Here is a 55,846-nt window from a genome sequence, read left to right on the forward strand (position 1 = left end):
AGGTGAGGATGTGCTCGACACCGCCAAGGCGATGCGCGCCTTCGGGGCCGAGGTGACGCGGGACGAGGATGGCACTTGGCATGTCCATGGTGTCGGTGTCGGCGGCTTCGCCGAGCCCGATCAGGTGATCGACTGCGGCAATTCCGGCACCGGGGTGCGGCTGATCATGGGGGCGATGGCGAGCTCGCCGATCACCGCCACCTTCACCGGCGATGCCAGCCTGACCAAACGGCCGATGGCGCGGGTGACCGATCCGCTGGCACTATTCGGGACGCGGGCCTATGGCCGCTCCGGCGGGCGGCTGCCGATGACGATCCAGGGCGCCGCCGATCCGGTGCCGGTCAACTACACGGTGCCGGTGCCCTCGGCCCAGGTGAAATCCGCAGTGCTGCTGGCCGGGCTGAACGCCCCGGGGCAGACGGTGGTGACCGAACGCGAAGCGACCCGCGATCACACCGAACGCATGCTGGCGGGTTTCGGCGCGGAAATCACCACCGAGGAGACCAACGAGGGCCGGGTCATCACGCTGACCGGCCGGCCCGAGCTGACGCCGCAGGTGATCGCGGTGCCGCGCGACCCCTCCAGCGCCGCCTTTCCGGTCTGCGCGGCGCTGATCGTCCCGGGCTCCGATCTGCTGGTGCCGGGCATCGGGCTGAACCCGACGCGCGCCGGGCTCTTCACCACGCTGCGCGAGATGGGCGCCGATCTGACCTATGAGAACGAGCGCGAAGAGGGGGGCGAACCGGTGGCCGACCTGCGGGCGCGCTATTCCCCCGACATGAAGGGGATCACCGTGCCGGCGCATCGGGCCGCCAGCATGATCGACGAATATCCGATCCTATGTGCGGTTGCCGCCAATGCCACCGGCGCCACCATGATGGAAGGCGTCCGCGAGCTGAGGGTGAAGGAATCCGACCGAATCGCCGCCATGGCCGATGGGCTGCGCGCCTGCGGTGTGCCGGTGGAGGATGGCGAGGACTGGATGGAGGTTCAGGGGCTCGGCGCCGGCGGGGTGCCGGGCGGGGCGATCTGCGCCACCCATCTGGATCACCGCATCGCCATGTCCTTCCTGGTGCTGGGGATGGCGGCGCAGCAGCCGGTCTCGGTGGACGACGGCAGCCCGATCGCCACTTCCTTCCCGATTTTCGAGCCGCTGATGGCGGCCCTGGGCGCGACGATCGCGCGGACCGGGGCGTGAACCGGAAGAGCGTCGCATATTGGACGCTCTTCGCGGTGACGCTGGCGGTCTACGGCACGATGGCGGGCTGGACCCTGCCGGCGATTGCCCGCGACGCCGGCGGGCTTGCCGCCCTCGACATGCGCCCCGGCGGCTATTCGCCGGAGGAAGCGCGCGCGTTTCTCGTCGCGCTGGGGGACCGGGGGCGGGCAATCTATCTGGGGCCGCAGCACCGGCTCGACCTGATCTATCCGGCGCTGCTGGCGTTGCTGCTGATCGGGGCAGTGCGGGCGCTGATCGCCCCGCTCTGGCTGCAAATCTGCCTGAGCCTGCTGGCGCTTGGCGGAATGGCGGCCGATTATCTGGAAAACGCCCGGGTGGCGGCACTGTTGCGGCGGGCTGATGCGATCCCCGATGCCGCGCTTGTGGCGGCGAGCCGCGCCACCGAGTTCAAGGCCGGGCTGACGGCGCTGGTGATGCTGGCGGTCTGCGCCGGCCTGGTCCGGGCGGCATGGAAGGCATGGAGAAAGACATGAGCGAACCCTTTACCATCGCGATCGACGGGCCGGCGGCCTCCGGCAAGGGCACGATTTCCAGGGCGGTCGCAGCCCGTTTCGGCTGCGCGCATCTCGACACCGGGCTACTTTATCGCGCGGTGGGGGCGAAGATGCTGGAGGGGGTGCCGCCGGTCGAGGCGGCGCGGACCCTGACCGCCGCCGATCTGGAGGCCGGCGATCTGCGTACCGCCGAAATCGCCGATGCCGCCAGCAAGGTCGCGGTGATCGCCGATGTGCGTGCGGCGCTGGTGGATTTCCAGCGCGCCTTTGCCCGCCGGGCCGGCGGCGCGGTGCTGGACGGGCGCGATATCGGCACGGTGATCTGCCCACAGGCCGAGGTGAAGCTCTTTGTCACCGCCAGCCCGGAGGTGCGTGCGCATCGCCGCTATCTGGAACTGATCGCCAAGGGCGCCCGGACCACCGAAGACGAGGTCCTGGCCGATGTGATCGCCCGTGACGAGCGGGATCGCGACCGGGCGACCGCGCCTCTGCGTGCGGCAGAGGATGCCGTCTTCATCGATACCTCTCACCTCGGGATCGAGGATGCGGTCGAGGCCGCTGTCGAGGTGATTGCAGCGAAACGAGCAGAAAGGGCATGACCATGCTGATGCGTAAAATGGGGGCCTCGGGCCCGGAAATCTCGGCTCTGGGCGTCGGGGCGATGTCGTTCTCGAATTTCTACGGGCCGACCAACGAGGCCGAAAGCCATGCGATCCTAGCCGCGGCGCAGGACCTGGGGATCACCCATATCGATACCGCCAACATTTACGGCATGGGCAGGTCGGAAACGGTGATCGGCACCTTCTTCAAGGCCAACCCGGGCGCGCGCGACGGGTTTCATATCGCCACCAAGGCCGGCATCACCAAGGACGAGGACGGCACACGCTGCTTCAAGAACTCGCTTGAGCATCTGGAGGCCGAGCTGGACGCGTCGCTGGCGCGGATGGGGATCGACTGTGTCGATCTGATGTATATCCACCGCCGTCAGGCCGACATGCCGATCGAAGAGGCGGCCGGCAACCTCGCCCGGCTGGTGGAGAAGGGCAAGGCCAAGTCCATCGGGTTTTCGGAAATCGCTCCCTCCAGCCTGCGCCGGGCGGCCAGCGTCCATCCCATCGCGGCGGTGCAGTCCGAATATTCGCTGTCGACCCGGGCGCCGGAACTCGGGCTGGTGCAGGCCTGCGCCGAGCTCGGCACCGCGCTGGTGGCCTTCTCGCCGGTGGGCCGGTCGCTGCTGACCGACACGCCGATCCCGCGCGAGGTGGTGCCGACGCTGGCGTTCGCTGCCAACAACCCGCGGTTCATGGAGCCGAACCTGACCTTCAACCTCGAGATCACCGAAGGGTTCCGCAAGCTGGCGGCCGAGATGGGCACCAGCGCCGCGGCGCTGTCGATCGCCTGGCTGATCCATCAGGGCGATCACGTCATCCCGATCCCCGGCACCCGGTCGGTCGATCACTTCCGCCAGTTGGTGGCAGGCTGCGACCTGACGCTGAGCGCCGCCGATCTGGCCCGCATCGAAGAGGTGCTGCCGCTGGGCTGGTGCCATGGCGACCGCTATAACGAAGTGCAGTGGGTCGGCCCGGAACGGTTCTGCTGAACAGAAAACGCCCGGCCTCGCGGCCGGGCGACTTCTCAGGTGACAGGCGCGAAAGCGCGGGCGCTCAGGTGCCGACTTCCTCGCGCAGCAGGCGGCGGAGGATCTTGCCGGCGGCGGATTTCGGGATTTCCGACACGATCCTCATCCGGCGGATCTGCTTGTAGTGCGACAGCCGCCCTTCCAGATATCCCTGCAGCGTCTCCAGCGTCGGCTCGGCCCCCGGGGCAGGGACGACGAAGGCCATCGGGATTTCGCCTGCGTCTTCATCCGGAACCCCGATGACCGCCACATCGGCGATCTCGTGATGGGTGAGGATTTCCGCCTCCACCTCGGCCGGGGCGACCTGGAAGCCCTTGTACTTGATCAGCTCTTTCAGGCGGTCGGTGATATAGAGATATCCGTCCTCGTCGAAATGGCCGATGTCGCCAGTGCGCAGCCAGCCGTCTTCGACGATGGTCTCCGCGGTGGCCTTGGGATTGTTGAGATAGCCCTTCATCACCTGCGGGCCTTTCACCCACAGCTCTCCATCCTCGCCCAGCGGCAGATCCTGGCCGGTGGCCGGATCGACGATGCGGCATTCGGTGTTCGAGATCGTCACCCCCGAGGCGCCGGGCTTGCCGTGGCCCTGGGGCGAGATATGGCTCACCGGGCTCAGTTCGGTCATGCCGTAGCCCTGGGTGGCGTTGGTGCCGAGCCGCGCGCCCATGGCTTCGGCCACATCGGCCCCGAGCGGGGCGGCGGCGGAGTTCACCTGCTCGACGAAGGAGAGATCGTATTTCTCCACCAGCGGATGCTTGGCCAGCGCCAGCGCCACCGGCGGCACGATCCACAGCCGCGGCGTGCGAAACTTGCAGGTCAGCTCCAGGAACTGTTCCAGATCGAAGCGCGGCATCGTCACCAGACCGCCGCCGGCGGCCAGATAGATGTTCATCAGCACTTCCAGCCCGTAGATGTGGAAGAACGGCAGGAAGGCCACGGTCATTTCGCCCGGGCGGACATCCGCCGGCAACAGCGCCTGATCGATGTTCATCGACAGGTTGCGGTGGGTCAGCATCACCCCTTTGGGCAGGCCAGTGGTCCCCGAGGAATAGGGCAGGGCGACGATATGCTCGTCCAGATCGACCGGCGCCTGGGTCTCCATCGGCGGCCCCATCATCGCGGTCAGCGGTGTTGCGCCCTCGGCCTCGCCGATGACGATGATCTGCTGCACATGCGTCCCCTCGACCGCGGCGCGGGCGGTCTCCATGAAGGGGGCGACGGTGACCAGGACATCGGCACCCGAATCGAGCAGCTGATGCTTGACCTCATGCACGGTATAGGTCGGGTTGACGGTGGTGATGGTGTTGCCGGCCCAGGCGGCGCCATGGAAGACGACGCAATATTCGGGAATGTTCGGCGCCATCAGCGCGATCACCTTGCCGGGCGCCAGACCTTTCTGGGTCAACCCCCCGGCGAGCGCCTTGACCGCGCCGACGAACTGCGCACCGGTCAGCTCCCGGCCGCTGGGACCGTCGATCAGCACGGTCCTGTCGGCCACGATTCCTTCGAAAACACGCTCGGTGACGGACTTTTCGCTCAGGGCGATGTCCGGAAAACGACTCTTGATAACTGTCATGTAATCTCCTCCCGCGGGCATCACTACACAGAGCAAGGGGATTTCCAAGCCGTTTTCCCCGCTGTTCCGTAGCGGCAATCGGGCGGGGTTTCGGGCGCCGCGGTTTTGCCGGGCGCTTTGCCGCGTGTCGCGCCAGACGCCGTTCCGGACGTGGCTGTCGCGCTGAGCATCGGGGCCGGCCGGAGGCCGGACCTTTGGCGGGGATGGGTGCAATTTCCTTGCGCTTTAGGCCGAAAACCGCTATGAGGCCCCCGTCGAGAAGGGCGGGAAACGTCCACAGGACGAAGAGATCGAGCAGGGTCGGGATACACCGGCCCTCTTTGTTTTGTGCGATGCGTCTGACCAATGAAACCCCAAGACCGGCGGAGACAACCGCGCGGCCGGAAAACTGAACGTTAGGAAACCAGAGACCACATGGCTCAAAACACATCCATGGAGGAGTTCGAAGCCCTCCTGAACGAAAGCTTCGAAATGGACACGCCCAACGAGGGCAGCGTCGTCAAAGGCAAGGTCATCGCCATCGAGGCGGGTCAGGCCATCATCGATGTCGGCTACAAGATGGAAGGCCGCGTCGATCTGAAAGAATTCGCAAATCCCGGTGAAGCCCCCGATATCGCCGTTGGCGACGAGGTCGAGGTTTATCTGCGTGCCGCAGAGAACGCCCGTGGCGAAGCCGTGATCAGCCGTGAGATGGCCCGCCGCGAAGAGGCCTGGGACCGTCTCGAAAAAGCCTATGCCGACGATCAGCGCGTCGAAGGCGCGATCTTCGGTCGCGTCAAAGGTGGCTTCACCGTCGATCTGGGCGGCGCCGTGGCCTTCCTGCCCGGCAGCCAGGTCGATGTGCGCCCCGTGCGCGATGCCGGCCCGCTGATGGGTCTGAAGCAGCCCTTCCAGATCCTGAAAATGGACCGTCGTCGTGGCAACATCGTCGTGTCGCGTCGTGCCATCCTGGAAGAAAGCCGTGCCGAACAGCGCGCCGAAGTCATCTCGAATCTGACCGAAGGTCAGACCGTCGAGGGCGTGGTCAAGAACATCACCGAATACGGTGCGTTCGTTGATCTGGGCGGTGTCGACGGCCTGCTGCACGTCACCGACATGGCCTGGCGCCGTGTGAACCACCCGTCGGAAATCCTGTCGATCGGCGAGACCGTCAAGGTTCAGGTCATCAAGATCAACAAGGAAACCCACCGTATCTCCCTGGGCATGAAACAGCTGCAGGAAGATCCGTGGGATCTGGTTGGCGCCAAATACCCGCTGGGCTCGGTCCACAAGGGTCGTGTCACCAACATCACCGATTACGGTGCGTTTGTTGAGCTGGAACCCGGCGTCGAAGGTCTGGTGCACGTCTCCGAGATGTCCTGGACCAAGAAGAACGTCCACCCCGGCAAGATCGTTTCCACCTCGCAAGAGGTCGACGTCATGGTTCTGGAAATCGACGCCGCCAAGCGTCGCGTTTCGCTGGGCCTGAAACAGACCATGCGCAACCCGTGGGAAGTCTTCTCCGAGACCCATCCGGAAGGCACCGAGGTCGAGGGCGAGGTCAAGAACATCACCGAATTCGGTCTGTTCATCGGCCTGGACGGCGACATCGACGGCATGGTTCACCTCTCCGACCTGTCGTGGGACGAGCGTGGCGAAGACGCGATCCAGCACTACAAGAAGGGCGACATCGTCAAAGCCGTCGTCTCGGAAGTGGATGTGGACAAAGAGCGTATCTCGCTGTCGATCAAGGCCCTGGGCGGCGACAAGTTCGCCGAAGCCGTGGGCGGCGTGAAGCGTGGCTCCGTCATCACCGTCAACGTCACCGCGATCGAAGATGGCGGCATCGAAGTGGAATACGAAGGCATGAAGTCCTTCATCCGCCGCTCCGATCTGTCGCGTGACCGCTCCGAACAGCGCCCCGAGCGCTTCTCGGTCGGCGATCATGTCGATGTCCGCGTCACCAACGTCGACAGCAAATCGCGTCGTCTGGGTCTGTCGATCAAGGCACGCGAGATCGCTGAAGAGAAAGAGGCCGTCGAACAGTACGGTTCCTCCGACTCCGGCGCATCGCTGGGTGATATCCTGGGCGCGGCGCTGAAAGGCTCCGACGACTGATCATCGCTCTGCCGATGAGGAAATTGCAGCAGGCCCCGGGCGCATCGCCCGGGGCCTGTTTGCGTTCGCCGCTCCGATCTTTGGCCGGAGGGGCGATTCGCGCCCGGTCCGCGCGGGTGGGCAGGGGCCTGTCGGAAGGATGCCGGAGGATGTCGATTTCCGCGCCCTTGCCTGCTCAGCCGGCTCTCCGGGGCGGCTGCGGTGCGGCGGCGACGGGAAATTTGCGTGACAGTTCCTGTACTTCCGGTTCCCGACGGCGCAGATTGTGCCTATAGTCGGGGAAAGAGTCGCGCAAAGAACGTCCCGCAACCATGGGCCTTGGGAGGGCTACACATGATCCGGTCGGAACTGATTCAGAAAATTGCGGATGAAAACCCGCATCTGTACCAGCGTGATGTCGAGCGTATTGTGAACACGGTTTTTGAAGAAGTGACCTGCGCCATGGCGCGCGGCGACCGGGTGGAACTGCGCGGCTTCGGCGCCTTTTCGGTGAAGAAGCGCGATTCGCGGGTTGGCCGTAACCCGCGGACCGGTGAGACCGTCCATGTCGAAGAGAAATACGTTCCCTTTTTCAAGACGGGCAAGCTGCTGCGCGACCGGTTGAACGGGAAAGAAGAAGAGTAGTCTATGCGCTATATTCGTTATGCGATCCTCGCGGTGATCGCGATCGGGCTGATTTCGGTCTCCATGGCCAATCGCGGCAGCGTTGTCCTGCAACTGTTGCCAACCGATATCGCCGATCTTCTGGGCTGGAACTTCTCGCTGACCCTGCCGCTCTTCGTGGTGGTGCTGGGCGGTGTGGCGGTCGGCGTGGTGGTCGGCTTCGTCTGGGAATGGCTGCGCGAACACAAGCATCGCCGCGACGCCAATCGCAGCGGTCGCGAGGTCCGCAAGCTGGAGCGCGAGGTGACCCGGCTGAAGAAGGACAAGACCAAGGGGCAGGACGAGGTTCTGGCGCTTTTGGACGACGCCTGAGGCCGATTGCCATGAGCACTGACATCCGGGTGAAGATCTGCGGGCTGCGCAGCCCTGCCGACGTGCAGGTGGCGGCAGAGGCCGGCGCCGTCTATGGCGGTTTCGTCTTCTTCCCCAAGTCCCCGCGCCATCTGACGGCTGAGGCGGCCACGCCGTTGGCGCTGGAGGCCCCGCCGGGCCTGTGCAAGGTGGCGCTGGTGGTCGATGCCGACAATGATCTGCTCGACCATATCCTCGGCCGGGTGCCGATCGATATGCTCCAGCTTCACGGTCATGAAAGCCCGGCGCGGGTGGCCGATGTGCGGGAGCGCTACGGGCTGCCGGTGATGAAGGCGCTCGGCGTCGCCGGACCCGACGACCTGCCGCAGATCGATCTGTATTCCCAGGTCGCGGACCAGCTTCTGATCGATGCCAAGCCGCCGAAGGATGCGGCGTTGCCGGGTGGCAACGGGCTCAGCTTCGACTGGCAGCTGCTGGCGCGGCGCAAGTACTGGCAGCGGCCGTGGATGCTGGCCGGCGGGCTGACCCCGGAGAATGTGGCCGAGGCTTGCCGGATGACCGGGGCGCGTCAGGTCGATGTCTCCTCCGGCGTCGAAAGTGCGCCGGGAGTGAAGGATGCCGGGAAGATCCGCGCCTTTGTCGCCGCCGCCCGGGGCGTGACCGGGGCCAGGGGCGCGCCGCCGAAACTGGTCTGAGGATCAGGGGAGGGCCCGGCGATCCCGGGCCAAATTCCTTCGAAGAAGCTTGCCGGGACTTTTGGAAAAGTCTTGGGCGATGCGTCAGCCTTGGCGCGGGGGCTGAATCCGCTGGAAATCGCGGCCTGCGCCTTTTATGCAAAGGTCCAGACCAGAGAGGGCAGTTTCATGGCCAACGATCTTATCAACTCCTTCATGTCCGGCCCGGATGAGAACGGCCGCTTCGGCATCTTCGGTGGCCGCTTCGTCTCCGAGACGCTGATGCCGCTGATCCTGGAGCTCGAAGCCCAATACGAACGTGCCAAGACCGATCCCGAGTTCTGGGCCGAGATGGACGACCTGTGGAAATACTATGTCGGCCGGCCCTCTCCGCTCTATTACGCGGAGCGCCTGACCGAGGAACTGGGCGGGGCGAAGATCTACCTGAAGCGGGAAGAGCTGAACCACACCGGTGCCCATAAGATCAACAACGTGCTGGGCCAGATCCTGCTGGCCCGCCGGATGGGCAAGACCCGGATCATTGCCGAAACCGGCGCCGGCCAGCATGGGGTGGCCACCGCCACCGTCTGTGCCAAGTTCGGCCTGAAATGCATCGTCTACATGGGCGCGACGGATGTGGAGCGCCAGGCGCCCAACGTCTTCCGCATGCGGCTGCTGGGGGCGGAGGTGGTTCCGGTCACCTCCGGGCGCGGCACGCTCAAGGACGCGATGAATGACGCCATGCGCGACTGGGTCACCAATGTGCATGATACCTTCTACTGCATCGGCACTGTGGCCGGCCCGCACCCCTATCCGGCGATGGTCCGCGATTTCCAGGCCATCATCGGCAAGGAGACCCGCTGGCAACTGGAGGAGCAGGAAGGCGAGGGGCGTCTGCCCGATACCATCGTCGCTGCCGTTGGCGGCGGGTCGAACGCGATGGGGCTGTTCTATCCCTTCCTCGACGATCCCTCGGTCAACATCATCGGGGTCGAGGCCGGTGGCCATGGCGTCGACGACCGGATGGAGCATTGCGCCAGCCTGACCGGCGGTCGCCCCGGTGTGCTGCATGGCAACCGCACCTATCTGCTGCAGGATGAGGATGGCCAGATTCTAGAGGGGCATTCGATCTCGGCCGGGCTCGATTACCCGGGTATCGGGCCGGAACACTCCTGGCTGCATGATACCGGTCGCGCCAGCTATGTCTCGGTCACCGACAAGGAGGCGCTGGAGGCATTCCAGCTGCTGTGCCGGACCGAGGGGATCATCCCGGCACTGGAATCGAGCCACGCGGTCGCCCATGTGCAGAAGATCGCGGGCGGGCTGCCCAAGGACCATATCATCGTCATCAACCTGTCCGGCCGGGGCGACAAGGACATCTACACGGTGGCCAAATTCCTGGGCTTCGACATGTCGGACACCGAGGGCCGCACCGCCGACTGAGGCACCTGCGCTCTCCGGACGTGAAAAAGGCGCCCTTCGGGGCGCCTTCCTTGTGTCAGGACCGTTGTTCTGGTCGCTTGGCGCGCTCAGGCCTCCAGCAGCACGGTCTCGAAGCCCTCGAACTGGGGATGACCCATGATCGGGCTTTCGCCGTCGCGCTTGCCGGCGTTCTTATGGGCGGCACGGAATTGTTCGGATGTGGTCCAGGCCTCGAAATCCGCCTTGCTCTCCCACAGCGTATGGCTGGAATAGAGCGTGTGGTCCTCGTTCTGCGGACCTTTCAGCAGGCGGAATTCGCGAAACCCCTTCATCTCGTTCAGGCGGCCTTCGCGGTCTCTCCAGATTTGTTCGAAATCGGCTTCGCGTCCGGGGTGGATCTTGAAGCGGTTCATGGCGATGAAGCTCATTGTGCTCTCGTCTGGCTGTTGCTGTTTCCGGGAAAGAGCTGGCGGAACGGGCAGGGCCGAACGGGCTGGCTGATCGGCGCCATAAGAGAGGAAAACCCCGGCAGGGTCAATCGCCGCAGGGATGTGCTCAGGGCGCGGCGTAGGCCTGCAGAACCTCCAGCGGCACCAGCTCCAGCGCCCGTCGATGGGTGGCCTCCAGATGCACCCTTGGGGCGCAGCCTTCGTCATGGGCCTGCAGGAACCGCGCGGCGCAGAGACACCAGCGGTCACCGGCGCTGAGCCCGGCAAAGCCGAATTCGGGCCGGGGCGTCGACAGGTCGTTGCCGACGTATTTCGAATAGGCGAGGAATTCGTCCGTCATCACCGCGCAGACCGTGTGGCTGCCGGTGTCGGCGGCGCAGGTGTTACAATGGGCATCGCGAAAGAACCCGGTCAGCGGGTCGGTGGAACAGGGGGCGAGCGGGCCGCCCAGCACATTGAGGCTCGGATCCGGGATCATGATCGCACTCTACAGGTTTTTCGCAGGTTTGGAGAGGGGCTCCGTGCGCGTCTGCCCGGATGTCGGCGCATCGCTGCCGGAGGGGGCATTCGTCACGGTGGGGGCGGGGATCGGGGCGGAGCGCAGCAGCAGCTGCCGTGACCAGAGATCGCTCAGCTCCTCGCGATGCCAGAGACCGACCACGACGACGGCCAAGATCAGGGCCAGAAGAACGCGGGCGAGCCGCAGGAGCACAGGGCGCATGACAGGCCTTTCGGGTCAGGCAGGGGGCAGAGCGGCGGCGGTCCAGGCGACCCAGCGGCCATGGAAATCGGCCCGCCCCAGTGGCAGCGTCAGATCGCCGGGCCAGAGCCGCAGCGTCACCGCCGCCCCCTTGCCGCCGTCATGTTCCATGCTGAGCCAGGCCAGCGGGCTGGTATCGGTCGCGCGGGCGCCGGCGGCCTCGATCAGGGCGCGGCCACGAGCCTGGACCTCGGCCGGGAAATACTGCCAGGCGATGGTGTGATAGATCAGGTGGAGCCGGCCGGGCGTGGGGCTCTCCAGCCGGGGCGCCAGCCAGTCGATGGCATCGCCGCGATCGACCAGAGCGCCGTCTGCGGGCTGCGCGGCCATGGCGGCGCGGGTCAGCGCCAGCCGGTGCGGCTGATCGGCCCAGAGATAGGCGGACAGCCGCAGCGCATCCTCGGGCCGGCGCGGCGCCAGCGGGTTGAGATCGACGCCGCGTCGTGTCGCCAGGTCGAGCGCGGCGGGCACGGGAAAGGGGCCGTCCCAGTCCGGGGTGAGGGTCAGGGCCGGGGCATCGGGGCCGAGGCGTCCGGCACGGGTCTCCAGTGCGAAACGGTCGAACATCAGGTTCAGCCCGCCGCTGGCGCCCAGCTCCGAGACGGTGAAGGGCAGGGGGTGGCGGGCGGCGATCTGATGCGCAGCGGCGATCAGCACCGCGGCCCGGCGCACCTCGTTGGTCTGGGGCGCGGTCTGCATCCAGTCGGCGAAGAACTCCGCGTGGCGCTCCAGTGCCGCCAGCACGGTGGCGATCAGATCGGCCTCGGTCGGGGTTTGCGGCGGGTAGACGGCGGCCAGTTCGGGGTCAGCGCCCTGCAGGACCAGCGCATGCAGCCCGCCGGCGATCCTGAGCGGCAGGGAGGCGCCGCCGGCGCCCAGATCGACATCTTCCCAGCCCTCGCAGAGCCGCCCCAGCGGCGTCTCGGCCGGCCAGTGATCGGCCAGGGCGGTCAGCAACCGGGCCATGAAGGGGGAGCCGAGCGCGGCGCAGCTCTTGGCCTGTTGGCGCAGAACCGGAGGCAGTCTCATTTGAACTTCTCCGCAAGCCTTTGCAGCGGGCTGCGGGTGTCTTCGGGCTCGGTCTTCGGGGCGGGGGGCGTGGCCTGGGTCGCCGGCGCCGGCCGGCTGGTCGAGGATCGCGGCGGAGCCACCCGCAGCGCCACGGCATTGAGGAATTTCGGGCCGTCGCCGCGGGCCAGGTCGCCGGCCCCGTCCGAGATGCCGCGCATCAGGTTGTCCAGCCACTCCTCTTCCGCCTTGGCGAAATCATGCAGCACATAGCCGGAGACCGCCTCCTTGCGGCCGGGGTGACCGATGCCGAGCCGGACCCGGCGATAGGCTTCGCCGATATGGGCGTGGATCGACCGCAACCCGTTGTGCCCGGCATGGCCGCCGCCCTGCTTCAGCCGGATCTTGCCCGGGGCGAGGTCGAGCTCGTCATGAAAGACGGTGACATCGGCGGGGGTGAGCTTGTAGAAGCGCATCGCTTCGCCCACCGACTGGCCGGAGAGGTTCATGAAGGTCTCCGGTTTCAGCAGCAGCACCTTGTCGCCGCCCAGCCGGCCTTCGGTGATCTGGCCCTGAAATTTCGCCTTCCAGGGCGAGAACCCGTGATCCTCGGCGATGCGGTCGACGGCCATGAAGCCGATGTTGTGGCGGGTGCGGGCGTATTTGGCCCCCGGGTTGCCGAGGCCGACAAAGAGCTGCATGGCGGTGCCTTCGCATGATGGGCGTTGGCGCCTTTCTGCATGGAATCCGGTGCGAAATCCAGTGCGGGGCAAGGGGGCGCAGGGCTAAGGGCACCGCAGCGCCCTTCGCAAGGGTCGGGGCGGGTCAGGCGATCAGCAGATCGTCAAGGATCACCGCGATATCGTCGAGTCCGACGAACACCAGCCGGTTGCCATCGCCGAAATCCAGCGCCGCGTGGCCGCCGATGCCGGTGCCGAAGAGCTCGACCACCTGTGCCGCGCTCAGGTCGTCCGCCAACCCCAGCGCGCCGGTCTTCAGCAGCACGCTGTCTTTATTATCGTCCTTAAAATCGAGGATGCGGTCGACGCCGGATTTGCCGAAGACGAAGGTATCGCCGCCGTTGAAAACCGTTCTCATCAGCGCGAAATTATCGGCATTCGCCTCGGTGGCGGACACGTCGTGGAAATTCCGCGCGGCGAGGTCGGGGCCAGTCACACGGGAGCCGTAGTTCAGGTCGCCTTCGAGAATCTCGGTGATGATGCCGTCATGCGGTGTCAGCAGGGTGACCCCGTTGAAGGTCAGCGGCCGAAATAGAGATCGGGCGCTTCGTCCACGGGGGTGACATCGGGCAGGAAGGGAAAGCCGTAGGTGACCGCGAAGCCTGTCGGCATGGTGCCCTCGACATCGAAGAAGCCATTGAAATGAAGGGAAAGAAAGCCCATCGCACCATGCGCCTGATCCGTGGGTATCGTTCCGGTGAAAATGGCTTTGACCATCTGCAAAATCCCCGAACCGACACAGCTACAAAATGAGAGCAGACGCTCGTAACGGGCAGCAGGCTGTCAACACCCGCCCGCGCCATGGGAGGGAGATTGCCGGTTGCGCGGGACAACGGAGGGGGCGGCCCGCCGGGGGCAGAAACGAAAAACGGGGCCCCGGAGGACCCCGTTTCCAAAACCGTCAGGTGAGGCGGGATTATTCTTCCGCTTCGCCGTCCGCCTCTTCCTCGTTCTCGGCCGAACGCAGGCCGGAGGGGGCGGAGATGGTTGCGATCACGAAGTCGCGGTCGATGGTCGGCTTGACGCCGGCCGGCAGCTCGACGCCCGAGATGGTGATCGAATCGTGGATTTCCTTGCCGGCCAGATCGACGACGATCTTTTCCGGGATGTCGCCGGCGGTGACCATCAGTTCCACGTCGGCGCGGACCACGGTCAGAACGCCGCCCTTCTTGATGCCGGGCGCGGTTTCCTCGTTGATGAACTCAACCGGGATGTGCAGGTTGATTTTCGAGGTGCGGCGCAGGCGCATCAGGTCGAGGTGGGTGGGGAGATCCTTGACCACATCGCGTTGCACGTCGCGGCAGATGACGCGCACGTCTTCGTGGCCTTCGACCTTCAGGTTCCACAGGGTGGACTTGAACCGGCCTGCTTTCAGTTTCTTCAGCAGGACGTTGAAGGGGATTTGGATCGGCAGCGGATCAGCGTCGCCACCAAACACAATGCCCGGAACCATGCCGTCGCGGCGTGCCTGACGAGCGGCGCCCTTGCCCGTCCCCGTCCGTTCCAGAGCTTCGAGATCAGGAATCTCACCAGCCATGATATATTCTCCAATGTAAGGGCGGGGCTCCTCCAAGGCTGTAGCCCCGCGTGAAGCCGCGCCTATAGACGAGATCGGCGCAGAAGGAAAGGGGCTTTGGCCGCTCCGGCGCGCGGTCTCAGTGGATTTCGGTCTGCAGATGGCCGCCCGCCGCCATCAGCCGGTCGTAAAGCGCGAATTCCTCGGCCCGGGCGCGGCGCAACTCTGTCCGGACCTCGGGATCGAGCGGCGCCTCCGCCTTGGGCGAGACATTGCGGCGCTTCAGCTCGATCGTCTTGCCGAAGCGCCCGCCGAGAAAGCCGAGGAGCTGTGGCTGATCCTCATAGGCGAAGAGGTGATGCACCAGCAGATCGCCTTCGGCCGAGGTGAGAAAGCGGAACTGGCTGCCGATCACCGCATGGCGCGGCGGCGTTTCGCGGATCACGTCGCGGACGAAATCGTTGAAGCTGAGCAGGCCGATGGCGGTGTCCTCGCTGCGCAGCTTCTCGCGCCGGCGATACCGATACCAGCTGCGGATCTGCTCCTCCGGTTCCCGCATAACGGCGAGCCGTTCGGGCCGGATGCTCAGGCATTTGTCCAGGAAGGGGGCCACCTGCTTGTGAAACCGCTGAGCAGTGATGTGCTTGCGCTGCTTGGCGAAGATGACATCGGCCCGCGGCTTCAGCGCCAGTTCCAACGCGGTGGTCCCGGTCTTGGGCACCGCGAGGAAGGCCAGGTTTTCCTGGGAAAAGACCAGCATGCGACGGGCTCAGCTCTGCCAGCGGCCGCGGAAATCCTCCGGCACCAGCAGGTTGTGCCGCCCCAGATCGGCCACCGCGCGTTCCCCGCAGAGCGCCATGGTGGTGTCGAGTTCCTTGCGCAGGATCTCCAGCGCCGTGGTCACCCCGACCTGACCCATGGCGCCGAGCCCATAGACGAAGGCACGGCCGATCATGGTGCCATTGGCGCCGAGCGCGACGGCCTTGAGGATGTCCTGACCGGAGCGGATGCCACTGTCGAGGAACACCTCGGTCTGGCCGCCCACCGCATCGAGGATCGCGGGCAGCATGCGAATCGAACTGAGCGCACCGTCCAGCTGGCGGCCGCCGTGGTTCGAGACCACGATGGCATCGGCGCCGATCTTGGCCGCCATCCGGGCGTCCTCAGGGTCGAGAATACCCTTGAGGATCACCTTGCCGCCCCATTGCTCCATCAGTTTTTCGATCTTCGACCAGTCCAGCGTCGGGTCGAACTGCTCGGCGGTCCAGGTGTTCAGGGCCCGGGTATCGGTGACGCCTTTGACGTGGCCGACGATATTGCCGAAGTTGCGCCGCTTGGCGCCCAGCATCTCGATCCCCCAGCGCCATTTGGTCATCAGGTTGGCGATGGTCTTCGGCGTCAGCCGCGGCGGGGCGGAGAGCCCGTTCTTCAGGTCCTTGTGGCGCTGGCCCAGGATCTGCAGATCGAGGGTGATCACCAGGGCGGAGCATTTGGCGTCCTTGGCCCGCTGGATCAGCCGGCGGACGTAATCCTCGTCCTTCATGGTATAGAGCTGGAACCAGAACGGCGCCTGGGTGTATTCGGCGACGTCTTCGATCGAGTTGATCGACATCGTCGAAAGCGTGAAGGGGACGCCGAAATCCAGCGCCGCCTTGGCTGCCTTCATCTCGCCATTGGCCGATTGCATCCCGGTCAGCCCGACCGGGGCCAGCGCCACCGGCATGGTCACGTCCTGGCCGATCATCCGCCCGGCGGTGGTGCGGCCCGACATGTCGACGGCGACCCGCTGGCGCAACCGGATGTCCTGGAAATCGGTGGTGTTGTCGCGAAAGGTCTGTTCGGTCCAGCTGCCGCTTTCGGCGTAATCGTAGAACATCCGCGGGACGCGGCGTTCGTAGATACGTTTGAGATCCTGGATATTAGTGATCACGGCCATGGCGCCCTCCTTTCGCGAAACTTCCCGCCCGGATTGGGTAACAACCAAGGCGGGTTTAGACAATCGTGCAAATCGCGGCTGGCGGGGACAGGCGCGTCCGCAGCGGACCGCACCGGGCGGAGGCCGCGGTCTGGCGCCTGGCAAGGTCCGGGGGGCTCAGGCCCGGTTCCGGCCCTGCTCAGGCGCGGTGGGCGCCGTCCGACAGGGCCTTGACGTAATCGAGCACCTCGGCCACTGGCTTGCCGGCGGCGATCTGGCTGACGATGGCCGATCCCACCACGGCGCCGTCCGCGACGGCGGCGATGGCCTGGGCGGTGTCCGGCGTCTTGATGCCGAAGCCGACGATCACCGGCAGGTCGGTCTGGCCCTTGATGCGGGCGACCTCGGGGGCGACATCGCCGGCCTGCGCCTCGGCGGCGCCAGTGATGCCGGTGATCGAGACGTAGTAGACGAAGCCGGAGGTGTTCTGCAGCACCTTCGGCAGCCGCTTGTCATCGGTTGTGGGGGTGGCGAGACGGATGAAGTTCAGCCCCGCCGCCTGCGCCGGCAGGCAGAGCTCGGCATCTTCCTCGGGCGGCAGGTCGACGACGATCAGACCGTCGATGCCGGCCGCCTTCGCCGCGTCGAGAAAGGCGGGAACGCCCATCGAATAGATCGGGTTGTAGTAGCCCATCAGCACGATCGGGGTGGTGTCGTCTTCCTTGCGGAACTCGGTGGCGATCTGCAGCGTCTTCTTCAGCGTCATGCCGGCGTCCAGCGCCCGCTGGCCGGCGGCCTGGATGGTCGGGCCATCGGCCATCGGATCGGTGAAGGGCAACCCCAGCTCGATCACGTCGACCCCGGCGCCGGGCAGGCCTTTGACCACGGCGAGCGAGCGGTCGTAATCCGGGTCGCCCGCCATCACATAGGCGACGAATGCCTTTTTCCCTGCGGCTTTCAGCTCGGCGAATTTGGCGTCGATACGTGTCATGAGGGGTCCCCCGTGTCTCTTTCGGTTCGGTTTGTCGAATTGGCAGGGGGAAATCAATGGCAAAGGCGCCGCATCCGGCCGCGGTGGGGCGCTCTGCGACGGAGTCCCGTTGCAGACTGCGCCTTCAGCGCATAGAAGGCGCCGAAACCGATGATGCGGAGGGCCGAGATGGGCTTCAAGATGGGGATCGTGGGGCTGCCCAACGTAGGCAAGTCCACGCTGTTCAACGCGCTGACCAAAACCGCCGCGGCGCAGGCGGCGAATTTCCCGTTCTGTACGATCGAGCCCAACGTGGGCGAGGTCGCGGTGCCCGACGCCCGGCTGGACAAACTGGCCGAGATCGCCGGCTCCAAGCAGATCATCCCGACCCGGATGACCTTCGTGGATATCGCCGGGCTGGTCAAAGGCGCCTCGCAGGGGGAAGGGCTGGGCAACCAGTTCCTGGCCAATATCCGCGAGGTCGACGCCATCGCCCATGTGCTGCGCTGTTTCGAGGACGGGGATATCACCCATGTCGAGGGCCGGGTCGATCCGGTCGCCGATGCCGAGACCATCGAGACCGAACTGATGCTGGCCGATCTGGAGAGCATCGAGAAGCGCCGCGCCAACCTGGTGCGCAAGCTGAAGGGCAACGACAAGGAAGCCCAGCAGCAGGACCGCCTGCTGGCCGCCGCCCAGGCCGCCATCGAGGACGGTAAACCCGCCCGCGTGGTCGAGGTGGACGCCGAGGACCTGAAGGCCTGGAAAATGCTGCAGCTGCTGACCACCAAGCCGGTGCTCTATGTCTGCAACGTCGCCGAGGAAGACGCGGCAGAGGGCAACGCCTTCTCCGAAGCCGTCGCCAAGATGGCCGCCGAACAGGGCAATTCCCATGTGGTGATCTCCGCCCGGATCGAGGAGGAGATCAGCCAGCTCGACCCCGAAGAGGCCGAGATGTTCCTCTCCGAAATGGGGCTGGAGGAAGCCGGCCTGGACCGGCTGATCCGCGCCGGCTACGAGCTTCTGCATCTGGAGACCTACTTCACCGTCGGCCCGAAAGAGGCCCGCGCCTGGACCATCCGGCAGGGCACTGCGGCACCGCAGGCCGCCGGCGTCATCCATGGCGATTTCGAAAAGGGGTTCATCCGTGCCGAAACCATCGCCTTTGACGATTACATCGCCTGCAAGGGCGAAACCGGCGCCAAGGAAGCCGGCAAGATGCGGGCAGAGGGCAAGGGCTACATCGTCAAGGATGGCGATGTGATGCACTTCCTGTTTAACACCTGATCAGGGCCTGAGTTCTGAGTTTCGAAGGCCCGTGACCGTTTGGTCCGGGCCTTTGTGCTGTCCGCCAGCCGCGCCGCTCAGTTGAGCAGATCGCGCAGGGCCAGATCTGCACCGGGCCGGGTCAGATGGGCACCGTCGCTGTAGAGCAATGCGCCATCGCGCAGGATGAAGCAGCGCTCCGCATCGCAGAGGTTTGTGCTGGGTCGGATGAACCGCAGATTTGGCCGTCCCTCCGCCCAGCGGGCCAGCATGGCGTTGATCTCTGCGTCTTCCCGCCGCGCTCTGGGATAGGAGGTGGGGCAGTCGGCGCCGGCGAGGAAGAGGCAGCGGGCATAGCCCCGCTCCAGTCCCGGGCCGGCGGGACGGGCTGCGGGGGTGCCGCCGATCAGCACGATCTCGCTCTGCGGCGCAAGTTGACGCAGGTCGCGTTCCACTCGCTGCATCACCTTGGACAGGACCGCCGGATCGCGGAGCGATCCGATCCGCTGGCCAGTGCCCCGCTCGGCGATGTCATGGTCCCAGAAATAGGACAGGTAGATGCGCGTGGTGCGATGCTGGCGCAGGTAGTCCGCCAGCCGGTCGGCCGTAGCCAAGCAGCTTTCTGGATCCAGCGGCCGCTGCATGCGGGGCAGGTTGTGGACCGTGGCAAATGCAAAGCAATTGGGACCCGCGAAAAGTGCCCCGTCGCCTAGCCGATCCTTGAAGGTTGCGAAGAAATGCTTGGCGTGGCTGTCGCCGATCAGAACGAAGGGGACATGGTCGGCTTCGGGGGTGACGATCCAGGGCACTCCGTCGCCGGCGAAGGCCAAATCCTGACCGCTCAACTGTGGGGTGCGCGCGGGAAGCCCCTCGGCGCGATAGACGGCGAAGCCGATCACCGCGCTGGCGGCGATGCCGAGGCCGGACATCCCGAAGATGGCGGCCCGGCCGAAGCGGGCTTCTGGGCCGGCGCGGCGGAACGGCTGTTCGACATACCGCCAGGTGACAAAGGCCAGAAGCAGGGTCAGCAGGGTCAGCGCCGCCATCAGGACCGCTGACGGTTCCCCCAGCGTCCGGTATTTCGCAAAGGCGAAGAGCGGCTGGTGCCAAAGATAGGCGCTGTAGGAGAACTTGCCGATCCAGACAAGGGGCGGCAGCGACAGGATTGTGCCGACAAGGGTATTCCGGGTGGCGAAGAGGATCACCAGCAGGGTGCCCACGGTCGGTATCAGCGTCTGCAGCGATGGCCAACGGGTCGCCTCGCTGACGAGAGCTTGCGCCCCGAGGATCATAGCCAGCCCCAGAAACGCGCCGACCTGATTGCGCCAGAGACGCTCTCGGGGCGGCTGAGATCCCAGGATCAGCGCCGCGAAAGCCCCCAGCGCCAGTTCCCAGGCCCGGCTGGGCAACAGGTAGAAGGCCGCGGTAGGGGCGGTTTTCGACAAGACCTCAGCCAGACCCAGGCTGGCGAGAAAGACGATCGCGAAGGCGAGGCCCAGGAATGCGCGCCCGAAACGCCAGAGCAGAAGGAGGAAGACGGGCACGATAATGTAATATTGCTCTTCGACCGCCAGGCTCCAGGTGTGGAGGAGGGGTTTCAGCTCCGCCGCGCTGTCGAAATAGCCTTTCTCGGTCCAGAACAGGATGTTCGAAGCGAAGAGCGACACTGCGACGAGGCTGGCCCCGAATTTTCGCAATTCGAACGGGGCGAGCCAGGCGAGGGCGAGGGGCAGACAGGCCAGAACCACGAAAAACAGCGCCGGCAGGATGCGCCGGGCCCGGCGTTCGTAGAACCGGAGGATGCTGAAGTGCCCCGCGGACAGGTCGGACAACAGGATCGAGGTGATCAGATATCCGCTGATGACGAAAAACACATCGACCCCGGCAAAGCCGCCGGAAAACCCGGAAAACCCTGCGTGAAACAGGATGACGGGGATGACGGCGATGGACCGGAGCCCGTCGATTTCTTTCCTGTAGATCATGCCTGAGCCCCTGTTGCGGCGTGGGCATGGTTTTGGCTTTGGGGAGTCGATTCAATTGCGATTTCCCAAAATGGCCGTTTTCGGGGAAACAAGATTTAATTTATCTCGGGGGAAGTGCCTGATTTTCGGAAGAAAGCCGCCTATGCGCCGCCTCGGATCGAACCGGCCCAGGGGCGGGAGCCCTTCCGGTCAGGCCGCGGGACGGCAGTGGGCAAGGCCGTTCGGCCGCCAGAGCCTTGCAGGTCTTCGGCGCGGTGCCCGGTGGATTGAGGATTTCCGGGACAACCGGGAAATTTGGCCTTGTCTCCCCCCTGCGTGCCTCATATACGGGTCGGCGGAGACGTGGCCGAGTGGTCGAAGGCGCTCCCCTGCTAAGGGAGTAGGCCCGGAAGGGTCTCGTGGGTTCGAATCCCATCGTCTCCGCCATCCACCTAACTATCTGATATTATTCAGAAAACCACCCTGACTTCCTGCGTAATTTCAGGGGTCTTTGAGCGGTGGGCTCATGCAGAGACGTCTGTGCCGATGGGAACTTCCCCTGGTTGTCCTGCGGGTCTCTGTCGGGAGTGATTTGGGGCTCGGTTTTCCCTTGTAGCGTGACACGAAATTTTGGGGGGCTATATACTTAGCTAGCCGATGACTGTGCGCCGCGTCCAAACAGAAGCGGCGCTGGTATTGTCAGAAGGAATCCGGTTGAGGCGGGGAGGGCGGCTCCATAACGTCCCGCCATGTCCAGACCTGATCCGTTCAAGTATTTCCATAGCAGCCCGGAAGTGATCCGGCTGGCGGTCATGCTCTACGTGCGCTTCCCCCTGTCGCTCAGGAATGTCGAAGACCTGCTGCATGAGCGCGGGGTCGATATCAGCCATGAAACCGTGCGGTTCTGGTGGCAACGGTTCGGGCCGATTTTCGCGGCCGAGATCCGCAAGAAACGCGCCGAACGATTGAACGCCTGGCCGCATGGCGTTGGCACCTCGATGAGATGTTCGTGAAGATCAACGGTGAGCAACATTACCTGTGGCGGCCCGCCGATCATGAGGGCGAGGTTCTCGAAAGCTATGTGACGAAGGCGCGAAACAAGAAGGCGGCATTGAAATTCCTGAAGAAATCGATGAAGCGCCACGGTCGACCTCATGTCCTGGTCACCGACAATCTACGGTCCTACGGGGCGGCGATGAAAGACATCGGCAATGCCGACAAGCAGGAAACCGGCCGCTGGCTGAACAATCGGGCAGAGAATTCGCACCTGCCATTCCAAGGACGGGAGCGCGCGATGCAGCGTTTCCGGCGGATGCGAAGTTTGCGGATGTTCGCCGCCGTTCATGCCTCAGTCTTCAGCCATTTCAATTCGCAGCGCAGCCTGACCTCCAGAGCATATTGCAAGCTGAACCGCGCCGCCGCTCTTGCCGAGTGGCGCGGTCTCTGTGCGGGATAAGGGGCAGTGATCCTGGCCTTGTGGAGACTGGTTCTCATCGGTCTGACACCACCATTGGGGGGCTGATCCCGCAACGATCGGAAAACCGCCTCTTCCGTCGAGGAACGGATGGTGCCGCCTGTCTTGCTCTTCGTTGTCTCGCGACCGGCGGGGGAGTGGCGGCGAAGCGGCCGGCGGATGCTGGGTCCGCCCCGTCCCGATCCTGGCGGTTGTCGCTCCCCATCCGGTGCCGAAGGCAACTTCCCTCAGCACTGGACAGGGTTTCACGGGCAGGCCGGGGCCTGCCCGACGTCCTCAGGGGCGGCGCTGGAACAGGATCACCAGCAGGGCCAGCAGCGACGATCCCAGCATCAGCAGGAGCGACACGGCATTCAGCAAGGGGGTCGAGCCTTCCTTCAGCCGGTCGAACATGGCGATGGTCAGCGGCGCGTCGGAGCCGACGAGCATCAGCGTGGTGTTGAAGTTCTCGAAGCTCATGAGGAAGGCCACGACCACCGCGCCGATCATGGCGGGGGCGAGGAACGGCAGCGTGATCGTGCGCACCGCCGTCAGCCGATCCGCCCCGAGGTTCAGCGCGGCCTCTTCCAGCGTCCGGTCGAACTTCTGCAGGCGGGCCGAGATCACCAATGTGGCGATCGTCGTGATGAAGCTGAATTGCCCCAGGATCACCAGCAGCAGGCCGGGGCGCAGGGCCTGGATATCCATTTGCGCCAGGTCCCAGATGCCATTGGCCAGCGTCGACGAGAAGACGAGGATCGAGATGCCCAGCACGATGCCGGGGATCACCAGCGGCAGCAGCATCAGCACATAGAGCAGCCCCTTGCCGCGGAACTCGTAGCGGTTGAACAGAAAGGCGTTCGTGGTGCCGACACCAACCGACAGCACTGCCACACAAGCCGCGACGAAGGCGGAGGTGCCCACGGCGCGCAGGATGCCCCGTTCGTGAAAGATGCCGATCTGGGGGCGCTCGTCGCCGAAGAACCAGTTCCAGGTGAACCCCTCCCACGGCAGCGAGGGGAACTGGCTGTCATTGAAGGCAAAGACCGCCACCACGGTCAGCGGCAGGACCAGGTAGAGGAAGAACAGCGCCACGTAGCTGCCATAGACCAGGCGGAAGGCGCGGGATTGCGGGATTGTCGGGATCATTGGTTCACCCCATCGTTTCCTTGAGGGTCCGGCCGGTCAGCCGCAGCACCCCCCAGACGATCACCGAGGACAAAATCAGCAGCATGAAGCCGAAGGCGGCCCCCAGTTCCCAGTTCGAGCGCACGATGAACTGGTTGTAGATCATCTCGGTGAACCAGAGGCTGTCCTTGCCGCCCAGCATCGTCGGCGTCAGGTAGTTGCCCAGGGACAGCATGAAGACCACGATGCACCCCGATACGATGCCGGGCATGGCGTGGGGAATGATGATCTCGCGCAGCACCGACAGGCCGCTGCCGCCGAGGTCGTAGCCCGCTTCGATCACACTGTCGTCGAGGCTTTCGAGCGTGGTCACCAGCGGCACCACCATGAACAGCATCGACGTGTAGACGAGGCCGACCATCATCGTGGCATCTGTATAAAGCAGCTCGACCGGCCGATCGGCAAGACCCACCCATTGCAGCAGGTTCGACACCAGGCCGGTTTCGCGCAGCAGGATCATCCAGCCAAAGGTCCGCACCAGTTCGGACACGTAGAAGGGGATCAGGCACAGCATGAAGAGCACCTGCTGCAACCGCCCCTTTGCCATCTTGGCGATGTAATAGGCCACCGGGAAGGCGATCAGCAGGGTGATCGCGGTCGCCAGCACCGACATCACCGCCGTGCGCCAGAAGGTGCGCAGGTAGAGCGGCTCGGTCAGGGCCTTTTCGTAATGGGTGAGGCTGGGCTCGTAGACGCCGAAGCTGATGCGCTCGCGCAGCGAGATCAGCAACATGTCGATATGCGGAATGATGATGAGCAGGCCGAGCCACAGCACCAGCGGCGTGAGCAGCAGAAAGAAGGCGATGCGGGACTGGTGGCGTCGCATCACGCCGCCCCGAAGCAGGTGGCCTGACCGGCGCCCCAGCCGATATGCACCGTGTCGCCGCGTTTCAGCGACGCGAATTCCCCCGATTGGGGCAGGTTGACCTCCAGCGTCTCGCCGGCGTCGTCCCGCACCAGCACGCGGGAGGCCGCGCCGTTGAACAGGAGACTGGTGACAGTGCCTTTCAGCCGGTTGTCGAAACTCGACAGCGCCTCGGCATGATCGGCCAGGCGGATCGATTCCGGGCGGACGAAGATCTCGGCCATATCGCCCTCGGACAGGGTCGCGCCGGTGGCGCGCATGGCCAGACCGGTATCGGTACGCAGTTGCACCGTGTCGCCCTCGGCCCGTTCGATGCGGCCTTTCCAGCGATTCGACTCACCGATGAACCCGGCGACAAAGGGCGTGTCGGGGCGGTAGTACAGATCCTGGCCGGTGCCGACCTGCTCGAACCGTCCGGCGTTCATCACCGCGATCTGGTCGGACATCACCAGAGCCTCGGACTGGTCATGGGTGATGTAGACGAAGGTGGTGTCAAACGCGGCCTGGAGGGCTTTCAGTTCCACCTTCATGTGCTCGCGCAGCTTCAGGTCGAGGGCGCCCAGCGGTTCGTCCAGCAACAGCACGTCCGGCTCCAGTACCATGCAGCGGGCAATGGCCACGCGCTGCTTCTGCCCGCCGGACAATTCGTCCACCTTGCGACCGCCGATCCCGGGCAGGCCGATGCGGTCGAGCGCCTCGTCCACCTTGCGGCCGATCTCGCCCTTGGCCATGCCGCGGCGGCGCAGCCCGTATCCGATGTTTTCGGCAATGGTCATCATCGGGAACAGCGCCAGGTGCTGGAACACCATGTTCACCGGCCGCTTGTTCGGCGGTGTGTCCAGCACGCTTCCCCCCTTGATCCGGATGTCGCCAGAGGTCGGGTCGAGAAAACCTGCGATCATGCGCATGATCGTGGTCTTGCCGCAGCCCGAAGGTCCGAGAATGGAAAAGAAGCTGCCCGGCGGGACCGAAAAGGAGACGTTGTCGACAGCCGTCGTGTCGCCGAACCGCTTCACGAGGTCGAGGCATTCCAGATCAGGGGTCATGTGAATTCCGTAAAAGGGGGCGGCACCCCGCAAGGGGTACCGCCCGAATGGTCAGTCGGTCAGTTGGCGGCCTGGACGCGGTCCAGCACTTCGCCCTCGATGGCTTCCAGCCCTGCGGGAACCGGCGGATACCACTTGATGTTGTCGATGGCTTCCTGCGGGAAGCTGGCCTGATACTGGGCCTTCAGGCCTGCCTCGGCGAATTCGTCCGCCCCGGCGGAGGCGGTGAAGTTGCCCGCCGCGGCCGTGATCTTGGCGGCGATCTCCGGCTGCATCACGAAGTTGATCCACTGATAGGCGACGTCATCGGCCTGGCCCTTGGCGGGCAGGACGAAGGTATCGATCCAGCCGAGCGCCCCGGACGCGGGCGCGACAAAGGTAATGTCGGGGTTGTCGTTGTTCAGCTTCCAGCCGCCGGTGTCCCAGGCCATGGATGCGGTGACTTCGCCCGAACGCACCAGGTTCATCAGCTCATCGCCGCCGCTCCAGTAGGTTTTGACGTTGGGCTTGCACTCGATCAGCTTGGCCTCGACCTTGTCCATGATCGCCTTGTATTTGGCCTCGTCGTCATAGGCCGCGAAGGGATCTTCGCCCATCGCGAAGGCAAAGCCGATCAGCGTCGGACGCTTCAGCCGGTAGGACACCTTGCCGGCGACGGCCGGGTCGCAGAGGTCGGTGTAATCCTTGACGACGTCGCCCGCTTCCGCGGTGTTGATCACCAGGCCGGAGGTGCCCCAGACATGCGGCACGCCGTAGACATCGCCGTTCACGGTGGTGTTCGCCATCGTCGCCTTCAGCATCGACGGGATGAACAGATCCTGGTTCAGCTTCGAAACGTCCATCGGCTTGTAGATGCCGAATTCCATCTGCGGGCCCATCACGCGGTCCTGCGACGGCTGCGCGAGGTCGAAGCCGCCGCCGCCGGTGGCGCGCAGCTTGGCGATCATTTCCTCGTTGTTGGATTTCGTCACTTCGACGGTGTGGCCGGTCTGTTCCTCGAACATCGCCACCACGTCATCGGGTGCGTAGCCGCCCCAGGTCAGCAGGCGCAGCGTGTCGGCCTGCGCGAAGGAAGCGAGACCCGCCAGGACGGTGCTGGCCAGTAGTATGGTTCGGGTCATGGGGTGTCCTCTCGGTTGTGTTTTGCAATTTCTGGCAGAATGCGCGCGCCGGACCAAATGGTCAAATTATGGTTCAACGCGAAACGCGTCTTTATTGCTCAATATTACGAAACCGCCGTGACAGAGGGGAAAATCGCGGGCCGTCCCGCCCCGGCCTGCGTAGAAAGCGCGCAAGGCACGATGATCACGCGGCGCGATCGCTCTGCGCCGGGCGTCTCGCCGATGATCGCGACGCGGGGATGATCCTCTGTCAGCTGCGGCGCAGGGACCGGATCGGGCCGGGGCGATATCCCGCCTCCGGCGGCGTGGCTATGCCAGGGCGCAGGCCAGATGGGCAGAACACTGCACGCCGTCGAGCAGGGTCGCACCGGACTGGCGGGCAAGCGGGGCCTTCAGGCGGGACATGCCGGCGCATCCCAGGACGATCACCTCCGCCCCGTTGTCGCGGGATCGGAGGATGGTCCTGACCAGCTGCGCCTCCACCGCCGCACCACCGGCTTCCACCTCAAGGACCGGCAGGCCGGAGGCGAGAACCCCGGCGCAGGCCGCCCGGTGACCGTAGGCCGTCACATTCGTCTCGATTACGGGGACGGAGACATCGAGGGTCGTGACGATGCCGAACCGGCCCCGATGCAGCGCGGCGACCGCCATGGCGGCCTGACCGATGCCGATCACCGGGCAATGCGCCTCGGCCCGCAGCTGTTCCAGGCCGGTGTCGTCGAAACAGGCGATGACGATGGCATCGACGCCGGCGGCCCGCGCCTCGGGCAGTCGAGACAGCAGGCCGGAAACCGCCCTTGCGCCGTCCTGCGGTCCCTGGATCGCCGGTGGGCCGTCGTGGTTCGTCCATCCCAGAACCTCGACGCCGGGCACCGCCTGCCGCGCCGCGGTGACGATGCCGTCGGTCATGCTCCCGGTGGAATTGGGGTTGAGATAGAGCAACCGCACGATCAGACCCGTGATCGCGCCAGTGCGGCCCAGTCCGTCAGGATCGCGATGGCCTCCGCGTCCATATGCTGTGCGGCCGGCATCGCCCGGTCGCCGACGACATGGCCGCATTCCTGCGTCAGCCGGTCGACGTCGATGGGGAAGCGGGCGGCTTCCGGGAGCGTGCCAAGCGCCGATCCGGCCTGATCCATGTCGGCGGCGTAATAGAGCGCCGCAATCCCGGCGATGTTCATGGCGGCGACGCAAAGCGCGCAGGGCTCGCAGCTGGAATAGAGCACACAGCCGCGCAGATCGACGGTGCCGAGCCTGCGGCAGGCGTCGCGGATCGCCTCGGTCTCTCCATGCGAGGTCGGATCGTGGGTCAGGAGCGACCGGTTGATCCCTTCCCCTACGATCCTGCCGTCCTTCACGACCACGGCGCCGAAGGGTTCTGTGCCCGGTGTCTCAAGTGCATGCGCCGAAATCGCGATGGCGCGGCGCATGAAGGTCTCATCATAGTCAGGCATTAGCGGTTCCTCCGGCTTCGGCGGCAAAACAGGCCACGCGGCGATCATGCACTTCGGCCCGGCGCTGCGGGCGCTCCATCCTGCAGCGGTCGAAGGCCAGGGGACAGCGGGGGTGAAAACTGCATCCCGATGGCGGCGAGACGGGGGAGGGCACTTCCCCGCCCATCGGACTGCGATCCCGCTTGGGGGCTTCCAGATCGGGGATCGTTTCCAGCAGCAGCCGGGTATAGGGGTGCAGCGGATTGGCGAAGAGATCGGCGGTCGGCTGGATCTCGACGATCCGGCCCAGGTACATCACGGCGATGACATCGGCCATATGCCGCACCACGCTCAGGTCGTGGCTGATGAAGAGATAGGTCAGCCCCATCTCTTTCTGAAGCGCCTTCATCAGGTTCAGCACCTGCGCCTGAACGGACACGTCCAGCGCAGAGGTCGGTTCATCGCAGACCAGGAATTCCGGCTCTCCGGCTAGGGCCCGCGCGATGGAGATCCGCTGCCGCTGCCCGCCGGAGAATTCATGCGGGAATTTCAGACCGTCGGCAGCGGAGAGCCCGACGGTGCGCAACAGGTCGTCGACCCGGGTCGCCACCTGATCGGCCGGGGTGTCGGGCCGCAGGGTGCGCAGCGGCTCGGCGATGATCCGCCCCACCCGCCAGCGCGGGTTCAGGCTGGCATAGGGATCCTGAAAGATCATCTGCAGACGATCGCGGTCGCCGTGAAAGCTGATCTTCCCGTCCGAGGGGGGATGCAGCCCGGTCACCAGCTTGGCGATGGTGCTCTTGCCGCAACCGGATTCCCCGACCAGGGCCAGGGTCTGGCCGCGCTGGATCACGAAATCCACGCCGTCGACGGCGCGCAGGGTGCGGCGCGGTTTCCGTTCGATCAGGCGGTTCAGCCAGGGGGCGGAGACATCGAAACGGCGCTCGAGCCCATCGACCTCCAGGATGGCGTTGGGGCGGATGTTCATGCGGTTTCTCCTTCCAGGGTGCGCCAGCAGGCGGCGGTGCCGGCGCCTGCGTCTGCCGCCGCGATCCGGGGCACCTCTCGCCGGCATTTCGGTCCGGCATGGGCACAGCGCGGGTTGAAGGCGCAGCCCGGCGGAATGGCGTCGAGGCGGGGCATCGATCCCGGGATCATCTGCAGCTCCTCCACGTCATGGCGCAGCGACGGGATCGAGCCCATCAGGCCTTCGGTGTAGGGGTGTTTCGGGCGCCGCACGACGTTGTCCACCGTGCCGACCTCGGCCAGCCGGCCGGCATACATCACCGCGACCCGGTCGGCGGTCTCCGCGATGACGCCCATGTCGTGGGTGACCAGCATCACCGCGGTGCCGCGTTCGCGGCAGAGCCGTTTCAGCAGCGCCGTGATCTGCGCCTGGATGGACACGTCGAGCGCCGTGGTCGGCTCATCCGCCACGATAAGTTCAGGCTCGGCGCAAAGGGCCAGCGCGATCACGATGCGCTGACGCATGCCGCCGGAGAACTGATGCGGATAATTGTCGATGCGCTCGTCCACGGCGGGGATGCCGACCTCATGCATCAGCGTCTTGGCGCGTTCGCGCGCCTGCGACGGATCGAGGTCGGTATGCAGCCTGATGGTTTCGACAAGCTGATCGCCGACACGGAAGAGCGGGTTGAGCGAGGTCAGCGGGTCCTGAAAAATCGCCCCGATGCGTCGCCCGCGGATATGTTGCATGGCGCGGTCGTCCAGATCGTCGATCCGGTCGCCCGACAGGCGGATCGTGCCGGCCGCGATCCGGCCCGGCGGCTCCAGCAGCCCGAGAATCGCCATGCCGGTCATCGACTTGCCGGCGCCGGATTCGCCGACCATCCCGAGGATCTCGCCGCGCCGGATCTGCAGCGAGATATCGTCGACGGCGGTCAGGACGCCTTTTCGGGTGGGGAATTCGACCCGCAGGTTGCGCACGTCCAGAACGATGTCGCTCATGGTTCTGCCCTCTCGTAGCTGGGGGTGAAGATCTCTGCGACCGGCGGATGTCCAACCGTCCGGTCCGGGTATCTGGCGATCAGCCCGTCGAACTGGGCTTGCGCCCGGGTGGCGTCGGCGGTTTCGTCGACACCGGGGATCGTTCCGTCCGTCATCACCCGCCGGCCGTCGATCCAGACATCCCGCACGTCGCGGCCGGAGGCAGAGGTCATCAGGGTCTGAACCGGGTCGGGCGTCTGCAGGGTGCGGCGCAGGTCGATCACCGCGATATCCGCCTTCGCGCCCGGGGCGAGCCGGCCCAGGTCGGGGCGGTTCAGCGCCCGCGCGCCGCCGAGCGTGGCGGCGTCGAACATGTCCTCCGAGCGGATCGAGGTCATCCCCTCGGCCAGCCGGGCGGTCATCATCCCAAGTTGCATGTTGAGGATCATGTCCGCCGGAAAGGTATCGGTGCCGAGCCCGATATTGATCCCCATGTCGCGGCACCGGGGAAAGCTGTTCAGAAGGCCGCCGTGCCGGGCGGAGACCAGCGGGCAATGCACCAGCGTCGCCGCCGATGCCGCGATCCGGGCGAATTCCGCTGGCGTTGCCTGGGTCCCGTGCGGAAGCAGCCAGTTGCGCCGCAGCACGCCGATGCGGTCCAGCCACTCGATCGGTGCGCAGACATGCTGTTCACGCACCAGCCGCAGTTCGACCGGAGACTGGCTGCAATGCTGCCGGACCGGCGCGCCCATCTCGTCGGCGATCGCGGCGGTGCGCCGCAACAGGGTCTCCGTGCAGGTCTCGATCCGGTCGGGGGCGAACATCGCGCGGATCAGGCCGCCTGCCGAACCGTCGATCCGGGCGGCAAAGGCCGCGGCGTCGTTCAGCCCGCCCAGCCCACGGGGTTCGTCATAAATCGCGCGGATGGTGCCGGCCGCATCTGTGACCTGTCCGCCGGTCCGGTAGGCCGGCCCGAGATAGACCCGCAGGCCAAGCTCTCTGGCGGCGTCGGCGGCGGCGTCGAATTCGGCGACGGTCTCGCCCCACTCACGGTAGAACAGGGAGGCGATCGGCAGGGCGGTGGTGATCCCGTTGCGGATCAGATGGGCGAAGGCATGGCGTTTCTGAAACGCCAGTTCCTCTTGCGAATACATTTCGTAGGGGCCGCGCGCGACATAGCTCTCGGGCCAGACCCGGCCCTTTTTCCAGGCCGGCCCGTTGTCATAGCCGAGGATCGTCGTGTCCAGATCGGACAGCGCGTCGAGGTCGACGAAGCCAGGGGAAATTACCGCCTGGCCGTAGTCGATCCGCTCGGTCACGGCGCCGTCGAAGGCGTGGCCGACATGCACGACCGAGGTGCCCTCGATCACCACCACGCCGTTCTCGTAAACCACATGGCGGTTGTCGCGATGGCCGATCACCCAGCGGGCCGTCAGAAGGGTGCGCGAGGTCATCAGGGGGCCTCGATCACGCAGGCTCCGTCGCGGGCGATCACCTCGCCGCGCTTCAGGACCAGTTTGCGTGGGGCGCGGGTGACGACGGCCTCGGCCAGGGTCTCGCCCTCGACCAGGAGGCAATCGGCGTTGCAGCCGGTGTCCAGCCCATAGCCCTCGGCCTGCATGATCGCGGCGCCGCCGTAGGTGCATATGTCCAGGGCGAGCTCCACTTCGTCGTCGCGGCGCAGGTTGTTGCGCATGCCGATGAACATGGCGCGTTCCAGCATGTCGGAATTGCCGTAGGGGCCCCAGGTGTCGCGGATGCCATCGCATCCCGCGCCGGTCAGGATGCCGGCGGCCTTCAGCTCCTTGACCGCCGGGACCGGGGCCGAGGCGGGGGCGGTGGTCAGGATGTGAATGCGGTTCTCCGCCAGCTTCTCATGCAGCCCGGCCACATAGGCCCGGTCGACGGCGCCCAGGCAGAAGGCGTGGCTGATCGAGACCTTGCCCTGCATCCCCAGGGCGGCGGTGCGGTCGATGATCTCCTCCATCGAGAACCAGCCGAGCGCGTCGCGCTCATGCAGGTGAATGTCGACCGGCTTGCCGTGTTTCTCCGCCAGTGCGAAGACCGCGTCGAGATGTCCCTTGGGATCGTGCTCCATGCCGCAAGGGTCGATCCCGCCGACCAGATCTGCCCCGAGCGAGAGCGCCTCGTCCATCAGTTCGACCGTGCCGGGCCGGGTCATCATGCCGGACTGGGGGAAGGCGACGATCTCGATGTCGATCATGCCGGCCAGTTTCTCGCGGGTGGCCATGACGCCTTCGATGCCGGCCAGTCCGTGATGGGTGTCGACATCGACATGGGAGCGGATGTGGGTGCAGCCGTGCGACATGGCGAGGATGGCGTGGCGTTCGCTCTGCACGCGCGGGTCGAGCCCGAGCGAAACCTTCACCTCCCGCTCGTTGGTGATCTTGTCGATCAGCCGCGGGCCGACCTCGTTGCGATACCAGGGCAGGCCCAGCAGCGATTTGTCCAGATGGGTATGGGCCTCGACCAGCCCGGGGATCAGGATCCGGCCGCCGCAATCGATCACCTCGGCGCCTGCCGGCGCAGTGGGGGCGAACTTGCCGTCAACGATATGCAGATCGGTTGCCGGGCCGGCCATCGGGCGGACGTTCTTGAGGGTCTTGGCAGTCATCAGGGTCACCGCAGTTTGGGGTTGAGCGCATCGCGCAGCCAGTCGCCGATCATGTTGACCGACAGAACGATCAGGCAGAGCTGGATCGAGGGGAACACCACGATCCACCACAGGCCGGAGAAGAGGTATTGATTGCCGATGCGGATCAGCGTCCCGAGACTGGGCTGATCCGGCGGCATCCCCACCCCGAGAAAGGACAGGGTCGCCTCCGATAGGATGGCGAGGCCGAAATTCAGTGTCGCCGCCACCATGATCGGGGTCATGCAGTTCGGCAGGATGTGGTGCAGCATGATCCGCCAGGCCTTGACGCGGATCAGCCGCGCCGCCTGGACGTATTCCTTCCTGGCCTCCACCATCGCCGAGGCGCGGACCGTGCGCGCATACTGGACCCAGGAGGGCACCGCGATGGCGAAGATCAGGATCGGCGCGGCCAGCACGTCCTTCAGCCCGGCAGGCAGGGAGGCGGCGGCGATGGCGGTGATCAGGATGGCGATCAGGATGAAGGGCATCGACAGCAGGACATCGCCGAGACGCATGATGACATTGTCGATCCAGCCCCCGAAGTAGCCGGCCACGAGCCCGAGCGCGAGCCCGACGCTGAGCGCCAGCAACACCGATGCGAAGCCGATGATCAGCGAGATGCGGGAACCGTAGAGGATCGCCGACAGGATGTCGCGGCCCTGGGTATCGGTGCCCAGAAGATAGGGCCATTGCCCCTCGGCGTTCCAGATCGGCGGTATTTCCGAGTTCCACAGTTCGAGCGAGGCCAGGTCATAGGGGTTCTGCGGCGTGATCAGCGGGGCGAGAAAGGCGGTCAGCGCGACGAGGGCGAGGAGCGCGGCAGCGAAGACGGCCGAAGGGTGGGTCCGGAAGGAGAACCACAGATCGCTGTCGCGAAGCTGTGCCAGGCGCCTGAAACGCGCGGGCAGCGCGGGTGCATGCGTGACGGTTTGCGGCGGGGGGGCGAGCTTTTCCATCTTGGTCTCCGGTTCAGCCATTCCCGCCACCTGTGCGGGCGGTATCGTCGCGCAATCGGGGGTCGACCCAGGCATAGGTGATGTCGACCAGCGTGTTCAGGGCAACAAAGATAAAGGAGACGATCATCAGGTAGGCGGCCATGACCGGGATATCGACGAAGGTCACCGCCTGGATGAACAGCATCCCCATGCCGGGCCACTGAAACACCGTTTCGGTCACCAGAGCGAAGGCGATCAGGTTGCCGATCTGCATCCCGGTCAGGGTGATGACGGGCATGAGACAGTTGCGCAGGGCGTGGCGCCATTGCACGCGGGCGGTGGGGACGCCCCGGGCGCGCGCGAATTTGATGTAGTCGGCGCGCAGCGTCTCCAGCATTTCCGCGCGCACCAGCCGCATGACCAGCGTGACCTGAAACGTCGACAGGGAAATGGACGGCAGGATCAGCGCGGCGCGGCCTGACGGTGTCAGAAAGCCGGTGGACCACCAGCCGATGTCGACCGTCTCGCCGCGCCCAAAGCCCGGCAGCCAGCCCAACGTAACCGAGAACCCGAGGATCAGCAGGATGCCGACGACGAAACTCGGCAGGGACACCCCGACGATCGATCCCAGTTGCAGCGCGTTGGCAAGTCTTGAGTTGCGATAGACCGCCGTGATCACGCCCAGCGGGATGCCGACCACGAGGGAAATGACCGTGGCCACCAGAACCAGTTCGAAGGTTGCGGGAAAACGCTCCTTGATGAGGACCATCACATCCTGCTGGTTGCGGTAGGAGATGCCGAAATCCCCCTGGACCGCGTGCGTCACGAAGCGGCCGTATTGCGTAATCAGCCCGTCGTTCAGGCCCAGCCGCTCGCGCAGCTCGGCCCGGTCGGCCTGGGTCGCCTGCTCGTTCACCATCATCTCGACCGGATCGCCGAAGAACCGGAAGATCACGAAGGCCAGCAGGGCCACCGCCAACATGACAAAGGCCGCGTTGGTGGCCCGTTTGAGAAGGAATGCGATCATCGCTGTCTCCGTTGCTGCCGGGCGGGCGCCTGGGGGCTGCCGCCGGCGGTGCGGGGTGGCAGACCGCGCGAAGGCGGTCTGCCGTCAGGTCACGAGCCGGGAGCCACCTGGGCGAACCAGAGGCGCGGCTTGTTGTCGGGGAAGAGCGGCATGGTCGTCACCTCGTCCGTGACGGCCCAGGCCATCGGCTGCTGGTGCAACGGCAGCATGATATGCTCTTTCTTCACGATCCCCAGCGCCTCGGTCTCCAGCGCCAGGCGTTTGTCGAGATCCAGTTCGCTGCCGGCGGCGTCGATCAGCCTGTCCAGCTCGGGGAACGACCAGCCGCCCCAGTTGAAGACGCCGGCATTGCCTTCCTTGGTGTGGAAGATCTGCAGCAGCGGCGAATAGGCGTCCAGCATCGGCAGCGTCGCCCAGCCCAGGATATAGACGTCGGTCTTGCCGTTGGTCCGTTTCGGCGATTGCACCGCGCGGGGGGCAACGTCGAGCTTGGGGGCAAGGCCGACGCGGCTCCACATCGAGGCGATGGCCTGGCAGAACTGTTCTTCGTTCACCAGCCCGTCCGAGATGCAGCTGAACTCGAAGGAGAGACCTTCCGGCACGCCCGCCTCGGCCAGCAGCGCCTTGGCGGCCTCGGGATCGAAGCCCGGCAGCTCATCCAGTGCCGGCACATAGCCGGGGATCGGCGGGGCGACGGTTGCGCCGGCGATGCGGCTCTTGCCGCGCATCACCTTCTTGTGGATCAGGTCGAGGTCGATCGCCTTGTAGAGCGCCTCGCGCACTTTCACGTCGGTAAAAGGATTGTCCGCGCCCGTGCTCAGCTTGTCGCGAAAAGGAAAGCCGATCATGACCGTGCGCAGGTCGACGCCTTCCAGCACCGAAACGTTCGGCGCCGCCGCCAGCCGCGGCAGATCCTGCACCGGCGCGTCGTTGGTGAAATTGATCTCGCCGGAGAGAAGGGCGGCGACGCGGGTCGCGGCGGAGGTCACCGGCAGGAGTTCGATCCGGTCGAGATTGTGCTGCGGCGTATCCCACCAGTTCGGGTTCTTGACGAAGACGGTCTTGGCGTCCGGCTGACGGCTTTCGACGCTGAAGGGGCCGGTGCCGTTGGCGTTGTAGGTGGCGTAGCCCTCGACGCCTGCACCGATGTCGGTCGGCTTCAGCGCGTCATGCGCGGTCATCCACTCCTTGTCGAAGATATGGATGTTGGTGAGATCGTTGAGCAGCAGGGGATAGGTGCCGTTCAGAGTGATGTCGACGGTGTAGTCGTCAACCGCCCGGGAGGAGACATAGGCCGGCAGATTGCCCTTCAGCGGCGAGGTTTCGTCGCTGACGCGCTCCAGCGAGGCGACCACATCGTCGGCGGTGAAGGGGGCGCCGTCGTGAAAGGTCACGCCTTTGCGCAGCGCGAAGCGCCAGGTGACCTGATCGTCGAGGATCTCCCAGCTTTCGGCCAGCGCCGGCTCGATCTTCAGGTCCTTGTTGTAGCGGACCAGCCCCTCATAGACGTGGTTCAGCACGTTGATGGTGAAGCTGTCGCCATAGGAATAGGGGTCGAGCGAGCCGATATCGCGGTTCGCGCCCCATTTCAGAACATTCTCGGCCTGAGCGGCGCCTGCCAGACCCGCAACCGCGGCTGTGGCAAGCAGAAGCTGTCTCATGTGCATGTCTTAGTCCCTGCTGATGAAGATTGTATTTTGGAATCGCCAAGATTGGATACGATTTCATATCGATGGCAGGTTGTATGCAATGCTGCAAGTAAATTGTATCCGATTGACGGGGAAATTGTATGCGCTATGGTGAGCGCAAAGTTGATGGGCGAGCCGGACAATGAGTGACGACAAGAACACCCTGACTGACGCGGTGCATGACCTGCTTCAGAAGGCAATTATCGAGCAGGCGTTGACGCCGGGGATGCGCCTGCCGGAGGACACGGTGGGCGAGCAGTTCGGCGTGAGTCGGACGATTGTCCGGCATGCGCTGGTCCGTCTTGAGAACGAAGGGCTGGTGGTGACCCGTCGCAACCGTGGCGCCTTCGTCGCGGAACCCTCGCGGGAAGAGGCGCAGCAGGTCTTCGCGGTGCGCCGGTGTCTGGAGAATGAGGTGATCCGGATCCTCTGCCAGCAGATGCCGGAGAATGGATACGATCGCCTGGAGGCGCATGTGCGCAGTGAGCAGAACGTCAAGGGCAAGGATGGTCCGGTCTCGATCCGGCTGGCAGGAGAGTTCCACGTCCTGCTGGCGGAGCTGACCGGCAACGACGTGCTCGCGCGCTACGTCTCCGAGGTCGTGCGGCGCGGCTCCCTGATCATGTCGATGTATGCCCGGAATCACTCGTCCGACTGCGCCGTTGACGAACATTCCCAGATCATCGAGGCGATTCGGGCCGGGGATGCCGAACGCGCAATTCACATCATGGATCATCATCTGGGGGCGGTCGCGGGGCGGGCGGAGTTCCCGTCCAGGCTCGACAGCGTTCAATCGATTCTGTCCCATTACGGCAAGGAACTGGCCCAGTGACGCAGCATGATAGCTATCACTCTTTCAACTTCTCGGAGCTGACGCCGCGGGAAGCCTACAAGATCATGATCGGCACCATCGTGCCGCGTCCGATCGCCTGGGTGACGACGGTTTCGCCCGATGGGGTGGTGAACGCCGCGCCCTATTCCTTTTTCAACTGCCTGTCGGCCGATCCGCCGATCCTGGCGCTGGGCGTGGAGAACCTGCCCGACCGCAGTTTCAAGGACACGGCCTACAACATCCGCATGACCGAATGCTTCACCGTGAATATCGTCGACCGGGCCAATGTCGAGGCGATGTCGGTCACGGCCGCCGGGGTCGCTCCCGAGGTCGATGAGCTGAAGTTGGCCGGGCTGACCGCCGCGCCGGGAGAGAAGGTTGCCTGCCCGCGCATCGCGGAAGCGCCGGTTGCCTTCGAATGCGAGCGGTATCTGGGCATCCAGGTGAGTTCGGCCCGCGAGATCATTCTCGGCCGCATCGTCATGGCCCATATCCGCGCGGATATCATCGATCCCGACACCTGTTATTCGGACCATGAAAAACTGGATGCCATCGGTCGAATGGGCGGGAATGGCTATGCCGGGACGCTGGATTATTTCGACTGGCCGACGCCTTCGGTGGAGGCGGTCCTCGGCGGTCTGAAACAGCGGGTCACGACCGGCGGGGCGTGATCGCGACTGGTGCGGTGGGCGCCTGCGCTGAGCGCTGGGCGGCCTGCCGCGGCCCCTTGGGTTTTCTGCGATGCCGGATCGCAGCGGCGCCCGTCAATGGCCCGGCCATGCCCGATCCCGGCCCGTGGCGACAGGTTTGCATGTGAGCGGGTCCGTTTCATTTTGAAATCCAGAGGTTTGCAGGTAACATAACACCCGAAATGAAAAGGGTGAAAGCCGATGAGCCTGACTCACGGCGGCGGTCTCGTTTTCATCGTAAACACGGAAGATGCCGCTTCGCATTCTCGTAAGGACCTGGGCTTCCGTCTTGAGGGGCGCAAGGATGGTGCGAGGCTGCGGCTGTCGCTCCGGCACCCGGTCAGTATGGAGCCGCCCGGCGCGCGGGAGGCGCCAAAGCGGCGGATTGCGGCGCCTTCGGGTCCGGCCCGGGCCATCCCTGACCTCTCCAGCGCGGATCGTGCGGCCTTGCTGGGACCCGTGCCGGGGTTGGACGGGCAGGTCCGGCGGCGGGCGCGACGTGCGCCTGCGGGGAACGCCGGGCCACAGGACGCTGCCCTGTTCTCTCAGGTGCAGCTCTATTCCCGGATCCCGCTGACCGCTCCGGCACCGGCGGTGACGCCGGACGATGCAACGCTGGATGCGCTTGGGGAGGCGATGACGGCCTATCTGCCGGACCTGACGCTGAGCGCGGGGGCGTCCGGCATTCCCGCGGCCTACACCTATCTGGGCCAGTTCCTCGCGCATGATATGTCGTTCATGGCCTGGAACCCGCTTCTGGGGGGCAGCGGCGGATGGGAGAACGCCCAGGCGCTCCACGCGCTCGACTTTTCATCGCTTTTCGGGACGGCGCCGGAAACCGGGGCCAGAACCAGCCAGTGGGAAGAGCGCGAGGACAGCGCGCTGGGTCTCGCCGCTTTCGCGTCGCCGGGGTTCCAGCGGGCCTTCGATTTGCCGCGCGCGGGCGGGCAGGGGGCGCACTGCTGTCCCGATTCGCGGGCGGACACCAATCTGGCGCTCGCGCAGATGCAGGTCCTGATGACACGCTTTCATCAGCAAGCCTCGGTCGATCTCGGCCGGACCGGAACCGCGGCGCGAGAGACCACGCAGAGGCATCTGCAGGCCGTGGTCCTGACCGATTACTTGCGGCGCATCGTGCCCGACGATGTGTTTCAGGATGTCATGGCCACTGGCCGCAAGCTGGTCCACACGGGGCCCGGGCTTTTCCTGATCCCGATCGAGTTCGCCGCCGCCTGCTGCCGCTTCGGGCACAGCATGGTGCGCGAAAGCTACGTGCATTGGGCGATCGATTACCCGCCCGGGTCGGGGTTCGCGCAGCAGACCGCGGATTTGTCCACGCTGGCCTATTTCACCAGCCATGGTGGCGGGCTGATCAACGGCTGTCAGCCGTTCACATGGTGCCAAGCATGGCGCCATATGGTCGAGAACGCCAATCCCGACCTGCCGCCGACCCTCAGGGCCCGTCCGATTCAGGCCAGCCTGGCGCCGATGTTTCGCGAACTGGAGCGCGCCCAGTTCCCCGATACGCAGGACCCTGACGCGACGGGCACCTTCAACCTCGCCCAGCGGACCCTGCGGCGCGGTGCCGCTCTGGGCCTGCCGAGCGGTCAGACACTGGCCGCTGCCGCCGGGCTCGGCGGGTTCGACGTGGCGGAGTTTCTGGACGCCCGCCGCCCGAGGTTCGGTGCCCTTGCCGACGATGCCACGCTGATCGCGCATACGCCGCTTTGGTTTTACATCCTGGCCGAGGCGGAGACGGCGGGCGGTGCCGGGCTCGGCCCTCTGGGCGCGCGGGTGGTGATGGAGACTTTTCACGCCGCGCTGGAGGCTGCCGATGCCTCGATCATCTCCGTGGCGCCGTCCGGGGCCACCACCGTGAACTTCACCCGTGAACTGCGGCCGGGGGACGGGGTGGCCGAACGGTTCGCGCTTTCCGATGTCGTTGCCGTCGCCAATGGCGGTGTTCTCTGAACGTTCAGCCGAAAAGGAAATCCGATGACCAACATCATTGTTCGCAAGAACCCGCCCGACGATCCGGCCCAGCCCGACCCGGGGGTGGATGTGCGGCAGCGCGACGGCATGGCCGAGGCCGGAGCGCAGATCAACACCTGGATGCAGGATGCGGCCGCCCCGCCGGCGCAGGATTTCTTCGATGACCTGTTCGACGCGCTGAACGGGCCGGGAGAGACCAAGAACAGCTTCTTCATCGAGGCGACCAATTCCCTGGGGGACAAGGTTTTCCGGCATCTGGACAGCACCCCGGTGCGCTACCGCTTCGATCTGGATGGCAATCCGCATAACCTGGTCGTGCAGTGTCATGAGGATAAGGATCAGGGCAAGGGCGCCGAGAAGATGAACATCGGTGTGCCGGAGATGCGCGGCAATCTCGTCGCCGGGGGGTACCTCAACACCATCCTCAATGACCTGACCACCCTGATCAATGCCGGCGACACCACGAAGGCCAAGCAATATCTGCTGGCGGTGATCTTTCTGAACCGGTGCCAGTAGGGTCCGGGCCTAGGTGTTTGATCCCACGGTTTGATGGTGTGATCCTTTGGTTGGATTGGAAGGAAGCATTATGGGTCAAGTTCGTCACGGGAGCGCCACGACCACGCACGCTGTCAGAGCAACGATACAGCGATCGCAAGCTTCGATCGCGGAGCTGAGCCGGGAGCTTGGGACCAATCCCAAGACGGTTGCCAAATGGCGCAAGCGGCAAACTGTCGAGGACCAGAAGACCGGCCCCAAAGAGCCGCGCTCAAACGTTCTGAGCGAAGATGAGGAAGCGATGGTTGTGGCGTTCCGGCGGCACACCCTGTTGCCACTGGACGACTGTCTTTATGCGCTGCAGCCGTCCATCCCGCACCTGACCCGCTCGTCTTTGCATCGTTGTCTTCAGCGGCATGGTATTTCGCGTCTTCCAGATGTTGAGGGTGACAAGCCGAAACGGCAGAAGTTCAAGCGCTACCCAATTGGCTATTTCCATATCGACATTGCTGAGGTGCGAACGGGGGAAGGCAAGCTGCATCTCTTTGTGGCCATCGATCGCACCAGTAAGTTCGCCGTTGCGAAACTTGTCGACAAAGCAGATCGCAAAACGGCATGGGAGTTCCTTGAGCACCTTCTGAAAACCGTTCCCTACAAAATCCACACCATTCTTACGGACAACGGTATCCAGTTTGCAGACCAGCCCCGAAACCGGAACACTGCCTATTCCCGGCCTATGCGCTTCGACATGATCTGCGAAGCAAATGAGATTGAACACCGACTGACCAAACCCAATCATCCATGGACCAATGGCCAGGTCGAACGGATGAACCGCACAATCAAGGACGCGACGGTCAAAAGGTATCATTACGAAAGCCACGAGCAGCTTCGCAGCCACCTCGCCGACTTCCTGGATGCATATAACTTCGCCCGCCGCCTGAAGACACTCAGCGGTCTGACGCCCTACGAATACATCTGCAAAATCTGGACTTCTGAGCCAGAACGATTCATCCTAAATCCGATCCACCAGATGCCGGGACTGAACACCTAGGTCCTGGCCTGGCCGATGGCGGCGGCGATGCGATCCCTGTCGGCGTCATGGCGGATCGGAAAGGCGTTGACGAACCAGTCGGCGACGGCCTCCCGGCTGGCGGGCTGCGGGCCCGCCCAGATGTCCCGCACGTCTTCGAACAGGGTCTCGAAGGCGCGCCGCGCAGAGTTCCTGTCACCACGCTCCGCCTGTATCGCCGCGATCCAGCCCTGATTGTCGATGATGCTGTTCGCCCCCAGTTCCGCGGCCTCCGCGGCTTCGTCGAGCCGGCCGAGAAAATAGAGCGTGGAGGCATTATAGGCCCAGCACCAATCGGGCATGTTGCGGCTGATCCCCTGCAGGCATGTCAGCGTCGCATCCGCCTTTTCCCGCTGTCCGAACCAGGCATAGCCCATGGCGCAACTGGCAAGCGTTGACTGGCTGTTCGGATTGAGACCGACAGCCAGATCCATGTGCATCGCGGCACGGGCGAATTCCCGGCGCATGGCGGCGGTCCAGGCGACGGTGCGCTGAATGCGGCCGTCCATCGGATCCACATCCACCGCCCGCGCCGCCCATTTGGCGGCCTGCCGCACACGTTTGTCGCCGGGCATCTGGCCCGGCCAGATGATGTGGTGGATATTCACCAGAGAGGCCAGGCGGAACAGTGCCGGCGCATTGTCCGGGTCCTGGTCCAGGATGGCGCTGAAAATCGTCGAGGCTTCTTCCGCCCCCTCGGGGGTCCAGCGCATCAGCGCCCGGTCTCCGCGAAGCCAGGCGTCGTAGCTGGTGGCGAAGCGGTCGATGCCGGAACAGGCCTGTGCCAGCCGGTCGGAGGAGACATATCCCTTGATGGCCAGAATGATGTCGCGAATGGCCTCCTGCAGCGACGCCGCCTGATTTCCCGCGACGCGATAATGGCCGACCCAGACAACGCGGCCCGAAGAATGCCGCCGCAGTTCCAGCTTCACGGTCAGGGTGCCGGTTGTGTCGGGAACGCCGAGATCGAGGACATAATCGAAGATATCCGCATCGCGTCCGGCGCCCGCGGACCACATCGCCATGTCGATGATGGACCAGTCCCGGAACCGGGTCAGGCTGGCGATGAGCTCGGCCCGGAAGGCGGAGGCGATGGAGGCGGTTTCGGCAGGGGGCGGATCGATTGCACCGATGGCGATCCGCAGCAACCGGCGCGGCCGCGTCTCCGGGCGCTGGTCGGCGATCCGGGCGGCGGCATTTTGCGTGACCGCGCGGATCGCGTCGCGGATCGCTTTGCCCGGTGCAATCGCATGGGTTTGCGACAGGTAGCGTTTCAGACGCTCGTATTCTGCCAAGGCGGCGGGTCTGTCGTCGTGAAAGAGCCGGGCCTGAATGCGCGCCAGCGCGGCCTGTTCGTTTCCCGGTTCCAGCAGCAGCATCGCATCGGCCGCTTCCTCCCGGGTGCGCTCGGTGGCGGGGGTGCGTTCCAGAAGCTCTTCCAGCGCGTGCAGGACGCGCCGGCGCCAGTTCTCCCGGGAAATGCGCAGCCAGGTTCGGAACACCGGGCTGATCCCGTCGAACCCGGCGAGGATCCGGTCGGGCCAGTCCGCATCCTGGGTGAAAACCGCCGGAACCTGCCCGCGTCTGAGCGCGCGCAAATGCCCCGCTAGGTCGGTTTCGAACCGGGCCTGATCCAGAAAGACCAGATCGCCCTGCCGGGTTGGCCGAAGGTCGGCGGTGCCGGGAAAGCCCGCCAGTGCGCTGAGGCTGGCCTCGAGGGTGGTCAGCGCCTTTTCCTGGGACAGCTTCGGGGTGAGGAGCGTGATCAGCCGTTCGGTCGTCTCGGTATGTCCGGAGCAGAGGGCGAGATACCCCAGCAGGGCCAGTGCGTTCCGGTCCTGCTGGGCGGTGTCGCCGGGCACGGCCGCCTCTGGAATGCGCGGACCGTTCAGCAGCGCGATGGTCGGCAGCGGTCCGCTGGCGGCGGGCGTGGCGGCCATCGCCGGATCGACGATCTGAAACAGTGGGATGCGTTCCTGGATGTTCCTCAGTTTCGGGGCGCCGATGGGCACGAACCGCAGGTGGGGCAGGGCGCTGACCTCTGCATAGACCTGTTCGGAGACGACGCAGCCGCCGGCCTGGGCATGGGCCTGAAGCCGGGCGGCGATATTGACCGTATTGCCGAACACATCGCCGTTTCGGAACACCACTTCGCCGGCATGGAGGCCGGTGCGAAAGCAATATGGCGCGGGCTCGCCCGCCTGTATCTTCGCGACCGTCCGGTGAAACTCGGTGCCGAAGGAAATCGCGTTGGTCGCATCGTCGAAGACCAGCAGGGCCCCGTCACCCATGGTCTTGACGAGGGTGCCATTGTGCCGGTGCGACAGGATCCGGATCGTGTCGAAACACCCGGCCATGAACTCCAGCGTCGACGCCTCGTCGGTGCCGATGTTGTGGCTGTAGGACACCATGTCGGTGAAGAGCACGACACGCGTGGCCCGGCTGCTGTCGGAGCCGCGCGGCAAGGTGGAAAGCTGGGCGGTGTTGGATTTCATCCTTTGTCGCAGCCTTTGGTCCATCTACGCTTGTTTACATGAGCTTAGAGGATTTGCGGCCATATTTCGAGCTACACCCCCTGTCGCCGGAGGGGTGGCCGGTGCATTGCAATGTGACGATGCCCAATCACCGGGCTCTTGAGAGGTGGCCGCTGTGGCCCGAAGGGGCGCTGCCGCGCGCGGGGAGAGCCGGCGCCGGCAAGGGCGGCACCGAACGGGCCGCCATGCTGAGCGGGCTGGGGGAGATGATCGAAGTGGCCGCGCTTTGCCGATGGGCCGACGACCCGACCGTCGTGGCCCCCCGGGAGGAGCTGCCGGGGCCGGTCTGGGGGGCGGCCGAGCTGGCGGGGTTTGCGGCAGATCAGATCGCGGATCGTGACATGTGGACCCGCAGGCTGGGCGGGCTCGACCAGATCCCCCGGCCTGGCGAAGGGGCTGCGGAATGGCTTCCGGCCCGCGATCTGTCCGAGCAAACCGTCTGGGTCGCGGCAGAGGCTGTTTTCCTGGCTGCGGGTGGGGCCGGCTGCGGTGGCAGGTGGGCTCAGGCCGATACCAACGGCGGCGCCGCTGGCGAGACGCATCGCGGCGCGCAGGCCGCTGCGCTGATGGAGCTGATCGAACGCGATGCGACCGGGCGCTGGTGGTACGGCCGCCGGGCGCGTCCGTTGCTGGACCCGACCGGCCTGACAGCTGATGGTGCCGGGGTTCTCCGGGCGTTGCAGGACCATGGGCTCCGGGTCCTGCTGTTCGACATTACCACCGATCTGGGCGTGCCGGTCGTGGCGGCGGTCGGCGCAGGCGGAGCCGGCGCGGGGCCTGTCGCCCTGGGGGCCGCGGCGGCCCCTGATCATGCTGGGGCGGCGGTCCGGGCGCTGTGCGAAATGGCCCAGATGTGGCTGCTTTTCGAGATGCGCGGGGAGAGGCCGGGGCTTGCGGACTGGCGGCGAGAGGTCTCGCTGGACCTGCCGCCTCTGTCCCTCGGGCGCTCCGCGCCCGGTCGGGTTCTCCGGCCGGCGCAGGACGGGATCGCCCGCCGCCTCGAGCGGGCCGGTGTGCGCGTCGCCTTCGTGGACCGCACCCGGTCGGAGATTGGCATACCGGTGTGGAAAGCCATTTCGCCGGACCTTTGCCACTGGAAACCCCGCTTCGGTCGCCCACGCTTGCTGGCGGCTGACGATCGGGATCTCGGGGCCGTATCGCCAGTGCCCAATCCAGTGCTTCTGCGTCTCTGAGCGGTCGGGCCCGGTGCCGGTTACTCGATGCCGATCGAGATCGAATCGCTCAGGTCGTCCAGGGTCAGGGGCGCGCCGAGGGCGCCGAACACCACCACCGAGGAATGCCCGAATTCGAAGTGGACCCTGCCGTCGCCGGATTCTGAGGCGAAATCCCAGAAATCGTCCCAGCGTGTGAACCGGTCCTCGGCATCGACGAAGCGGATCTTGTCGATGCCGACCTCGAAATCCCTCACGATGTTGCTTTCGCCCACGTCCCAGTTGAACTCGAAGGTATCGGTCTCCCCGTCGGGGGCGTTGAAGGTGCCGCCGTTCAGTTCGTCGAAATCGCCGCTGCCGGGGCGCAGGATGTCCTCGCCGCTGCCGCCGTACAAAACGTCGACGTTTCCGGCGCCCCCGTCCAGGATGTCGTCGCCTGGTCCGCCCGCCAGCCAGTCATTGCCCTTGCCGCCGAAGAGCTTGTCGTTGCCGATCTCGAAGCTGTCGTCGTAGTCGTCCTCGGGAGAAGTGCCGAGGAAGTCGTCGCCGGCGCCGCCGCGCAGGATATCGTTGTCCGCGTCGCCGAAGAGACGGTCGCTGCCGGCGCCGCCTTCGAGGGTGTCGCGGTCTTCTCCGCCTTCCAGGTAATCGTCGCCGGCATCGCCGAACAGCTTGTCCTTGTGCAGGCCGCCATCCAGATCGTCGTCGCCGGCGCCGCCATAGAGCGTATCCTTGCCACGGGCACCGACCAGTTTGTCGTTGCCCTCTCCTCCGCGCAGGGTGTCGTTTCCGGGTCCGCCGAACAGTTCGTCGTTGCCGTCGCCGCCGAACAGCGTGTCGTTCGCCTGGCCGCCCGACAGCTCGTCATCCCCGTCATCGCCGTACAGGGTGTCTTCTTTGCCGCCGCCCTCCAGCGTGTCGGCGCCGCTGCCGCCGCGCAGCCTGTCGTCGCCGCCATCGCCGAACAGGGTATCGTCGCCGCCGTTGCCTTGCAGTCTGTCCTTGCCGTCGCCGCCGCGCAGGATGTCGTCGCCGCTGCCGCCCAGCAGGTCGTCATCGCCATCGCCGCCGTTCAGCGTGTCGTTGCCCTTCAGCCCTTCCAGTCGATCGTTGCCGTTGTCGCCCTCAAGGCTGTCATCGCCGTCCTGGCCGAACAGGATGTCATCGCCATTGCCGCCGTGCAGGATGTCGTTGCCGTCCTGACCGAGCAGGGTGTCGTTGCCGCCGTCGCCCCAGATGGTGTCGTTGCCGAGCCCGCCGGCGATCTGATCGTCCCCGGCGCGGCCATGGCCTTCGTCATCGCCATCGCCGAGGGTGCCGACATCGGACAGGAAGCTGAGGGTGACGTCATCGTCCCCGGCCAGCAGGTCGCCGAAGGTCATGACCAGGAAATCCTGCAGCAGCGGCGGGTTGGAGAAGCGGAAGATGTTATAGCCGCCGCCGCCTGCCAGCACGCCGAAGAAGAAGGAGGCGATCGGCAGGGCCAGAACCTTGATACCGTGCTGTTCGATCGTTTCGTCGGGACCCCAGACCGGATAGAGGATGCCATCCGCCGGGTTGAAGGTGGCGAACACGGTGCCGGCGGTGTCCTGCACCGACCCGATGTCGGAGATGCCGGAGACATTCCCCGCAGAGAAGAAATAGGGAAAGACCTCGGTCTCCGCGTCGTAGAAGGCGGCGCCGGTCCCGTCATCGAGATAGCTTTCGTAGAATTCGATCCTGACGCCCATGGTTGCCGTCCTGGGGTTGCGGAGGGTTACGTTACGGTAACTTCCGGGCCTTCGGCGAGTCAAGGCGCGCGGGGCGGCCGGCGGTGGCGCGGGGCCAGCCGGGGCCGGTCAGCCGCCTTCGCCCCAGCGCTGGACCAGCGCCCGGGCGCTGCCGAAGCGGCGCAGCGCGTGGGGATAGCGGCGCTGCGGGCGGAACAGGGTTTCGGTCCGGGGCAGGGACAACCCCGTGCCCCGTGCCTCCGCCGCGAGCAGGGCGGTGCCCAGGGCGGTTCGTTCGGCATAGTCGGAGCGGGCGAAGCTCTTGCCGGTCACGTCGGCGAGAAACTGGCAGAACCAGCGGTTCTGCGTCAGCCCTCCGTCCAGCCCGATTGGTTCGGCGACCGGGCTGCGGCCTTCGATCTCGGCCAGCAGTTCGGCGATGCGCAGGGCGATACCTTCCAGCACCGCCTGCACCATCTGGGGGGCGCCCGTGGTCAGGGTCAGGCCCAACCAGCTGCCCCGGGCGGCGCTGTCCCAATGCGGGCAGCCGAGGCCGGAGAGGGCGGGAACGAAGACCAGATCGCGGTCGATCATCGCCGGCCCGTCGGTCGGGTCGAAGGCGTCGAGCATGTCGAAACTGTCGAAAAGCCCCAGTTCCCGCACCCAGTTGAGCGCCGCGGCGGCGGTGAAAACGCCCCCTTCAAGCGCGTATTGCGCCGGATGTCCCCGCAGCCGCCAGGCCACGGTGGGCAAGGCGGCCCCCTCGGCGGTGGGCGGGATCGCCCCGGTCAGCGTCAGGGCGAAGGCACCGGTGCCGACGGTGATCTTGCTCTCGCCCCGCCGGCGCAGGCCATGGCCGAACAGCGCCGCCTGCTGATCGACGATGCTGGCGCAGAGCGGCAGGCCCTCGGCCCGGCCCAGATCGCCGTTGCAGTCGGTGATCGCCGGAAGACAGTCCGGCGGCACCCCGAACAGCGCGCAGAGATCGTGATCCCAGTCGAGGGTTCGCAGGTTCATCAGCGCGGTGCGGGACGCGGTGGCAACATCGGTTTCGAACCGGCCGGTCAGCACGTCGCGGAAAAAGGCATCCGTGGTGCCGAGGCGCAGGCGCCCCTCGGCATGCAGCGCCCGCGCCCGGGGGAATTCGCGCAGACACCAGCCGAGCTTCGAGGCCGAGAAATAGGGCGACAGCCTGAGCCCGGCCCGGTCGCGGAGGCGCGGGGCGTGTCCTGCCGCCGCCAGCGCGCTGCAATCGGCCTCGGTCCGGTTGTCCTGCCAGACGATGACGGGAGAGACCGGCGTCTTGGTTCGCGCGTCCCAAGCCAGGCAGCTTTCGCCCTGATTGGCGATCCCCCAGACCTCCGCCCCGGCGGCCCGGCCGCGGGCGAGGGCCGCGCGCAGATGGGACAGCAGCTCTTCCGGATCGTGTTCGACCCAGCCGGGTCGCGGGTAGATCTGCCGGTGATCGCGCTGAAACAGCCGCTCCGGCGCCGCCCCTGCCGCAAACAGGAAGGCCGAGGTGGAGGTGGTGCTCTGGTCGATCGACAGGATCTTCATCATCGGGCCTCAGGCATCGGGCAGTTTGCGCAGGATACGGCGCTCCGGTCGGGAGGCGATATGGAAACGCGCGCCATTCAGGGCGATGTCTCCGCGATAAGGGCGGCGCAGGCGCAGCTGCAGGCGGTCGAAGGCCGGGGCCGGGCCACCGGGCGACAGGCGCTGGGGCAGGGCGAAGGCGACGGCGTCGGTTTCGCAGGCCAGCGGACGGCTCAATGCGGGGTCGGGCAACTGTCCGGCCAGCGCCTGTGCGATGGCCCGCGCCACCCGGCGCCCTTCGCGGCCGCACCAGCCGGCGGTCTCGATCCCGCGCAGGAGATTGCCGGCGGCGAAATAGGCGGGATCGGAAAGCCGGCCGTACTGGTCGATCACCGGGCCGAGGCTGCCGGGATCCACCGCCAGACCGGCGGCGCGCAGCAGCGCATTCTCCGGCCGGAAGCCGCCGGTGACGATCACCCCGTCGCAGGCAATCCGCCGTGTGTTGCCGCCGGTTTCGACCGTGACGCTTTCCACCTGCGACTGACCGTGGATCGCCAGCAGCCGGGTATCGCGCCAGAGCGGCACCCTGAGGATCGGCGGCAGGGCGGCCATCGGCGCCCGGGCGCTGATCCGCGCGCCGGGTTCGATCATCGCCACCGGCCTGACGCCCAGGCTCCGGCAGGTCAGGAGAGCGGAGAAGGAGACCAGCTCGCTGCCCAGCACCACGGGACGCCGGAACGGGCGGTGGTGCGAGAAGGCGGCGAATTCCTGCAGCGTGGCGGTGTTCATCACCCCGCCGGGCTTGGTGCCGCCAATCAGCCGCGCCGCCCGCGGGGTTTCCCGCGCCCCCATCGCCAGCAGCACCGCCCGCGCGTTGATCCGGCGGAGCCCCTCGGCGGTGGACAGCTCCACCCCGCCGCCGGGCAACAGCGCGGTGACGGTGGTGGCGGTGTGGATACGGGCGCCGGCCGCCCGGGCCTCGGCCAGCAGCCGGCGGGCATAGGCGGGGCCGAACATCACCCGCCCCCATTCGCGCATCCCGTAGGGCGAATGCAGGCAATGGCGCGGGATGCCGCCGGCCTCGGCCTCGCGCTCGACCACATGGACCGAGGCGACGCCCCGCGATTTCAGCTCTGCCGCCGCCGACAGGCCCGCCGGGCCGGCGCCGACGATCAGCACGTCGAAGGTGTCGGGCAGAGGGGTCATGCTCCGGTCCCCCGGTTCAGCAGGTCCTGTACCGCCTGACCGCAATAGAACCCCTGGCAGCGGCCCATGGTGGCGCGGGTGCGGCGTTTGAACCCGGCGAAACTGTTGGGGGCGAGCGGGCCGGTCAGCGCCGCTTCGGCCTCCCGCAGGGTGACACGCTCGCAATGACAGAGCATGCCGCCGTTGCCCGGGCATTGCCAGTCCCGCCGCTCCGCCTCGGCCAGCATCGCCATGCGCGGCAGTTCCGGGTCGGACAGCGGAGAGGCGGCGAACCCGAGCCCGCTCACCAGCCGGGCCACATGGGCGGCGGTGCCGAGAGAGGAGCTGAGCCCGGTCGACCGGATCGCCCCCACCGTCACCATGTTGCGCCCCTCATGCGCCTTGATCTGATAATCCTTGAATTCGCAGGCCGGGCGCAGGCCGGCATAGATCGTCGTCACCTCTTCCCCCGCCAGGGCCGGCAGGATTTCGGCGCCCTTCCGCTTCAGCATCTCCAGCGTCGGGGTGTCGAGATCGGCGGTGCTGCGATCCTCCTGATCCTCCGCCGTGGGGCCGACCAGAAGATTGCCCCAGATGGTGCGGCAGACCACGATGCCCTTGGTCTTGTCGGTCGGCACCGGCAGCAGGATGTGGCGGGCGAGCCGCGCGGCGGCCTTGTCATAGACCACGAACTGCCCCTTGCGCGGACGGATGGAGAAGGCGGTTTCGCCCAGCAGCAGCGCGTCGATCCGGTCGCCGTAAAGGCCGGCGGCGTTGATCACATAGCGGGCGCCGACGACACCCCGCGCGGTCTCCAGCCGCCAGAGCTGCCCGTCGAAGGCGCCGCCGGTTACGGCACAGTCGCGCCACAGCTCCGCCCCGTTCAGCAGCGCTTGCAAAAGATAGGCATGCGGCGCCGACCAGGGGTCGATCAGGCTTTCGCGCGGCACCCGGAAGGCGGTGCGCAGGCTGGGGGCGAGGTTCGGTTCCAGCGCCAGCGTCTCGGCCCGCGACAGGGCGGCGACATCATCGACGCCGTTGGCGCGGGCCTGGTCGATCAGCGCCGGCAGCCGGGCCTCCTGCTCTTCGTTCCAGGCCAGGACCAGCGCGCCGCAGCGGTCGAGCGGCAGGTTCATCTGGCTGCGGATCGCCTCGTATTCCCGGTAGCCCTCCTGCACGCAGCGCCATTCCAGCGAGCCTTCCGGCGCGTCGAAGCCGGTATGCAGGATGGCCGAGTTGGCCTTGGAGGCGCCGTCCAGAATGTCGGGCGCCTTTTCCAGAACGATCACGCGGGCACCATCCAGCGTCAGCCGCCGGGCGATGGCGCAGCCGATCACCCCGGCGCCGATCACCGCGATATCGTAGGTGGGGGGCATGGCGGTGCTTTCCACATTGGGAGTTCTCATCGTGTTTCATCGCTGAAATATGACCGAACAGTCAATATGGCGAACAGATATGCCCGAATGATCGCCCGATTCTGTCTGTAGGCCGCCGCTCCGATGCGGCGCGCGAGAGCGTTCAGACGCGTTTCCCGCGCCCCTGTCTTTTCCTGTTTGGCCGCTCCGGTCGCGGGTCAGATGCCCGGAACATGATCAAAAACACCCGTGCCGTCACTTTTTTGACCGCATCGTCAAAAATTGGGTGGCGAGGCGGCGGGCATATTTGCTGACTGGAGGTGTTTCAGACGCTGCCGGAGGTCGGCTGCCCGGGTCGGGGCAGGGGCCACGGCGCGCGTTTGTGCCCTGCGTGGCCGGAACCGCGCGGCATTGAGGGATTTTGAACGAGAGACGAAGGACAGGATGCCGAAAGTGATCCAGGCCTATGTGCGCGTCGTCGACCGGGTTTCCGATTATGTCGGACTGGTGGCGATGTATCTGATCTTCCTGATGGTGAGCATTCTGCTGCTCGACGCGGTGACCCGCAATGTCATCGACATCCCCCTGCATTGGTGCATCGAGGCGGCGCAGTTCACCCTCGCGGCCTACTACTTCATGGGCGGGGCCAAGACGATGAAGGACGGCGATCATGTGCGCATGGATCTGCTGTTCGAACGGCTGAGCGAGCGCGGCAAGCACCGGTTGGACATGATTACGCTAGGCTGCCTGCTGTTCTACCTGGTGGTGCTGCTGATCGGCTCGGTCTCGTCGCTGGAATACGCGATCCAGACCGGGGAGCGCCGGTTCTCGATGTGGAACCCGTCGATGATCCCGATCAAGTCTCTGATGGTCGCCTGCATCGTGCTGATGATCCTGCAGACGGTTTCGGAATTCTTCAAACATGCCGCGGCGCTGCGCGGGGAGGTGCTGGAATGAGCCCGGAACTGATCGCGCTCACCATGTTCGGCACCATGATGGTGCTGCTCCTGACCGGCCAGCGGGTGTTCGGCGCCATCGGGTTCGTCGGTTCGGCCATGGTGCTGCTGCTCTACGGGACCGGCGGGATCGAGATTCCCTTCTCCGCCGCGTTCAAGCTGTTCAACTGGTTCCCGATGCTGACGCTGCCCCTGTTCATCTACATGGGCTATGTGTTGTCCGAGGCGGGGATCGCCGAGGATCTCTACAAGATGCTGCACGTCTGGTTCGGCCGGGTCGGCGGCGGGCTGGCGATCGGCACGATTTTCCTCATGGTCATCATCTCGGCAATGAACGGCCTGTCGGTTGCCGGCATGGCCATCGGGGCCACCATCGCGCTGCCCGAAATGCTGCGCCGGGGCTATGACAAGGTGCTGATCACCGGGGTGGTGCAGGGCGGATCGTCGCTGGGCATCCTGGTGCCGCCCTCGGTGGTCATGGTGCTCTATGGCATGATCGCGCGCCAGCCGGTGTCGCAGCTCTGGCTGGCCGGGGTGATCCCGGGGCTGCTGATGGCGGCGATGTTCGTCATCTATGTGCTGATCCGGGCGCGGCTGAACCCCGCGCTCGCCCCGGTGGTCTCCGACGAAGAGCTGAACATGCCGCTGTCGGAAAAGCTGAAGCTGCTGCGGGCGGGCATCATCCCCTTCCTGATCTTCTTCGCGATGACCGGGCTTTTCATCATGGGCTATACCAGCCTGGTCGAAAGCTCGGCGGTGGGGGCGACCGCGGCGACGCTGGCGGCCATCGTCAAGGGGCGGTTCACCTGGAAGATGATGCATGAGACCGCACGCAAGACGCTGGGTGTCTCCTCAATGTTCCTGTGGCTGATCCTGGCGGCGCTGGCCTTCGGTGCGGTTTTCGACGGTATCGGGGCCGTGCGCGCGATCGAGAACCTGTTCCTGAACCGCTGGGAGCTGAGCCCCTGGCAGGTCATCATCATGATGCAGCTGTCCTTCATCGTGATGGGGATGTTCCTGGACGACACCGCCATGCTGGTGATTGTCGCCCCGCTCTATGTGCCGCTGGTCAAGACGCTGGATCTGGGCTTCGGCAGCGGCAACACCCAGCTGATCTGGTTCGGGGTGCTCTATACGATGACCTGCCAGATCGCCTATATCACGCCGCCCTTCGGCTATAACCTCTTCCTGATGCGCGCCATGGCGCCAAAGGACATCACCCTTCCCGACATCTACCGCTCGATCTGGCCCTTCGTCGCCATGATGACGCTGACCATCGCGCTGGTAATGCTGTTCCCGCAGATCGCCCTCTGGCTGCCTCAGGCTGTGCGGAACTGATCACCTCGACCAATGATAACCATCCGACAGTGAGGTCTTTCATGACTGATAATTCCAGGAAATCGCCGTCAGAGAAAATCCTGACATCGCGCCGGAAATTTCTTGCCGGCTCTGCCATCGGGGCGGCCTCCACCCTGGCCGCGCCCGCGGCGATCGCCCAGCAGGGGCCGATCAAGTGGCGGCTGCAGACCTATTCCGGGGCGCCGCTCGGGGCGCATGTGATCAAGCCGCAGATCGAGGCCTTCAACGAGGCCGCCAATGGCGAGATGGAGATCGAGCTCTATTACGCCGACCAGCTGGTGCCGACCGGGGAGCTGTTCCGCGCGCTGCAGAACGGTACGCTGGACGCGGTGCAGTCGGATGAGGCGACCATGGCCTCGCCGGTCGATATCTCGGTCTTCGGTGGCTATTTCCCCTTCGCCACCCGCTATTCGCTCGATGTGCCGGCGCTGTTCAAATACTACGGCCTGGCCGAGATCTGGCAGGAGGCCTATGACGAGGTCGACAATGTCACCTGGCTGTCCACCGGCGCCTGGGACCCGCTGCACATCTTCACCAAGGAGCCGATCCGCAGCCTGGCCGACATGAAGGGCAAGCGCGTCTTCGGGGTGCCGACCGCCGGCCGCTTCCTGTCCCGCTATGGGCTGATCCCGGTGACCGTGCCGTGGGACGACGTCGAAGTCGCGCTGCAGACCGGAGAGCTGGACGGGGTCGCCTGGTGCGGCTTTACCGAAGCCTATGAGGTCGGCTGGGCCGATATCTGCAACTATGCGCTGACCAACTCGGTCACCGGCGCTTGGTTCGGCTCCTATTTCGCCAATACCGAAAGCTGGAACAAGGTGCCGCCGCATCTGCAGGAACTCTTCAAGATCACCATCGATCAGTCGCATTATTACCGCGCGGTCTGGTACTGGGGTGGCGAGGCCAAGCTGCGGGTCGAGGGCGAGAAGATGGAACTGACCTCGATCCCGCCGGAGGAATGGGCCACCGTCGTGAAGGACGCCGAAGGCTTCTGGGATGAAATCGCCGCGCAGGGCGAGCGTCCGAAGAAGGTGGTCGACGCCTTCAAGAAATACGCCGCGGTGATGGAGAAGGCCGGCTACCCCTATCGCTGAGTATCAGGGGCGTGATCCCGGGCGGCAGGCGTGGCGACCGCCTGCCGCCCATGCCGCGCCGGCGGGGCCGATGCGCCCGCCGGCGCCGTGCTTTTCTGCCGGAGCGATGGAGCCTGCCACATGTCCGAAACCTATGATGTGATTGTCGTCGGCGCGGGCTCGGCAGGGGCAACCCTGGCGGGGCGGCTCTCCGAAGACCCGGGCACCCGGGTGCTGCTGCTGGAGGCGGGGCGCGACTGGCGCGCCGCAGAGGCGCCGGAGGCGGCGCGGTCGGCCAATATCATTCCCTTCATGTATCGCCCGGAGCATCAGGCCGCCTGGCAGTGGCCAGGGCTGCAGAGCCGCCGCACCGCGGTGCAGGCGCCGCGCCACTACTGGCGCGGGCGGGGACTGGGCGGCAGTTCTCTGGTCAATGCCCAGATCGCCATCTGGGGCGTGGGGCAGGCCTTCGATACCTGGGCGGCGCTGGGATGCGAGGGCTGGTCGGCCGCCGAGGTGCTGCCACTCTTCGCCCGGATGGAGGACGATCCCGATATGGCTGGGGTCCCCCATCACGGGCAGGGCGGGCCGATCCCGATCTATCGCGCCCCGCAGGACAGCTGGGGCCCGGTGGACCGGGGGCTGCGCGATGCCGCCCTCGCCGCCGGCTACCCGTGGAACCCGGATCTGAACGCCCCGGAAGGGGAGGGGGTCTCCTGCTATCCGATCAACAGCCGCGGGTTGCGCCGGATCACCACCAATGACGGCTATCTGGAACCGGCGCGGGGGCGGGGCAACCTGCGCATTCTCGGTGAGGCCCTGGTCGATCGGGTGATCCTGACAAAGGGCCGGGCGACCGGCGTGCGGGTGAAACTGGGCGATGAGTGGCGGGTGTTTTCCGCGCCTGAGGTCGTGCTCTCGGCCGGGGCGGTGCATTCGCCGGCGATCCTCATGCGCTCGGGGCTGGGCCCGAGCATGCATCTGCGCGACCAAGGAATCGCGGTTCAGCGCGAGATGCCGGATGTCGGCCGCCACTTCATGGATCATCCGCTGATGCGCATCAGTGTCGAGCTGAAGCCGGAGCGTGCCATGGCCGATCCGGATGCGCGCCACACCAATTGCTGTGTCACCTATTCCTCGGGTCTGGGCGGCGGTGGGCTGCGCGACATGATCCTGATCGGCTTCAATCACCGTAATGTCGAGGCGAGGGGGGAGCCCGATCCGCGCGGCGCGGTCGGCATCGGGCTCTATGACGTCTTCTCGCGGGGCTGCGTGACCCTGACCTCCGCCCGGCCCGGGGACGATCCGCGGATCGAGGAGAACATGCTGGCCGATCCGCGCGATCTGCTGCGCATGCGCGACGGGGTGCGGCGGGTCCGGCTGCTGGCGCGACAGCCGGCCCTGGCCGGGATCGCCCGCAGCATCACGCTGGCCGACAGCGGTATCAGCCTGGAGACGGGGGCCGATCTGTCTGACCCGGAACTGGACGCGCTGCTGCTGGAACAGGCCGGGGACATCCAGCACGCCGCCGGAACCTGCCGGATGAGCGCTTATCGCGATCCGCTGGGGGTGGTGAACCCGGACCTGACGGTCAAGGGGGTGCCGGGGCTGCGGGTGGCCGATGCCTCGATCATGCCGCTCGACTGCCGGGCCAACACCCATATGACCTGCGTGATGATCGGCGAATGGCTGGCAAGGCACCTGCGTGGCAAGGCGGAATGAGACTTTGTGGGTTGTTTTGGTCTGGCTTGGGGGGTGTTTTTTGGGGGAGTCGGAGCGGGTCTGTGGGTAAGGCTGTGGATAAGGGGTGCGGGGGAGAGTGCCGGGGG

At 65.8% G+C, this 55,846-nt stretch carries 51 protein-coding genes, 1 tRNA gene and 1 pseudogene (1 of these 53 cut by a window edge); 22 read left to right on the top strand and 31 right to left on the bottom strand.

Annotated elements, in window-relative coordinates:
• The 4 genes in view from aroA to QO033_RS15260 are tightly spaced (at most 2 nt apart) and all read left to right on the top strand, a layout consistent with a single transcriptional unit that may run on beyond the window.
• Positions 1 to 1,198, top strand: partial view of a 3-phosphoshikimate 1-carboxyvinyltransferase gene (aroA, locus tag QO033_RS15245; RefSeq protein WP_284481841.1) — the 3' portion only. It extends 155 nt beyond the left edge of the window; the window shows 1,198 of its 1,353 coding nt (coding positions 156-1,353); its start codon lies off the left edge, out of view; the stop codon is at positions 1,196 to 1,198.
• Entirely contained in the window at positions 1,195 to 1,713 is a 519-nt protein-coding gene (locus QO033_RS15250) for a hypothetical protein (RefSeq protein WP_284481842.1), read from the top strand. The genes aroA and QO033_RS15250 overlap by 4 nt, the downstream gene beginning before the upstream one ends.
• Positions 1,710 to 2,333: a (d)CMP kinase gene (locus tag QO033_RS15255; RefSeq protein WP_284481843.1), complete on the top strand. Its 624-nt coding sequence runs from the start codon at positions 1,710 to 1,712 to the stop codon at positions 2,331 to 2,333. The genes QO033_RS15250 and QO033_RS15255 overlap by 4 nt, the downstream gene beginning before the upstream one ends.
• Before the next feature lie 2 nt (positions 2,334 to 2,335).
• Entirely contained in the window at positions 2,336 to 3,334 is a 999-nt protein-coding gene (locus QO033_RS15260; protein WP_284481892.1) for an aldo/keto reductase, read from the top strand.
• A 64-nt stretch (positions 3,335 to 3,398) separates the two neighbouring features.
• Here the strand turns inward: QO033_RS15260 and QO033_RS15265 are convergent, their stop codons facing one another.
• The gene (locus QO033_RS15265; RefSeq protein ID WP_284481844.1) at positions 3,399 to 4,949 is read right to left on the bottom strand and encodes an AMP-binding protein; all 1,551 of its coding nucleotides are present in this window, start codon (positions 4,947 to 4,949) and stop codon (positions 3,399 to 3,401) included.
• Between the two features lie 414 nt (positions 4,950 to 5,363).
• Between QO033_RS15265 and rpsA the strand changes: the two genes are divergently transcribed.
• The 5 genes from rpsA (at position 5,364) to trpB (ending at position 10,138) form a co-directional block, all read left to right on the top strand.
• Positions 5,364 to 7,046 (top strand): 30S ribosomal protein S1, encoded by a 1,683-nt coding sequence (gene rpsA / locus QO033_RS15270; RefSeq protein ID WP_284481845.1) that lies wholly within the window; start codon positions 5,364 to 5,366, stop codon positions 7,044 to 7,046.
• A gap of 333 nt (positions 7,047 to 7,379) precedes the next feature.
• The gene (gene ihfB / locus QO033_RS15275) at positions 7,380 to 7,670 is read left to right on the top strand and encodes an integration host factor subunit beta (protein ID WP_284481846.1); all 291 of its coding nucleotides are present in this window, start codon (positions 7,380 to 7,382) and stop codon (positions 7,668 to 7,670) included.
• A 3-nt stretch (positions 7,671 to 7,673) separates the two neighbouring features.
• Entirely contained in the window at positions 7,674 to 8,021 is a 348-nt protein-coding gene (locus tag QO033_RS15280; RefSeq protein WP_284481847.1) for a lipopolysaccharide assembly protein LapA domain-containing protein, read from the top strand.
• An 11-nt stretch (positions 8,022 to 8,032) separates the two neighbouring features.
• Positions 8,033 to 8,716 carry a phosphoribosylanthranilate isomerase gene (locus tag QO033_RS15285; protein ID WP_284481848.1) on the top strand — a complete coding sequence of 228 codons (684 nt, stop codon included), beginning with the start codon at positions 8,033 to 8,035 and terminating at the stop codon, positions 8,714 to 8,716.
• A 168-nt stretch (positions 8,717 to 8,884) separates the two neighbouring features.
• A complete protein-coding gene (trpB, locus tag QO033_RS15290; RefSeq protein WP_284481849.1) occupies positions 8,885 to 10,138 on the top strand; it encodes a tryptophan synthase subunit beta in 1,254 nt (417 codons plus the stop codon).
• An 86-nt stretch (positions 10,139 to 10,224) separates the two neighbouring features.
• Here trpB and QO033_RS15295 read toward each other — a convergent pair whose 3' ends face one another.
• From QO033_RS15295 to trpA, 11 genes are all read right to left on the bottom strand, one after another.
• On the bottom strand, positions 10,225 to 10,545 hold the full coding sequence (locus QO033_RS15295) for an antibiotic biosynthesis monooxygenase family protein (RefSeq protein WP_284481850.1): 321 nt from the start codon (positions 10,543 to 10,545) through the stop codon (positions 10,225 to 10,227).
• A 127-nt stretch (positions 10,546 to 10,672) separates the two neighbouring features.
• Complete coding sequence (locus tag QO033_RS15300) at positions 10,673 to 11,044, bottom strand: DUF2237 family protein (RefSeq protein ID WP_284481851.1); 372 nt, start codon at positions 11,042 to 11,044, stop codon at positions 10,673 to 10,675.
• 9 nt (positions 11,045 to 11,053) lie between these two features.
• Positions 11,054 to 11,287, bottom strand: coding sequence for a hypothetical protein (locus QO033_RS15305; RefSeq protein WP_284481852.1), 234 nt, complete (start codon positions 11,285 to 11,287; stop codon positions 11,054 to 11,056).
• A 15-nt stretch (positions 11,288 to 11,302) separates the two neighbouring features.
• Positions 11,303 to 12,355 carry a DUF2332 domain-containing protein gene (locus QO033_RS15310; protein ID WP_284481853.1) on the bottom strand — a complete coding sequence of 351 codons (1,053 nt, stop codon included), beginning with the start codon at positions 12,353 to 12,355 and terminating at the stop codon, positions 11,303 to 11,305.
• Entirely contained in the window at positions 12,352 to 13,035 is a 684-nt protein-coding gene (gene pth, locus QO033_RS15315; protein ID WP_284481854.1) for an aminoacyl-tRNA hydrolase, read from the bottom strand. Before pth ends, QO033_RS15310 begins: the two co-directional genes overlap by 4 nt.
• Before the next feature lie 124 nt (positions 13,036 to 13,159).
• Entirely contained in the window at positions 13,160 to 13,510 is a 351-nt protein-coding gene (locus tag QO033_RS15320; RefSeq protein ID WP_284481855.1) for a hypothetical protein, read from the bottom strand.
• Between the two features lie 83 nt (positions 13,511 to 13,593).
• The gene (locus tag QO033_RS15325) at positions 13,594 to 13,791 is read right to left on the bottom strand and encodes a hypothetical protein (protein WP_284481856.1); all 198 of its coding nucleotides are present in this window, start codon (positions 13,789 to 13,791) and stop codon (positions 13,594 to 13,596) included.
• Between the two features lie 199 nt (positions 13,792 to 13,990).
• Entirely contained in the window at positions 13,991 to 14,611 is a 621-nt protein-coding gene (locus QO033_RS15330) for a 50S ribosomal protein L25/general stress protein Ctc (protein ID WP_284481857.1), read from the bottom strand.
• A gap of 118 nt (positions 14,612 to 14,729) precedes the next feature.
• Positions 14,730 to 15,350, bottom strand: a complete 621-nt coding sequence (locus tag QO033_RS15335) for a hypothetical protein (RefSeq protein ID WP_284481858.1) — start codon at positions 15,348 to 15,350, stop codon at positions 14,730 to 14,732.
• 9 nt (positions 15,351 to 15,359) lie between these two features.
• Positions 15,360 to 16,526, bottom strand: coding sequence for an alpha-hydroxy acid oxidase (locus tag QO033_RS15340; RefSeq protein ID WP_284481859.1), 1,167 nt, complete (start codon positions 16,524 to 16,526; stop codon positions 15,360 to 15,362).
• Positions 16,527 to 16,704: 178 nt separating this feature from the next.
• Positions 16,705 to 17,496 (bottom strand): tryptophan synthase subunit alpha, encoded by a 792-nt coding sequence (gene trpA, locus QO033_RS15345; RefSeq protein WP_284481860.1) that lies wholly within the window; start codon positions 17,494 to 17,496, stop codon positions 16,705 to 16,707.
• Positions 17,497 to 17,664: 168 nt separating this feature from the next.
• Between trpA and ychF the strand changes: the two genes are divergently transcribed.
• A complete protein-coding gene (gene ychF, locus QO033_RS15350; RefSeq protein WP_284481861.1) occupies positions 17,665 to 18,762 on the top strand; it encodes a redox-regulated ATPase YchF in 1,098 nt (365 codons plus the stop codon).
• Positions 18,763 to 18,839: 77 nt separating this feature from the next.
• Here ychF and QO033_RS15355 read toward each other — a convergent pair whose 3' ends face one another.
• Positions 18,840 to 20,723: an acyltransferase family protein gene (locus QO033_RS15355; RefSeq protein WP_284481862.1), complete on the bottom strand. Its 1,884-nt coding sequence runs from the start codon at positions 20,721 to 20,723 to the stop codon at positions 18,840 to 18,842.
• A 336-nt stretch (positions 20,724 to 21,059) separates the two neighbouring features.
• Between QO033_RS15355 and QO033_RS15360 the strand changes: the two genes are divergently transcribed.
• Positions 21,060 to 21,149 (top strand) — tRNA-Ser (locus QO033_RS15360).
• Between the two features lie 302 nt (positions 21,150 to 21,451).
• A pseudogene (locus QO033_RS15365) lies at positions 21,452 to 22,158 on the top strand (IS6 family transposase).
• Between the two features lie 294 nt (positions 22,159 to 22,452).
• Here QO033_RS15365 and QO033_RS15370 read toward each other — a convergent pair.
• The 13 genes from QO033_RS15370 to QO033_RS15430 all read right to left on the bottom strand — a co-directional run bounded on the left by QO033_RS15370 (position 22,453) and on the right by QO033_RS15430 (position 36,034).
• Positions 22,453 to 23,304, bottom strand: coding sequence for an ABC transporter permease (locus QO033_RS15370; protein WP_284481863.1), 852 nt, complete (start codon positions 23,302 to 23,304; stop codon positions 22,453 to 22,455).
• Between the two features lie 4 nt (positions 23,305 to 23,308).
• A complete protein-coding gene (locus QO033_RS15375; protein WP_284481864.1) occupies positions 23,309 to 24,169 on the bottom strand; it encodes an ABC transporter permease in 861 nt (286 codons plus the stop codon).
• Positions 24,169 to 25,254 (bottom strand): ABC transporter ATP-binding protein, encoded by a 1,086-nt coding sequence (locus QO033_RS15380; RefSeq protein ID WP_284481865.1) that lies wholly within the window; start codon positions 25,252 to 25,254, stop codon positions 24,169 to 24,171. The genes QO033_RS15375 and QO033_RS15380 overlap by 1 nt, the downstream gene beginning before the upstream one ends.
• 59 nt (positions 25,255 to 25,313) lie before the next feature.
• Positions 25,314 to 26,375, bottom strand: a complete 1,062-nt coding sequence (locus QO033_RS15385; protein ID WP_284481866.1) for an extracellular solute-binding protein — start codon at positions 26,373 to 26,375, stop codon at positions 25,314 to 25,316.
• A gap of 309 nt (positions 26,376 to 26,684) precedes the next feature.
• Complete coding sequence (locus QO033_RS15390; protein WP_284481867.1) at positions 26,685 to 27,323, bottom strand: aspartate/glutamate racemase family protein; 639 nt, start codon at positions 27,321 to 27,323, stop codon at positions 26,685 to 26,687.
• Between the two features lie 2 nt (positions 27,324 to 27,325).
• The gene (locus QO033_RS15395) at positions 27,326 to 27,829 is read right to left on the bottom strand and encodes a nucleoside deaminase (RefSeq protein WP_284481868.1); all 504 of its coding nucleotides are present in this window, start codon (positions 27,827 to 27,829) and stop codon (positions 27,326 to 27,328) included.
• A complete protein-coding gene (locus QO033_RS15400; RefSeq protein WP_284481869.1) occupies positions 27,822 to 28,796 on the bottom strand; it encodes an ABC transporter ATP-binding protein in 975 nt (324 codons plus the stop codon). The genes QO033_RS15395 and QO033_RS15400 overlap by 8 nt, the downstream gene beginning before the upstream one ends.
• A complete protein-coding gene (locus tag QO033_RS15405) occupies positions 28,793 to 29,776 on the bottom strand; it encodes an ABC transporter ATP-binding protein (protein ID WP_284481870.1) in 984 nt (327 codons plus the stop codon). Before QO033_RS15405 ends, QO033_RS15400 begins: the two co-directional genes overlap by 4 nt.
• The gene (locus QO033_RS15410) at positions 29,773 to 31,209 is read right to left on the bottom strand and encodes a chlorohydrolase family protein (RefSeq protein WP_284481871.1); all 1,437 of its coding nucleotides are present in this window, start codon (positions 31,207 to 31,209) and stop codon (positions 29,773 to 29,775) included. The genes QO033_RS15405 and QO033_RS15410 overlap by 4 nt, the downstream gene beginning before the upstream one ends.
• Positions 31,209 to 32,390 carry an amidohydrolase family protein gene (locus tag QO033_RS15415; protein WP_284481872.1) on the bottom strand — a complete coding sequence of 394 codons (1,182 nt, stop codon included), beginning with the start codon at positions 32,388 to 32,390 and terminating at the stop codon, positions 31,209 to 31,211. Before QO033_RS15415 ends, QO033_RS15410 begins: the two co-directional genes overlap by 1 nt.
• A 5-nt stretch (positions 32,391 to 32,395) precedes the next feature.
• Entirely contained in the window at positions 32,396 to 33,388 is a 993-nt protein-coding gene (locus QO033_RS15420; protein WP_284481873.1) for an ABC transporter permease, read from the bottom strand.
• The gene (locus QO033_RS15425) at positions 33,381 to 34,373 is read right to left on the bottom strand and encodes an ABC transporter permease (RefSeq protein WP_284481874.1); all 993 of its coding nucleotides are present in this window, start codon (positions 34,371 to 34,373) and stop codon (positions 33,381 to 33,383) included. The genes QO033_RS15420 and QO033_RS15425 overlap by 8 nt, the downstream gene beginning before the upstream one ends.
• Before the next feature lie 89 nt (positions 34,374 to 34,462).
• Positions 34,463 to 36,034 (bottom strand): ABC transporter substrate-binding protein, encoded by a 1,572-nt coding sequence (locus QO033_RS15430; RefSeq protein ID WP_284481875.1) that lies wholly within the window; start codon positions 36,032 to 36,034, stop codon positions 34,463 to 34,465.
• Positions 36,035 to 36,203: 169 nt separating this feature from the next.
• On the opposite strand from QO033_RS15430, the gene QO033_RS15435 reads away from it, so the two are divergent.
• The 5 genes from QO033_RS15435 to QO033_RS15455 all read left to right on the top strand — a co-directional run bounded on the left by QO033_RS15435 (position 36,204) and on the right by QO033_RS15455 (position 41,120).
• Positions 36,204 to 36,893: a GntR family transcriptional regulator gene (locus tag QO033_RS15435; protein ID WP_284481876.1), complete on the top strand. Its 690-nt coding sequence runs from the start codon at positions 36,204 to 36,206 to the stop codon at positions 36,891 to 36,893.
• Complete coding sequence (locus QO033_RS15440; RefSeq protein WP_284481877.1) at positions 36,890 to 37,564, top strand: flavin reductase family protein; 675 nt, start codon at positions 36,890 to 36,892, stop codon at positions 37,562 to 37,564. The genes QO033_RS15435 and QO033_RS15440 overlap by 4 nt, the downstream gene beginning before the upstream one ends.
• Before the next feature lie 465 nt (positions 37,565 to 38,029).
• Entirely contained in the window at positions 38,030 to 39,553 is a 1,524-nt protein-coding gene (locus QO033_RS15445) for a peroxidase family protein (RefSeq protein WP_284481878.1), read from the top strand.
• A 24-nt stretch (positions 39,554 to 39,577) separates the two neighbouring features.
• Positions 39,578 to 40,090 (top strand): hypothetical protein, encoded by a 513-nt coding sequence (locus QO033_RS15450; protein WP_284481879.1) that lies wholly within the window; start codon positions 39,578 to 39,580, stop codon positions 40,088 to 40,090.
• 70 nt (positions 40,091 to 40,160) lie between these two features.
• On the top strand, positions 40,161 to 41,120 hold the full coding sequence (locus tag QO033_RS15455) for an IS481 family transposase (RefSeq protein ID WP_284481880.1): 960 nt from the start codon (positions 40,161 to 40,163) through the stop codon (positions 41,118 to 41,120).
• Here the strand turns inward: QO033_RS15455 and QO033_RS15460 are convergent.
• Positions 41,117 to 43,633, bottom strand: a complete 2,517-nt coding sequence (locus QO033_RS15460; protein WP_284481881.1) for an adenylate/guanylate cyclase domain-containing protein — start codon at positions 43,631 to 43,633, stop codon at positions 41,117 to 41,119. The two genes, QO033_RS15455 and QO033_RS15460, sit on opposite strands and share 4 nt — an antisense overlap.
• A gap of 119 nt (positions 43,634 to 43,752) precedes the next feature.
• Between QO033_RS15460 and QO033_RS15465 the strand changes: the two genes are divergently transcribed.
• Positions 43,753 to 44,865 (top strand): YcaO-like family protein, encoded by a 1,113-nt coding sequence (locus QO033_RS15465; RefSeq protein WP_284481893.1) that lies wholly within the window; start codon positions 43,753 to 43,755, stop codon positions 44,863 to 44,865.
• A 20-nt stretch (positions 44,866 to 44,885) separates the two neighbouring features.
• Here the strand turns inward: QO033_RS15465 and QO033_RS15470 are convergent, their stop codons facing one another.
• The 4 genes from QO033_RS15470 to QO033_RS15485 all read right to left on the bottom strand — a co-directional run bounded on the left by QO033_RS15470 (position 44,886) and on the right by QO033_RS15485 (position 50,680).
• A complete protein-coding gene (locus QO033_RS15470) occupies positions 44,886 to 46,574 on the bottom strand; it encodes a calcium-binding protein (RefSeq protein ID WP_284481882.1) in 1,689 nt (562 codons plus the stop codon).
• Positions 46,575 to 46,682: 108 nt separating this feature from the next.
• The gene (locus QO033_RS15475; RefSeq protein WP_284481883.1) at positions 46,683 to 48,113 is read right to left on the bottom strand and encodes an FGGY family carbohydrate kinase; all 1,431 of its coding nucleotides are present in this window, start codon (positions 48,111 to 48,113) and stop codon (positions 46,683 to 46,685) included.
• Between the two features lie 6 nt (positions 48,114 to 48,119).
• Positions 48,120 to 49,295: an NAD(P)/FAD-dependent oxidoreductase gene (locus tag QO033_RS15480; RefSeq protein ID WP_284481884.1), complete on the bottom strand. Its 1,176-nt coding sequence runs from the start codon at positions 49,293 to 49,295 to the stop codon at positions 48,120 to 48,122.
• Entirely contained in the window at positions 49,292 to 50,680 is a 1,389-nt protein-coding gene (locus tag QO033_RS15485) for an NAD(P)/FAD-dependent oxidoreductase (protein ID WP_284481885.1), read from the bottom strand. Before QO033_RS15485 ends, QO033_RS15480 begins: the two co-directional genes overlap by 4 nt.
• A gap of 393 nt (positions 50,681 to 51,073) precedes the next feature.
• On the opposite strand from QO033_RS15485, the gene QO033_RS15490 reads away from it, so the two are divergent.
• The 4 genes from QO033_RS15490 to QO033_RS15505 all read left to right on the top strand — a co-directional run bounded on the left by QO033_RS15490 (position 51,074) and on the right by QO033_RS15505 (position 55,739).
• Positions 51,074 to 51,586, top strand: a complete 513-nt coding sequence (locus tag QO033_RS15490; RefSeq protein WP_284481886.1) for a TRAP transporter small permease subunit — start codon at positions 51,074 to 51,076, stop codon at positions 51,584 to 51,586.
• Positions 51,583 to 52,923 (top strand): TRAP transporter large permease, encoded by a 1,341-nt coding sequence (locus QO033_RS15495; RefSeq protein WP_284481887.1) that lies wholly within the window; start codon positions 51,583 to 51,585, stop codon positions 52,921 to 52,923. Before QO033_RS15490 ends, QO033_RS15495 begins: the two co-directional genes overlap by 4 nt.
• Positions 52,924 to 53,003: 80 nt before the next feature.
• Entirely contained in the window at positions 53,004 to 54,038 is a 1,035-nt protein-coding gene (dctP, locus tag QO033_RS15500) for a TRAP transporter substrate-binding protein DctP (protein WP_284481894.1), read from the top strand.
• A gap of 120 nt (positions 54,039 to 54,158) precedes the next feature.
• Positions 54,159 to 55,739 (top strand): GMC family oxidoreductase, encoded by a 1,581-nt coding sequence (locus tag QO033_RS15505; protein WP_284481888.1) that lies wholly within the window; start codon positions 54,159 to 54,161, stop codon positions 55,737 to 55,739.
• Positions 55,740 to 55,846: the final 107 nt, after the last annotated feature.

It is taken from the genome of Pseudodonghicola flavimaris, assembly GCF_030164425.1.
Classification (GTDB): Bacteria; Pseudomonadota; Alphaproteobacteria; order Rhodobacterales; family Rhodobacteraceae; genus Pseudodonghicola; species Pseudodonghicola flavimaris.

Excerpts from the sequence above, each read along its gene's own strand:
- QO033_RS15330 (WP_284481857.1), bottom strand. The coding sequence starts at position 14,611 with ATGGCTGGTGAGATTCCTGATCTCGAAGCTCTGGAACGGACGGGGACG.
- QO033_RS15505 (WP_284481888.1), top strand. The coding sequence starts at position 54,159 with ATGTCCGAAACCTATGATGTGATTGTCGTCGGCGCGGGCTCGGCAGGG.
- QO033_RS15495 (WP_284481887.1), top strand. The coding sequence starts at position 51,583 with ATGAGCCCGGAACTGATCGCGCTCACCATGTTCGGCACCATGATGGTG.
- trpA (WP_284481860.1), bottom strand. The coding sequence starts at position 17,496 with ATGACACGTATCGACGCCAAATTCGCCGAGCTGAAAGCCGCAGGGAAA.
- QO033_RS15335 (WP_284481858.1), bottom strand. The coding sequence starts at position 15,350 with ATGCTGGTCTTTTCCCAGGAAAACCTGGCCTTCCTCGCGGTGCCCAAG.
- QO033_RS15395 (WP_284481868.1), bottom strand. The coding sequence starts at position 27,829 with ATGCCTGACTATGATGAGACCTTCATGCGCCGCGCCATCGCGATTTCG.
- QO033_RS15490 (WP_284481886.1), top strand. The coding sequence starts at position 51,074 with ATGCCGAAAGTGATCCAGGCCTATGTGCGCGTCGTCGACCGGGTTTCC.
- QO033_RS15425 (WP_284481874.1), bottom strand. The coding sequence starts at position 34,373 with ATGATCGCATTCCTTCTCAAACGGGCCACCAACGCGGCCTTTGTCATG.
- QO033_RS15380 (WP_284481865.1), bottom strand. The coding sequence starts at position 25,254 with ATGACCCCTGATCTGGAATGCCTCGACCTCGTGAAGCGGTTCGGCGAC.
- QO033_RS15415 (WP_284481872.1), bottom strand. The coding sequence starts at position 32,390 with ATGACTGCCAAGACCCTCAAGAACGTCCGCCCGATGGCCGGCCCGGCA.
- ihfB (WP_284481846.1), top strand. The coding sequence starts at position 7,380 with ATGATCCGGTCGGAACTGATTCAGAAAATTGCGGATGAAAACCCGCAT.
- QO033_RS15285 (WP_284481848.1), top strand. The coding sequence starts at position 8,033 with ATGAGCACTGACATCCGGGTGAAGATCTGCGGGCTGCGCAGCCCTGCC.
- QO033_RS15370 (WP_284481863.1), bottom strand. The coding sequence starts at position 23,304 with ATGATCCCGACAATCCCGCAATCCCGCGCCTTCCGCCTGGTCTATGGC.
- QO033_RS15480 (WP_284481884.1), bottom strand. The coding sequence starts at position 49,295 with ATGACCCCTCTGCCCGACACCTTCGACGTGCTGATCGTCGGCGCCGGC.
- QO033_RS15420 (WP_284481873.1), bottom strand. The coding sequence starts at position 33,388 with ATGGCTGAACCGGAGACCAAGATGGAAAAGCTCGCCCCCCCGCCGCAA.
- QO033_RS15400 (WP_284481869.1), bottom strand. The coding sequence starts at position 28,796 with ATGAACATCCGCCCCAACGCCATCCTGGAGGTCGATGGGCTCGAGCGC.
- QO033_RS15375 (WP_284481864.1), bottom strand. The coding sequence starts at position 24,169 with ATGCGACGCCACCAGTCCCGCATCGCCTTCTTTCTGCTGCTCACGCCG.
- QO033_RS15340 (WP_284481859.1), bottom strand. The coding sequence starts at position 16,526 with ATGGCCGTGATCACTAATATCCAGGATCTCAAACGTATCTACGAACGC.
- QO033_RS15475 (WP_284481883.1), bottom strand. The coding sequence starts at position 48,113 with ATGATGAAGATCCTGTCGATCGACCAGAGCACCACCTCCACCTCGGCC.
- QO033_RS15305 (WP_284481852.1), bottom strand. The coding sequence starts at position 11,287 with ATGCGCCCTGTGCTCCTGCGGCTCGCCCGCGTTCTTCTGGCCCTGATC.
- pth (WP_284481854.1), bottom strand. The coding sequence starts at position 13,035 with ATGCAGCTCTTTGTCGGCCTCGGCAACCCGGGGGCCAAATACGCCCGC.
- QO033_RS15430 (WP_284481875.1), bottom strand. The coding sequence starts at position 36,034 with ATGAGACAGCTTCTGCTTGCCACAGCCGCGGTTGCGGGTCTGGCAGGC.
- trpB (WP_284481849.1), top strand. The coding sequence starts at position 8,885 with ATGGCCAACGATCTTATCAACTCCTTCATGTCCGGCCCGGATGAGAAC.
- QO033_RS15280 (WP_284481847.1), top strand. The coding sequence starts at position 7,674 with ATGCGCTATATTCGTTATGCGATCCTCGCGGTGATCGCGATCGGGCTG.
- QO033_RS15355 (WP_284481862.1), bottom strand. The coding sequence starts at position 20,723 with ATGATCTACAGGAAAGAAATCGACGGGCTCCGGTCCATCGCCGTCATC.
- QO033_RS15450 (WP_284481879.1), top strand. The coding sequence starts at position 39,578 with ATGACCAACATCATTGTTCGCAAGAACCCGCCCGACGATCCGGCCCAG.
- QO033_RS15485 (WP_284481885.1), bottom strand. The coding sequence starts at position 50,680 with ATGAGAACTCCCAATGTGGAAAGCACCGCCATGCCCCCCACCTACGAT.
- QO033_RS15325 (WP_284481856.1), bottom strand. The coding sequence starts at position 13,791 with ATGGTCAAAGCCATTTTCACCGGAACGATACCCACGGATCAGGCGCAT.
- QO033_RS15435 (WP_284481876.1), top strand. The coding sequence starts at position 36,204 with ATGAGTGACGACAAGAACACCCTGACTGACGCGGTGCATGACCTGCTT.
- QO033_RS15310 (WP_284481853.1), bottom strand. The coding sequence starts at position 12,355 with ATGAGACTGCCTCCGGTTCTGCGCCAACAGGCCAAGAGCTGCGCCGCG.
- QO033_RS15405 (WP_284481870.1), bottom strand. The coding sequence starts at position 29,776 with ATGAGCGACATCGTTCTGGACGTGCGCAACCTGCGGGTCGAATTCCCC.
- QO033_RS15300 (WP_284481851.1), bottom strand. The coding sequence starts at position 11,044 with ATGATCCCGGATCCGAGCCTCAATGTGCTGGGCGGCCCGCTCGCCCCC.
- ychF (WP_284481861.1), top strand. The coding sequence starts at position 17,665 with ATGGGCTTCAAGATGGGGATCGTGGGGCTGCCCAACGTAGGCAAGTCC.
- QO033_RS15470 (WP_284481882.1), bottom strand. The coding sequence starts at position 46,574 with ATGGGCGTCAGGATCGAATTCTACGAAAGCTATCTCGATGACGGGACC.
- QO033_RS15295 (WP_284481850.1), bottom strand. The coding sequence starts at position 10,545 with ATGAGCTTCATCGCCATGAACCGCTTCAAGATCCACCCCGGACGCGAA.
- QO033_RS15460 (WP_284481881.1), bottom strand. The coding sequence starts at position 43,633 with ATGAAATCCAACACCGCCCAGCTTTCCACCTTGCCGCGCGGCTCCGAC.
- QO033_RS15260 (WP_284481892.1), top strand. The coding sequence starts at position 2,336 with ATGCTGATGCGTAAAATGGGGGCCTCGGGCCCGGAAATCTCGGCTCTG.
- QO033_RS15255 (WP_284481843.1), top strand. The coding sequence starts at position 1,710 with ATGAGCGAACCCTTTACCATCGCGATCGACGGGCCGGCGGCCTCCGGC.
- rpsA (WP_284481845.1), top strand. The coding sequence starts at position 5,364 with ATGGCTCAAAACACATCCATGGAGGAGTTCGAAGCCCTCCTGAACGAA.
- QO033_RS15410 (WP_284481871.1), bottom strand. The coding sequence starts at position 31,209 with ATGACCTCGCGCACCCTTCTGACGGCCCGCTGGGTGATCGGCCATCGC.
- QO033_RS15385 (WP_284481866.1), bottom strand. The coding sequence starts at position 26,375 with ATGACCCGAACCATACTACTGGCCAGCACCGTCCTGGCGGGTCTCGCT.
- QO033_RS15265 (WP_284481844.1), bottom strand. The coding sequence starts at position 4,949 with ATGACAGTTATCAAGAGTCGTTTTCCGGACATCGCCCTGAGCGAAAAG.
- QO033_RS15465 (WP_284481893.1), top strand. The coding sequence starts at position 43,753 with ATGCCCAATCACCGGGCTCTTGAGAGGTGGCCGCTGTGGCCCGAAGGG.
- QO033_RS15455 (WP_284481880.1), top strand. The coding sequence starts at position 40,161 with ATGGGTCAAGTTCGTCACGGGAGCGCCACGACCACGCACGCTGTCAGA.